The organism is Achromobacter sp. 2789STDY5608615, from assembly GCF_001298995.1.
GTDB classification, from domain to species: Bacteria; Pseudomonadota; Gammaproteobacteria; order Burkholderiales; family Burkholderiaceae_B; genus Achromobacter; species Achromobacter insuavis.
Window position 1 is genome coordinate 12,028 of sequence record NZ_CYTY01000013.1, and the last position, 55,062, is coordinate 67,089.

Below are 55,062 nucleotides of genomic sequence, written 5' to 3' on the forward strand. Positions count from 1 at the left end.
CGGTCATGACGTCGGCCAGCGGCTGGTCCTCGGCGACGGTGTCGCCCACCTTGACGTGCCAGCCCACCAGTTCGACCTCGGCAATGCCTTCGCCGATGTCGGGCATCTTGATGACATGAATCCCCATCTCACACCTCCATCGCGCGTTTGAACGCTTCGCCGACCCGGCGCGGGCCGGGGAAATACGCCCATTCCTGCGCGTGCGAGTAGGGCGTATCCCAACCGGTCACGCGCTCGACGGGCGCTTCGAGGTGATGGAAGCAGTGTTCTTGCACCAGCGAGATCAGCTCGGCGCCATAGCCGCAGGTGCGCGTGGCTTCGTGCACCACGACGCAGCGGCCGGTCTTCTTGACCGAGTTGACGATGGTCTCCAGGTCCAGCGGCCACAGGCTGCGCAGGTCGATGACCTCGGCGTCGATGCCAGTTTCCTCGGCCGCGGTCAGCGACACGTGCACCGTGGTGCCATAGGTCAGCACCGTCAGCGCGTTGCCGGGCCGCACGATGGCGGCGGAGTCCAGCGGCACGGTGTAGTAGCCGGTCGGCACCACGCTGCCCGGGCGGCCGGTCCACGGCGTCACGGGACGGTCGTGGTGGCCGTCGAACGGGCCGTTGTACAGGCGCTTGGGTTCCAGGAAGATGACCGGATCGTCGTTCTCGATGGACGCGATCAGCAGGCCCTTGGCGTCGTAGGGGTTGGACGGCATCACCGTGCGCAGCCCGCAGACCTGGGTGAACATCGCCTCGGGGCTCTGGCTGTGCGTCTGGCCGCCGTAGATGCCGCCGCCGCAGGGCATGCGGATGGTCATGGGCGCGATGAATTCGCCCACCGAGCGGTAGCGCAGGCGCGCCGCCTCGGACACGATCTGGTCGGAGGCCGGGTAGAAATAGTCGGCGAACTGGATCTCGCACACCGGCCGCAGGCCGTAGGCGCCCATGCCCACCGCCACGCCGACGATGCCGCCCTCGGAGATCGGCGTGTCGAACACGCGCGAGCTGCCGTACTTGGCCTGCAGGCCCTCGGTGCAGCGGAACACGCCGCCGAAATAGCCCACGTCCTGGCCGAACACCACCACGTTGCCGTCACGCTCCAGCATCACATCCATGGCCGAGCGCAAAGCCTGGATCATGGTCATCGGCGCGGACGCCGGACCCCCATTGTTATCGATAGCCATGACTCACACTCCGAGCTGCTGACGTTGCCGGCGCAGGTGCTCCGGCATGTCCTTGTAGACGTCTTCAAAGATGCTGGCGGCGCTGGGGACGTGGCCGTCCACCAGGGTGCCGTAGCTTTCCGCTTCCTTCTGCGCCGCCTGGATCTCGGCGTCGAGCTCGGCGCGCACCGCGTCGTGCTCGGCCTCGGACCAGATGCCACGCAGGATCAGGTGCTTCTTGAAGCGCTCGATCGGGTCGCCCAGCGGGAAGTGGCTCCAGTCGTCGCCGGGGCGGTACTTGGAGGGGTCGTCGGAGGTGGAGTGCGGGCCCGCGCGATAGGTCACCCATTCGATCAGGGTGGGGCCGAGATTGCTGCGCGCGCGTTCGGCGGCCCAGCGCGAGGCGGCGTAGACCGCCAGGAAATCGTTGCCATCGACTCGCAGCGAGGCGATGCCGCAGCCCACGCCACGGCCGGCGAAGGTGGCGCCCTCGCCCCCGGCGATGGCCTGGAAGGTCGAGATCGCCCACTGGTTGTTGACCACGTTCAGGATCACCGGCGCGCGGTACACGTGGGCGAAGGTCAGCGCGGTGTGGAAGTCCGCCTCGGCGGTGGCGCCGTCGCCGATCCAGCCGGACGCGATGCGGGTATCGCCCTTGATGGCCGAGGCCATGCCCCAGCCCACCGCCTGGATGAACTGCGTGGCCAGGTTGCCCGAAATGGTGAAGAAGCCGTTCTCGCGGTCGGAATACATGACCGGCAGCTGGCGCCCCTTGAGCGGGTCGCGCTCGTTGGACATGAGCTGGCACATCATGGTCACCAGCGACACGTCGCGCGCCAGCAGGATGCTCTGCTGGCGGTAGGTCGGGAAGCACATGTCGCCCTGCTCCAGCGCCAGCGCATGGGCCGAGCCGATGGCCTCTTCGCCCAGGCTCTGCATGTAGAAGGAGATCTTCTTCTTGCGCTGGGCGGTCAGCATGCGGCCGTCGAAGATGCGCGTCTTGAGCATGGTGCGCATGCCACGGCGCAGCAGCTCGTCGCTGATCTCCGGCGCCCACGGGCCGACGGCGCGGCCGTCGTCGTCGATGACCCGCACCAGGCTGTAGGCCAGGCTGCCGGTGTCGATCGCGGCGACATCAATGGGGGGTTTGGGCACCTCGCCGGGCGGCGACAGGCGCAGGTAGGAAAAGTCGGTCTTGCAACCCGGACGCCCGGTAGGCTCGGGGACGTGCAACTTCAGCGGCCCATATTGGCTCATGAATTGTCTCCACGCTTGATCGTGTCATGCGCATTCTTCTCACCAAGACACTGCCCGGGGGGGGGTGACCTCGGACATTGCCATCGTCGGCCTGTGCAAAGGGATAAACATGCACGGCCGGGAGCCAGAGTAGCACAGGGCGCGGCCCCGAGACAGGGGCCGCGCCGGGCCTTGCTGGCCGTGCGGTTCGGGGCCGGCCGGCGCGCGCGGCAGGGGGTTGCACGCCCCTGCCCGCCCGCTATCACCAGCGGTAGGTCGCCGTGCCGATCACGCGGCGCGGCTCGCCGTAGAAGCAACCATAGGTGCAGCTGCCGATGTAGGTCTTGTCGGCCAGGTTGGTGGCGTTGAGCGCGAACCGCCAGGGGCCGGTGGTGTAGCTGACCATGGCGTCGAACAGCGTGAAGGACGGCACCTCGACCGCCGTGCCATGCGCCAGGCCGCGCGTGCTGCCGACGTAGCGCACGCCCGCGCCGACCCGCAGCCCCGGCAGGCCGAAGGCGCCGAAGCCGTAGTCGCCCCAGACCGAGAACTGGTTGAACGGCACCGAGTTCAGGCGCTTGCCGACCTCGTCCGGTTGCAGCGGGCTGGCCTTGAGGGTGCGCGCATCGGTGTAGGCATAGGCGGCGATCAGGTTGGCGTGGCGGCCGACGCGGGTGCGCGCCTCCAGCTCCAGCCCGCGGGTGCGCGCCTGGCCGGCCTGGATTTCGTAGTTGGTATCGAACGGGTCGGCCACGTTCACGTTCTTGCGCGTCAGTTGGTACACCGCCGCCGACAGCATGGTGTCCGACCCGGCCGGCTGATAGCGCACGCCCGCTTCGTATTGCTCGCCGGTGGTAGGCTTGAAACGGCTGCCCTGGCGGTCCTGGCCGCTGGTCGGCTCGAACGATTCGCTGTAGCTCAGGAACGGCGCCAGGCCGTTGTCGGCCAGGTAGACGATGCCGGCGCGGCCGGTGAAGGCCTGGCTCTTTTCATTGTCCGCGATCTTTTCGCCGGTGAAGAAATTGCGTTCGTTGACCGTGACCCAATCGTGCCGCCCACCCAGCAGCAGCACCCACTTGTCGGCGATCTTGACCTGATCCTGCAGGTAAACCCCCAGGCGCTTCATGTCGGTTTTCGAGGACGACCACGGGAACGGCGTGGCCGGTCCCAGGGGGACGCCGTAGACCGGGTCATAGAGATCGATGTTGGTGTTGCTGCGCTGGTAGCGCTCGGTCTCGTGCTTGGGCAGCGAGTAGTCCAGGCCCGCCAGCAGCGTGTGGCGCAGCGGGCCGGTGGTGGCGTCGTACTGCAGCGATGTATCGGCCACGACCGCCGAGGACCGGTCCCAGCGCGGCATCGCGCCGCGATCGGCGGTGTGGCGCTGGTCGGGCTGCAGCTGCCAGATGTCGGTGGAGAAATAGGTGCTGTCGGCGTGGAAGTAGCGCACGCTGTTGCGCAGCTTGAGCTGGTCCGTGAACGCGTGTTCGAACAGGTAGCCGATCGAATAGCGCTTCATGATGAATTTGTCGAAGCCAGGTTCACCCGTGAAGCGATTGCGGGGAATCCTGCCGTTGGGATTGGGCAGGACCGTGCCCTGGCCAGGCAGGCCGTAGACGTAGGCCGTGCGGTCCTCCTGGTATTCCGCCAGCAGGGTCAGCGAAGTGGCATCGCTGGGTTGCCACTTGAGGGCCGGGGCCACGTAGGTCCGGTCGTCCGGCACGTGATCGATGAAGGTATCGCTGTCGCGCTTGAGGGCGGTCAGGCGGTAAGACCATTTGCCCTCGTCATCGAGCGCGCCGCCGAAGTCGCCGGAGATCTGCTTGCGGCGGAAGTTGCCCGCCTCGACGTTCAGTTCATGCAGCGGCTCGGTCGTGGGCCGCTTGCTGACCGTGTTGATGACACCGCCCGGCGGCGCCGCGCCGTAGAGCACCGAGGCGGCGCCCTTGAGGAACTCGACCCGTTCCAGCCCGTACAGTTCCTGCCGTCCGTTGTAGATATTCACGGTGTACAGCGTGCCATCGCGATAGTAGTTACCCTGGCTGCCGCGAAAGCCGCGCAGGAACAGGCTGTCGGAGGTGCGATCCTGGCCTTCCGCGCGGCTCACGCCCGCCACGTAGCCCAGCGCGTCCTGCAGGCTCTGCGCCTTGAGCGTCTCGATTTCCTCGGCGCCGACCACCGTGATCGACTGCGGCGTCTCGATGATGGGCGTGTCGGTCTTGGTGCCGGTGGCGCTGACACGGGCGGCGTAGCCATGCAGCGGACCGGAGGGCGATTCGACCGCGCCGGTCACGCGCACCGGCTCCAGCAGGGTGGCGTCGCCCGCCTGCGGCAGGGGCCGCGCGCTGAAGGTGCCATTGGCGGTGATGCGCAACTCCAGGCCGCTGCCGGCCAGCGCCTGGCGCAAGGCCTGCTCGGCGGTGTAGGTGCCGGCCACGGCCGGGGCCTGGCGGCCCGCCACCAGCGCCGGATCGACCGACACCGCGTGGCCGCTCTGGCGCGCGATACGGGTCAGGGTCTCGGCCAGCGGCGCGGCGGGCAGATCGTAGCGCTGCGCCATGGGCGCGCCCGATTGGGCGCCCGCCTGGGCCTGGGCGATGCCGGCCGGCGCGGCCAGGGCGATGAGGAACGCGGCCGCCAGCTGCGGCGCGGGACGAACGGGGAACATGGAATCTCCTGCGACAAGGGGGTGCTTCAGGAGGTATGTCCAGCGAGCCCGCCGCGAGCGATCATTTTTTTTCGGCGGCATCGGCGCGCAGGTCGATGCTGACCAGCCAGCCGCCCAGCGTGGCGACCTCGATCGGCAGCGTCTGGCGCAGGGATTCCAGCACGCGGTCGGTGTCGTCCAGCGGAAACGCGCCCAGCACCCGCAGCCGGGCGGCCTCGGGAGAGATGCGCAAAAAGCCGCGCCGGTATGGCCGCAATGCCGCCACCACCTCGCCCAGCGGCTGGTCGCGCACCACCAGCATGCCGTCGTGCCAGGCGGCGGCCTCGGCCAGCGCGGCGTCCGGCGCGCCGATGCCGTCCGCGCCGAAGCGCGCGCCCTCGCCCGCCGCCAGCGTGCGCCGCTGGCCCGCCGCGCGGATCTCGACACTGTGCTCGATCACACAGGCGACACTGCCCCGCGCATCGCGCGCCACGCCGAACACCGTGCCCAAGGCCTGCACCTCGCCATCGGGACTGGCGACGATGAAGGGCCGCTCGGCGTCCGCCGCCACCCGCACGTAGACCGCGCCCTCGCGCAACCGCAGCACGCGGACGCGGTCATCGAATTGCAGGTCGACGGCGGAGCGCGCGTTCAGGGTGACCACGCTGCCGTCCGGCAGCGGATAGACGTGGCGTTCGCCGGTGCCGGTGCGCAGGTCGGCGGCCAGGGTCCGCAACGGCGTCTGGCGATCGACCAGGGCGGCCAGCCCGCCGGCCGCCAGCGCCAGCATCAAGGCATTGCGCAGCGCCCGGCGGCGCGAGGTCGGCGCCAGCAGCGCCGCGCCGGCCGCCCGGGACGAGGCGCCCTCGCCCAGCGGCGCAAAGGTGCTGTCCAGGGCGCCGGTGACCATGTCCCAGGCGGCGGCGTGGCGCGGGTCGGTCCGATGCCAGGCCTCGAACCGGGCGCGGTCAGCGGCGCTTGCCTCGCCCGACGACAGCAGCACCATCCAGTCGACCGCCGCCTCGACGGCGGCCGGCAGCGCGGGCGCGCTCATGCGGCCAGGCGCGCGGCCACGCACAGCGTGATGGCCTGCTTCATGCCGCGCCGGACGGTGATGGCCGACACGCCGAGCTGTTCGGCGATCTGCGGATAGGTCAGTTCGTGTAACTGGCTCAGGAGGAATATCTGGCGGGTGCGCGCCGGCAGGCGTTGCAGGGCGCGGTCGATCTGCATCAGGGCCTCGACCACCAGCGCGCGCTGTTCTTCGCTGGGCGCGCAGGCCTGCGGCAGGGATTCGAGGCTGTCGAGGTAGGCGCGCTCCAGCTCGCGGCGGCGCCAGAAGGTATACAGCGTGCGCTGCGCCAGCGTGGTCAGGAACGCGCGGGGTTCGTGGATCGGCTCGGTCTGGCGCCCGGCCAGCACCCGCAGGAAGGTATCGTGCGCCAGGTCGGCGGCGTCATGGCGGCAGCCCAGCCGGCGCCGCAGCCATTCCAGCAGCCACGGATGATGGGCCTCGTACAGCTGGGCGGCGGTGTGCGGCGTCGGCTGCGCAGAATGGGACATGGCGGGGAATGGGAGGGCGGGCTAATCAACAATAAGAATTATTGTCATTTATTGATGGCCGCGCAAGCCTGCCCGGTGCAGCCGGATGGCGAGCAACGTCGGCCTGGCCCGGTGTGGTGGCTCGGCGGCTTGGCTCGGTGGCTTGGCTCGGTGGCTTGGCTGGGCGGCTTGGCTTGCTGGACCGCATCTGGCCGACCTCTATACTTGCGGCTTCCGATTCCCCTGGAAACCGACGTGCCTCGATTGACTGCCTCGAAAGGGTTCAGCTGGACCGGCATCGTGTTTGCCGCGCTTTACCTCGCCATCGTCATCCTCTGCATCGCCGGCGCACTGTCCGCCGACGGCGACGACAAGGGCCGCTTCGTGCTGCTCCAATTGCCATTGGCCTTGCAGCTTGCGCTGCTGCACGAACTGAACCTGGACCGGCTGCTCGGTGAGCTGTCCTGGGTCGGCGGCTACCTGCTGATCGGGCTGCCGACGCTGGCCCTCTTCTATTTCGCGGGCTGGGGCCTGGAGAAACTCGTGCGCGCGGCCTTCCGGCCCATCGCGTCACAACGGTAGGCGACACGCAATAAAAAACCGGCCAGCGGCCGGTTTTTCTATCGCGCCACGGCGCGCGTCAGAGCAGGCCGGTCCACTCGGTGACGAACTCGCGGTAGTCCGGGCGGTTGGCCGGCGGCACCGCGCACGCCGGCGTGCCGATGGCCAGGAAGCCGAGGAAGCGGTAGTCGAGCGAATCCAGGCCCAGCGCCGCCTGCACGTCTTCGACGTAGGTGCCGATGCCGGTGCTCCAGAACGCGCCGTAGCCCAGCATGTGGGCGGCGTTCAGGATGTTCATGGTGGCGCAGCCGGTGGCCAGCAGTTGCTCGGCCTCGGGGATCTTGGTGTTGTCGTGGGCGATCTTCTGCGCCACGGCGACGAACAGCGGCACGCTCGCCATCCACTCGCGCACCGACCTTTCCTTTTCCGGCGTCATGCGCGGATCGCCGCTGCGCTTGACGGCCTCCAGCGCCACATCGGCCAGCTTGCCGATGGCCTCGCCCTGGATCACCACGAAGCGCCACGGACGCAGCGCGCCGTGGTCGGGGGCCGACATCGCGGCCTGCAGGATCTGTTCGAGTTCGGCGGGTTTGGGCGCCGGGCCCCGCAGGAACTTCACGGAACGGCGCGAGGTGATGGCGTGCAAGGGCGTGGCGATGGCGGTCTGGGTCATGGAGTGAGGCACAAGTAACGGAATTCTGGCGGCTTCCCAAATGGGAAAGAGAAGGGTTCTCATATTACGCCATGGCCGCGGCGGGGACGGCTATCCCCCTGCCCGGCGCATGGCGACTGGCGGCGTCAACCCAGGTGGGTATGGCGCTCCTGGCGTTCCTCGACCTGCATTTCCGACAGGCCGTGCAGGATGCCGCAATCTTCCGTATCCGGCCGCGCCGACAGGCAGCGCTGGCGCAGATCGGTCAATTGCGTCTTCAACTGGGTCAGTTCGGCGATGCGCTCGTCCACATGGGAAATGTGCTCGTCGAACAGTTCATTAATAGGGCCGCATCCAGTCTGGTGATTGTCCGCCAGCGACAGGATGGCGCGGATCTCGTCCTGGGTCATGTCCAGGGCGCGGCAGTTGCGGATCAGCCGCAGCCGCTCCAGGTGGGTCTGGCCGTAGCTGCGGTAGTTGTTCAGGCCGCGCTCCGGGGCGGGCAGCAGCCCTTCCTTCTCGTAATACCTGACGGTTTCGACCGTGGTGCCGGCCGCCGTGGCCAATTCGCCGATACGCATCATGCCTCCCGGACGCATCCGATGGATTAAGGGGTTGACCCTATAGTAACTCCAAGGTGTGGAATACGGTCAACGGCTTACGAAAAGGCAACCACGATGTCTTGCGCAACGAACAAACACACCGATCCCGCCGCTTCCGGACAACCGGACGCCTGCTGCGGCACGAAGGCCCCGGCTGCGCCCGGCGGGCATGACCACGCCGCCGGCGGATGCTGCGGCCCCGCGCAAGGCAAGGCCGCCGCGGCCGACGGCCATCGCCACGAAGGCGCCGGCCATGACCACGATCACGGCCACGATCACGATCACGGCCACGATCACAACCACAGCCACAGCCACGACCACGACCACGGCCATGCCCACGCGCCGGCGCATGACCACGGCGCCTCGGCCTGCTGCGGCCACGATGCCGGCGACATCCAGATGTCCGCCGGCGGCGCGGCCGTGCTGCAGGCCGGCCCGGGCCAGTTGCTGGCCCGCCTGCGCATCGGCCAGATGGACTGCCCGACCGAGGAAACGCTGATCCGCAAGAAGCTCGACAGCGTCGACGGCGTGCACGCGCTGGACTTCAACCTGATGCAGCGCATCCTGACGGTGGTGCACGCCGAGGGCGCGCTGGACCGCATCACCGCCGCCATCAAGTCGCTGGGCATGACGCCCGAACCGCTGGCCGAAGGCGCCGCGCGCACCCCGGCGCCGGCCGCCGCGCGCGTCAACTGGTGGGCCATCGGCGGCGCCGGCGTGCTTGCCGGCCTGTCGGAAGCCTCGCACTTTGCCAGCATGCACTGGGGCGTCACCGCCGCGCTGGCGGTCGCCGCCATCCTCGCCTGCGGCATCAGCACCTACCGCAAGGGCTGGATCGCCGTGCGCAACGGCAACCTCAACATCAACGCGCTCATGAGCATCGCCGTCACCGGCGCCGTGCTGATCGGACAATGGCCGGAAGCGGCCATGGTGATGTTCCTCTTCAACGTCGCCGAACTGATCGAGGCGCGTTCGCTCGACCGCGCCCGCAACGCCATCCGCGGCCTGCTCGACCTGGCGCCCGAAACCGCCACCGTGCGCCAGGCCGACGGCAGCTGGCAATCGATGCCGGCGGCGCAACTGCAGGTCGACGACGTGGTCCGCGTGCGGCCGGGCGAACGCATCGCCGCCGACGGCATCATCGTCAGCGGCCGTTCGGCGGTGGACCAATCCCCCATCACCGGCGAAAGCCTGCCGGTCGAGAAGGCCGAAGGCGACCCGGTCTACGCCGCCACCGTCAACGCGGCCGGCTCGTTCGACTACCGCGTCACCGCGGCGGCCGGCAACACCACGCTGGCGCGCATCATCCACGCGGTCGAGCAGGCCCGGGGCGCGCGCGCCCCGACCCAGCGCTTCATCGACCGCTTCTCGCGCATCTATACGCCCGTGGTGGTCGGCGTGGCCGTGCTGGTGGCGGTCCTGCCGCCGCTGCTGTGGAGCCAGCCCTGGTTCGACGCGATCTACCGCGCGCTGGCGCTGCTGATCATCGCCTGCCCCTGCGCCCTGGTGATCTCCACGCCGGTCAGCATCGTCAGCGGCCTGACGGCGGCCTCGCGCCGCGGCATCCTGGTCAAGGGCGGCGTGTACCTGGAAGAAGGCCGCAACCTGAAGTGGCTGGCGCTGGACAAGACCGGCACGCTGACCCACGGCAAGCCGGTGCAGACCGACCTGCAGGACTGGGACGTCTCCGACCTGACGCGCCAACCCGCGGCGCTGGTCGCCGCCAGCCTGGCGGCCCGCTCCGACCACCCGGTCTCGCTGGCCGTGGCCAACGCCGCGCGCGACGCCGGCAAGGCGCTGCTGGACGTGGACGACTTCACCGCCCTGCCCGGCCGCGGCGTCAGCGGCAAGGTGGATGGCGTGGCGTTCCAGCTGGGCAACCGCCGCCTGATGCGTGAGCTGGGCGTGTCCAGCCCCAAGCTGGAAGCCCGCCTCGACGAACTGGAACGGCAGGGCAAGAGCGCCATCGCGCTCAGCGACGGCCAGCGCGTGCTGGCGCTGGCGGCGGTGGCCGACACGGTCAAGCCCACCAGCGCGGCCGCCATCGCCGACTTGCACGCGCTGGGCGTGCGCACCCTGATGCTGACGGGCGACAACACGCCCACAGCGCAGGCCATCGCGCGCCAGGTCGGCATCGACGAAGCGCGCGGCGACCAGTTGCCCGAAGACAAGCTGGCCGCGATCGAGAGCAAGCTGGCGCCCGCCGCCAAGGTCGGCATGGTCGGCGACGGCATCAACGACGCCCCGGCCCTGGCCCGCGCCGACATCGGCTTCGCCATGGGCGCGGCCGGCACCGGCACCGCCATCGAAACGGCCGACGTGGCGCTGATGGACGATGACCTGCGCAAGATCGGCACCTTCCTGCGCCTGTCGCGCGCCACCCACAGCGTGCTGATCCAGAACATCGCGCTGGCGCTGGACATCAAGGCCGTGTTCCTGACCCTGGCGATGACCGGCAACGCCACGCTGTGGATGGCGGTGTTCGCCGACGTCGGCGCCAGCCTGCTGGTGGTGGCCAACGGCTTGCGGCTGCTGCGGGCCGCGCCGCAGACGGCCTGAACCGCCGGCGCCATGACGTGAAAACGCCCCCGGGGAGAATTCCCCGGGGGCGTTTTTTCATCGCCATACCATTCGTCAGCCCGTCTGCTCTTCCTGCGGCCAGTCGCGCAGCACCGGCGCGTCCGGCGCGCCCGGGCCGACGTCGCGCAGATGGTCGTGCTGCAGCAGCGCCATGCGGTAGGCGTCGCGATAGGTGCCGTTGGAAAAGAACTCTTCCTTGAGCAGCCCTTCGATCTGGAAGCCGCAGCGCTCGTAGATGTGCACGGCGGCGCGGTTGTCTTTGTCCACCACCAGGTAGACCTTGTGCAGGTTCAGCACGCGGAAGGCGTAGCCCACCGCGATGCGGGTGGCGGCCTTGGCGTAGCCGCGGCCCTGGTAGCTGGGCGCGATGATGATCTGGAATTCGGCGCGACGGTGGATGTAGTCGATTTCCACCAGTTCCACCAGGCCGGCCGGCTGGCCGGTGTCGTGCTCGATGATGAAGCGCCGCTCGTTCTGGTCGTGCAAGTGGCGGTCATAGAGGGCGACCAGTTCGTCGTAGGCCTCGTAAGGCTCTTCGAACCAATAACGCATGATGACGTCGTTATTGTTGATCTTGTGCACGAAGTGCAGGTCGCCGCGCTCCAGGGGGCGTATTTTGATATCGGATATTACCGACATAGAAACCTCCGAAAGTGCTGCCATTGTAGCTGACATTGCCCTGAAACGCCCGTTACATGGCGATTCCATGGGAAGAATGGCTTGTTCATTGACCTACAGCAGAAAAATGCCTGAAAAAGCGCATGAATGCTGAAACTTCAAAGAATCATCCGGCGCCATTCGTAACGAAATCCGCCCTTAGCCGGGCCCGGCCGGCATTGCCCGCCGCCCCTTGCGGACACATGCCGCCATCAGGGCGCCGCGAACGCCGGCAGGCGCTGTTCGATGCGCCGCGCCACCTCGTTGGCCGCCGACGACAACGGCCGCCCCAGCCGCAGCAGCATCTGGCACTCGGGCGCGCTCAGGATCGGATGCGCGATCGGCAGCGCCACCAGTTCGCCGCTGGCCAGTTCGTGGTGCACGCCCAGGTTCGGCATCAGCGTCACGCCGGCGCCGCTGATCGCGTATTGCTTGAGCACGCGCAGCGAGTTGGTGGTCAGGCTGGGCGTGAGATGGATGCGTTCGGTGAATTCCAGCAGGTCGACCGCCTGGCGCAAGCCATAGGGCGCGGACATCAGCGCGAACGGATACGGCAGGATGTCGGCAATCGTCAGCGGCGCGCGGCGCCGCGCCAGCGCGTGATCCGGCAGCGCCAGCAGGCAGACCGGATGCTTGCGGCTGGCGCGGCAGCGCAGCCGCGGATCGACCGGCGGGTTGTAGGCCAGGCCGATGTGCGCGGCATCCGTGGCCACCGCCTCGACCACCTCGTTGACCGAGCCGACATTGACGCTGACGTTGATGCGCGGATGCTCGATGCAGAACGGCCCGACCACGTGCTCCATCAGGCTGTCGATGAAGCCCTCGCTGATCATCAGGTGGACGTTGCCGCGCCGCATGCCGCGCAGCTCCTGCAGGCGCGTGTTCAGGTGCTCCTGCTGCGCGCGGCAGGCGCGGTGGTATTCGAGCAGCATGTCGGCGGCCTCGGTCGGCGTCAGCCCGCGCGCGCGGCGCTCGAACAGCGCAACGCCCAGTTCCTTTTCCAGCAGCTGGATCTGGCGGCTGATGACCGACGGCGCGGTGCCGAGCTTGTCGGCCGCGCCGCGGATCGAGCCACAGGCCACGACCTCATTGAAGTACTTCAGCCGCGTCTGGCTGATTTCGGCCATCGCTCCCCCTTTGTTTTCCGTTGCCCTGAAGGCAACGATAATTTATCACCCAGGTCATTGTTTCGAACACTGCGTGCTCGCAATATGGACGCCGCGCGGACCCACCCCGGGGACCGCCGCCATCCCAACCACCGCGGCGGGCGCAGACCCGCCCGCGAGGAGACAACGCAATGCCCCATCAGGCCACGCCAGGCGCCGATCCGCGCCTGGCTCCGCTTTATCGCAAGATCACCTGGCGCCTGCTGCCGTTCCTGCTGCTCTGTTATGTGTTCGCCTACCTGGACCGCATCAACATCGGCTTCGCCAAGCTGCAGATGCAGCAGGACATCGGCATCTCGGATGCCGTCTACGGCCTGGGCGCGGGCATCTTCTTTCTCGGCTACGTGATGTTCGAGGTGCCCAGCAACCTGCTGCTGACGCGCATCGGCGCGCGCCGCACCATCAGCCGCATCATGGTGCTGTGGGGCCTGACCTCGGCCTCGATGCTGTTCGTGCAGGGCGAATGGAGCTTCTACGTCCTGCGCTTCATGCTGGGCGTGTTCGAGGCCGGCTTCGCCCCCGGCATGATCTTCTACCTGACCTACTGGTACTCGCAATCGCGCATGGCCGGCGTCATGGCGGTGGTGATGCTGGCCGGCCCGATCGGCGGCATCGTCGGCGGCCCGGTCTCGGCCTGGATCATGACGGCCTTCTCCGGCGCGCACGGGCTGGACGGCTGGCAATGGATGTTCCTGCTCGAAGGCCTGCCCTGTGTGCTGCTGGGCGTCATCGCCTTCCGCTACCTGGACGACAAGCCGGCCGAGGCGCGCTGGCTCAGCGCCGAGGAAAAGGCGCTGCTGGCCGCCGACCTGGACAGCCGCGGCGCGCACAAGAAGCACGCCTTCGCCCAGGTGCTGCGCGACCCGGCCATCTACGGCATGGCGCTGACCTACTTCTGCCTGATCTGCGGCATCTACGCGGTCAGCTTCTGGCTGCCGACGCTGCTCAAGCTGGCGGGGGTGCAGGACACCATGCAGATCGGCCTGTACTCGGCGATCCCATACGTGGCCGCGGCGGTCTTCATGCTGGGGTTCGCGCGCAGCTCCGACCGCCTGCGCGAGCGCCGCTGGCACACGCTGGTGCCGGCGCTGCTGGCCGGCGTGGCGCTGTGCATCGCCACCGCGGCGCCGACGCAATTCGCGCTATCCCTGACGGCCATCACGCTCGCCACGGGCTTCATGTGGGCCGCCTACACGGTATTCTGGGCGATTCCGTCGCAGTACCTGCAAGGGGAAGCCGCGGCGGGCGGCATCGCGCTGATCAACAGCATCGGCCTGCTGGGCGGTTTCCTCAGTCCGTCCATCATCGGCTGGATCAAGGAATCCACCGGCAGCCTGGCCGGCGGCCTGTACGCGATCTCCGCCCTGCTGGTGGCCGGCGCCCTGCTGCTGCTGGTGAACCGTCCTCCCCAATCCGCGCCCGCGCGCGCCTGACGCTCCAAGGAATCGATCATGCACATTCTGGTGGCTGGCTTCCAGCACGAGACCAATACCTTCGCGCCGTCCAAGGCGGCCTATGAGAACTTCGTGCGCGGCGAGGGCTTTCCCGCCATGGTGCGCGGCGAGGACATGCTGGCGCTGCGCGAGGTCAACATCCCCGCCGGCGGCTTCATCAACGCCGCGCTGGCGCAGGGCCACACCGTGCGCACGGTGATCTGGGCCGGCGCCAGCCCGTCGGCCCACGTCACCCGCGACGCCTACGAACGCATCGCCGGCGAGATCGTCGACGCGGCGCGCGCCGGCGGCTTCGACGCCATCTACCTGGACCTGCACGGCGCCATGGTGGCCGAGCATCTGGACGACGGCGAAGGCGAACTGCTGGCGCGGGTGCGCGCCCTGGTCGGCCCCGGCGTGCCGGTGGTCGGCAGCCTGGACCTGCACGCCAACGTCACCGCGCGGATGCTGCGCGAGGCCGACGGCCTGGCCGCTTTCCGCACCTACCCGCACGTGGACATGGCGGTGACCGGCGAGCATGCCGCGCGCCTGCTGGCCGCGCGCATCGCGGCCGGCGACAAGTGGGTGCGGGCCGAACGCCGCCTGCCCTTCCTGATCCCCATCAACGGCATGTGCACGATGCTGCAGCCGTCACAGGGCGTGTACGAAGAACTGGAACGCCTGGAGCAGACGCCGGGCGTGGCCTCGATCTCGTTCGCGCCGGGCTTTCCGGCGGCCGATTTCCCCGAATGCGGCCCGGTGGTGTGGGCCTATGGCACCGACGCCGACGCGGTCGAGCGCGTGACCGAGGCGCTGTACCAGCGCGTGCTGGAACTGGAACCGCAATGGTCGCCCGACTTCCTGGCGCCGGCCGATGCGGTCAAGCGGGCCCAGGCGCTCGCGGCCGGCGCCTCGCGCCCCGTGGTCATCGCCGACACCCAGGACAATCCGGGCGCGGGCGGCGACGCCAACACCACCGGCATGCTGCGCGCGCTGGTCCAGGCCGACGCGCAGAACGCCGCGCTGGGCCTGTTCTATGACCCCGAGGCGGTGCGCCAGGCCACCGCCGCCGGACTCGGCAGCACGGTGCGGCTGCGGTTGGGCGGGCAGTCCGGCGTGGCCGGCGACGCGCCGTTCGAAGGCGACTTCGTGGTCGAGACGCTGTCGTCCGGCAAGCTGCGCTTTGACGGCCCGATGATGAACGGCATGGACGTGGACCTGGAGGCGGTGGCCGGGCTGCGGCTGGGCGGCGTGCGCGTGGTGGTCAGCGCCACCAAGTCGCAGATGCTGGACCGCAACCTGTTCCGCGTCGGCGGCGTGCAGCCCGAGGAGATGGCGATTTTGGTGGTGAAAAGCTCGGTGCACTTCCGCGCCGACTTCCAGCCGATCGCGCACGAGGTGCTGGTGGCCAAGGCCCCCGGCCCGATGCAGGCCGATCCCGCCGACCTGCCCTGGACCCGGCTGCAACCGGGCATCCGCATCAAGCCGCTGGGGCCGGCGTTCTCGTTCTGACGGCAGCGCGCCGCCCGCACTGACGCGGCTCGGCGCGCGGCGGGTCCGGACACGAACGGGAAGCGGACGGGGCGCGGACGGCCCCGGCTTACTTGAGCTTGCCCTGCGGGCTGACGAAATCTTCCAGCGTCAGCCCTTTTTCCTTGAGGATGGCTTCCAGCAGCGGCTGCAGCTTGCCCAGGCTTTCCTGGACCGTCTCGCGTACCGTGTCCACCACCACCTGGGTGCTGCGCTCGATCTCGATGTTGACGTGGTCGCCCACCTGCTTGTCCTCGAACACCGTCATGCGGCGGGTCTCGGGGATCAGCCAGACTTCGAACCAGCCTTCGGCGCGGTTGACCTCGGACACGGTCAGGCTGGCGCCGTTGATGGCGATGTAGCCCTTGGCGAACACGTACTTGCGAAAGGCCTCGGGGATGCTGAAGCGCATCAGGCGATTGGTGTCCGACGACTTCACCATCACCACTTCCGAGGTGAAATCGACGTGGCCGGAGAGCGGATGGCCGCCGATCTCGGCGCCATCCTTGGCGGCGCGCTCGACGTTGGCACGGTCGCCTTCCTGGTAGCTGCCAAGCGTGGTGATGGCCAGGCTTTGCAGCATGACATCGAAGGTGGCCTGGTTGGCGTCGAGGATTTCGGTGACCGTCAGGCAGACGCCGTCGGTCGAGACGCTGGCGCCGATCGCCAGGTCCTGGCAGAAGCCCTCGGGAAACGCCAGCGTGAACGTGCGCAGGCCTTCGCGATCCGCGATTTTCGCGATTTTCGCGGTGCCTTGAACAATACCGGTGAACATGCTGATCCTGGATACGGGGCGTGGCGCCCCTGGCAAAACATCAAAGGTAACCGATATTTTGCCACCGGGCGCCCGCCCCTGTCGGGGCGGCACGCCCGGCCGCCGCCGGATCAGTGGCGGATGGCGATGGTCTTCAGGGTGGTGAAGCCGTACAGCGCCTCGAAGCCCTTTTCACGGCCGTAGCCCGACTGGCGCGAACCGCCGAACGGCAGTTCCACGCCGCCGCCGGCGCCGTAATTGTTGACGAACACCTGGCCGGCGCGCAGCTTGCGCGCCAGGCGCAGCTGGCGGCCGCCGTCGCGGGTCCAGACGCCGGCCACCAGGCCGTAGAGCGTGCCGTTGGCGATCTCCAGCGCTTCTTCCTCGGTGTCGAACACCATGGCGGCCAGCACCGGGCCGAACACTTCTTCCTGCGCCAGGCGGCTCTTGGGCGGCACGTCGCGGAACAGCACCGGCGGCTGGTAGAAGCCGCTGTCGGGCGCGCCGTCCTTGAGCTTGCCGCGCGCGGCGACCTTCAGGCCCTCGGCTTCGGCCTCGGCCAGGAAACCGCGCACGCGGTCATGCTGGCGGGCGCTGATCAGCGGACCGACATCCAGGTCCTGCGCGGCCGGGCCGGTGACGGTGGCCGAGAAGGCCTCGCCCAGGCGCGCCAGCACTTTTTCATAGATGCCGCGCTGGATCAGCACGCGGCTGCCGGCCGAGCAGGTCTGGCCGGCGTTCTGGATGATGGCGGCCAGCAGCACCGGCATGGCGGCGTCCAGGTCGGCGTCGTCGAACACGATCTGCGGCGACTTGCCGCCCAGTTCCAGCGTCACCGGCACGTGGTTCTCGGCGGCGGCGTGCGCCACCATCTTGCCGGTCTGCGGCGAGCCGGTGAACGAGATGTGGTCGATGCCCGGGTGCGCCGACAAGGCGGCGCCGGCCTCGTGGCCGTAGCCGGTGCAGATGTTCAGCGCGCCGGCGGGCAGGCCCACCTCGGCGGCGATCTCGGCCACCTTGAGCAGCGACAGGCAGGCGTCCTCGGCCGGCTTGACCACGCAGGCATTGCCCGCGGCCAGCGCGGCGCCGACGCTGCGGCCAAAGATCTGCAGCGGATAGTTCCACGGCACGATGTGGCCGGTGACGCCATGCGCCTCGCGCACGGTCAGCACGGTGAAGCCGGGGGTGTAGGGAATGGTCTCGCCATGCAGCTTGTCGACCGCGCCGGCGTAGAACTCGAAATAGCGGGCCACGGCGGCCGCGTCGGCGCGGGCCTGCTTGATCGGCTTGCCGGCGTCGGCCGATTCCAGCTGCGCCAATTCTTCCTGGCGCTCCAGCAGCGCGAAGGCGATGCGCATGAGCAGGCGGCTGCGGGCGGCGGGCGCCATCCGGCCCCACTCGCCCTCGAAGGCCTCGCGCGCGGCGACCACGGCGCGGTCCACGTCTTCCTCGCCCGAACGCGCGATGGCGTCGAAGGCCTTGCCATCGGACGGGTTCAGGACGGGAATGGTTTCGCCGCTGGCGGCGGGCACCCACTGGTTGGCGATAAAGTTCTTCTGGGTCACGGTGTGCGGAGTAAAGTAGCGGCCGGTTGGCCGGTTGCGGGATGGATCCAAGGTAAGGGAGCCCTCAACAACTTGTCAATTGAATTGACAGCTTTCGTCCCAAGCTTCAGGATATTTTTGGCCGGACTGGGGTTATCCCTAGGCTTTCAAGCCCTTGCATCGCCGTGCGCGCCAGGGCGTCTTGTTCGATTTGTCATGACCGATAACAAACCCGGCGTCCGCGCCGTTGGAGCCCCGCCATGAGCAACGTGCGCGATCCGCAACTGGACAAGCTGCTGAGCGCGGCCACCCGGCCGCGGCCCGAGCTGGACGTGCTGGCCGAAGTGGCGTCCGGCCTGGGCTACGTGCGCGCCGAGCGCTTCGCCGAACGCGTCTACGAAAGCCTGTTCTACGCCATCGCCACCGGCAAGATCGGGCCGGGCGCCAAGCTGCCCACCGAACTGGAGCTGGCGGCGCTGTTCGAGGTGTCGCGCCCGGTGGTGCGGCAGGCGCTGGACCGGCTGCGCGAAGACCAGCTGGTCGAATCCGTGCGCGGCTCCGGCAGCTACGTGCGCGCCAAGCCCGACCTGATGGGCGGCATGCCGGCGGTCGATCCCGCGCGCCGGGTCGGCCATATCCTGGAGGGGCTGGAACTGCGCATGGTGATCGAGCCGGAATGCGCCTACCTGGCCGCCCTGCGCCGCACCGACGACGACCTGCTGGAAATGGACCGCATGCTGGCCGGCTACGAAGCCGCCGACGCCGCCGGCGCCATCGCCCACCATCATGACTATGGCTTTCACCGCGCCATCGCGGCGGCCACCGGCAACCAGCGCTTCGTGCAGGTGCTCAAGTCGCTGGAGTACGACGTCAGCCATGCCGTCAACATGATGCGCCACCTGGTCCACAGCGAACCCTGGAAGCGCACCCGCGCCGCCATCGACGAACACCGCCAGATCTACCGCCTGATCCGCGAACAGGACGCCGAGGGCGCCCGCAACATCATGCGCGCCCATATCGAAAAAGCCCGCAGCCGCATGCTCAACAGCGGCTCGGAACATTGAACGGCTGAACCAGACAGGCCCTGCTTCGCAATAACTCGACGCAATAACGCACGGATACACCGACCTATATAATTCGGCAGCCCCGTCCCCGTGCGCGATCACCGTTTATGCCGCAAGCTGCCGCGCTCGCACCGCGGAAGCCGGGCCGGCCTGCGCGTCGAGAAGCGAAGGATTCCCCTATAGATGCTGTTCAACACCTACGAATTCCTGTTCGCCTTCCTGCCCGTGACCTGCCTGGTCGGCTGGTTCCTGCTGGCGCGCAACGCCACGCGGCTGGCCGTCATCTGGCTGTTTGCCGCGTCGTTGGTGTTCTACGGCAGCTGGAGCGCCGAGGCGATTCCCCTGCTGCTGGCCTCCGCCCTGTTCAACTACGGATCGGGCGCGGCTATCGAGCGCGCCGACCGGCACCGCAAAGCACTGCTCGCCCTCGCGGTCTGCTGCAACCTGCTGCTGCTCGGCTACTTCAAGTACAGCAATTTCCTGATCGACAACCTGGCGCCGCTGCTGGGCCTTGCCACGGGCGCCCGCCTGAATATCGAACTGCCCCCGGGGATCTCGTTCTTCACGTTCACCCAGATCGCCTACCTGGTGGATACCTACCAACGCAAGACGCACGAACGCAGGCCTGAAGCCTATGGACTGTTCGTGACGTTCTTTCCACACCTGATCGCCGGACCCATTCTGCATCACCGGGCCATGATGTCGCAGTTCACGCGTCTGGGCCGACACAGCATCAATACGGAAGTCCTGGCCGTGGCGCTCGGCTTCCTGCTCATCGGCCTGTTCAAGAAGGTCGTGCTGGCCGACGGCATCGCCCCCTATGTCGGGCCGGTGTTCGACGCGGCCCGTGAGGGCAAACCGCTGACCGCTGCGGCCGCGTGGCTCGGCAGCCTGGCCTACACCTTCCAGCTGTATTTCGATTTTTCCGGCTATTCGGACATGGCCATCGGCCTGGCCTATCTCTTCGGCGTGCGCTTCCCGATCAATTTCAATTCCCCCTACCGCGCGCTCAATATCATTGAATTCTGGCGCCGCTGGCATATGACGCTGTCGCGATTCCTGCGCGACTACCTCTATATCCCGCTGGGCGGCAATCGCAAGGGCCCCTGGCGGCGGTCGGTCAATCTGATGCTCACGATGCTGTTGGGCGGCCTCTGGCACGGCGCGGGCTGGACCTTCATCATCTGGGGCGGCCTGCATGGCATCTACCTGCTGATCAACCATGCCTGGCAACGCGCCGGCCTGCGCCTGCCGGGGCTGCTGGCCTGGCCGCTGACGTTCGTGGCCGTGGTCTGCGCCTGGGTGTTTTTCCGCGCCGACAACCTGCTCGCGGCGACCCATCTGCTACGGGCGATGTTCAGTTTCAGCGCGACGCCGGCGGACATCGCCCAGGCGGCGCCCGCTGACGTCGCAATCCGACTGGCCATCCTGGCGACGATCGCCTTCCTGCTGCCCAATACCCAGCAGTTCTTTGGCCGCTTTTATACCCCGGTTGAAACCGAGGGAACGCCACCAGCCGCGGCCGCCCGCTGGTGGACCTGGAGGCCGACAGCGGCCTACGCCCTCGGCATCGCCGTGCTGGGCATTGCCGCCCTGCTGCTGATGGGCCGCGTGTCCGAATTCATCTATTACCAGTTCTGACATGAAAGCGCGCCGCTACCTGATCGTCCAATCGTCGCTCGTGCTGACCGCGCTGGCAGCCGTCGGCGCATTCAATCTGGTCGTCGATCCGTACAGTATCTACAACGTGGTCTCGCGTCCTGGATTCAATGCGGTCAAGCCGGAAGTCACCAAGCACCTGCGCATGGCGAAAGCCAAATCGGTCTCATGGGCCAATCCTGATGCCTTGATCCTGGGCAGTTCGACGGCTGAAACAGGCCTTGATCCGGCCGCGCTGCGCCCGGCCGGCAGCGCCTACAACCTGGGCCTGAGCGGCGCAAACATCTACGAAGTGCGCCGCTACTATCAGCACGCCCGCTCCACGGGCCGGATCCGGCGCGTCGTGCTGGTCGTCGACCTGTTCATGTTCAACGCCAATCTGCCCAACCGGCCCGATTTCGACGAACAGGTGCTGAACGTCAATGCCGACGGCACGCCCAATCGACAGATCAGCAAACTGAACCTGGCGACGCTGTTTTCCCTGGATACGACCCGGGCCAGCTTGGCGACGCTGCGGGGGCAGGACCAACCCAACGCATTCCTGCCCAGCGGCCAACTGGAATGGAACTATCGCAGCAGTCATATCCGGAAATTCGGCTACGGCGGCGCCTTCGCTTATGCCGAGACGTTCATCCGCGACGGCTCCTTTCTCCCTCCCCCCACGCGCGCTTTCAGTTTCACGCGCGTCGACGGCTACGACAGCATCGCCGAACTGGCCAGGATCATGGAAATGGCCCGCCAGGACGGCGCGGACCTGACCGTGGTCATCTCGCCCTCCCATGCACGGCTGCTGGAAAGCATGCAGCAATTGGGGCTATGGGACGTCTTCGAGGACTGGAAGCGGCGGATCGTGAACGCGGCCGACGCTTCGCCGGGTGGCAAGATTACCGTCGTCGATTTCAGCGGCTACAACGCCATCACGACCGAAGCCGTGCCGGCCGTGGATGACAAGGCGTCGGTGATGCACAATTACTGGGACGATTTCCACTTCAAGAAGGAAATCGGCGACCGGATACTGGAGCGTATCGCCCAGCGCTCGGCCGGCGACGACACCTTCGGCGTGACGCTGACGACCGCCAACCTCGACAGCCACCTGGCCCGGGTCCGCGCCGAGCGCGACCGATGGCGCGACAGCCATGGCGACGACATCGCGGGCGTCGCACGCAATCTCGCGCCGCAACCTCAGAACAAGTGATAACGCCATGCCAGCACGCCCCTTGCCTCCCTTGAACCAGCAACTCGTCATCGTCACCGGCGCCAGCCGCGGCCTGGGCGCCGCCATCGCCCGCGCCTTCCTGCGCGAGGGCGCGCGGGTCGTCATCAACTACCTGAACAGCGAAGCTGCGGCCCGCGAGCTGGCGGCAACCGCGCCGGACCGCGCGCTGGCCGTGCAGGCGGACGTGCGCGACGCCGACGCGGTCGCCGCCATGGTGGCGCGCGCCAGCGAGCATTTTGGCCGGCCGGTCGGCACCGTTGTCAACAACGCCCTGCCCGCCTTCCAGTTCGACGGCGACGCCCGCCCCCACGCCGACACGCTCGACTGGGCACGCATGAACGCGCAGCTCGAAGGCAGCGTGCGCGCCGCCCTCAACACCACCCAGGCCGTGCTGCCGTCGATGCGCGCGGCCGGCGGCGGCCGCACCATCAACGTCGGCACCAATTTGGTCCAGAACCCGGTGGTGCCGTACCACGACTACACCGCCGCCAAGGCCGCCCTGCTGGCCTTCACGCGCACGCTGTCGCACGAACTGGGCGCCGACGGCATCAGCGTCAACATGGTGTCCGGCGGCCTGCTGCGCACCACCGACGCTTCGGCCGCCACGCCGGCGGCGGTGTTCGACCTGATCGCCGCCAGCACGCCGCTGCGCGAAGTGACCACGCCGGAACAGTTCGCCGACGCGGTGCTGTTCTTCGCCAGCCCGTGGTCGCGCGCGGTGACGGGGCAGAATCTGATCGTGGATGGGGGGTTGGTGAAGGGGTGACGGGCGCGGCGCGTCGACGAATGTGGTTAATGCGAGGGCGTCTCGCGGCCGACACCAAGGCGCTGGTCCAGGACGCGGAAATAAGGGCGTTGGCTCCAAGCGGCACGATCGCCGATCACATACAGCCGGGCCTTGGCCCGGCTGACCGCCACATTGAGCAGGTTGGGGCTTTGCGCAGCCCAATCCTTAGCCCCCGGGCGCTGAGGATTGCCGCCCAGCACCAAGATAACGACTTCGGCCTCCTTGCCCTGGGTCGTGTGCACCGTCCCGGTCTTGGCAGGATCGAGTCCAAGCATCCTGGCCATCGCGCGCAGTTGCATCGCCGCATCCTTGAACGGCGAGATCAGGAAAATGTCCTTGGGCGCGACCTGGTGCTCAGCCTGTAAAGACCGCAACAGCTTCCTCGCAGCCTCCCCTTCCTCAGGCACCCAATTGCCCGCACTGGTTTGCGCGCGGACGTCGATCCAATGGCAACGCGGCCACGAATGGGCGGACGGCGATTTCCCTTGAACCATCAGCCCGTCATAAGCAATGCCGTTGCTGATGGAGAACATCGGATCATCGCAACGGCGGTGTACACGCAGCGGCGAGCCGACCCAGACTTTCCCGTTCTCCTTGCCTGGCAGCCAGGTCCCCATCGACATGCTCTGATCCGACAGGCGCTGCGCCGATGTGAAGCTGGGCCACCAATCCCGAGGTACGTCATAGTGCCGAGCCAGTGCGCCCTCGACCGCTGCCGGCATGCCCAGTACGGGTTCAAGCTGGTTGGGATCGCCCACCACGACAGTGCGCGCCGCCCGCCAGATGGCACCGGCGGCCTGTTGAGGCAATGCCTGGCCGGCCTCGTCGATCAAAAGCCAGCCGATCGACTCCCGCCCAAGCGAATGGAACATGCGAGGAATCGAGGCGAAGGTCGTGGAGATCACCGGAACCACGAGGGCGAGGCTCCCAAGCGCCACGCGCGCCATGTCTTCGGGCATGCCCTTACCTTGGAGCCAGTTCGAGGCCAAGCCAAGGTTGTCGATGATCTCCTGAGGATGGGATTCGATGAAAGCACGATGCACATCCAATCCGGCCAGAAACAGATCTTGCCGCGCGCGGCGCCAAGCCGGCGTCGACCAGGGCGAGGACAGTTCCCGGACGGCATCATCGGCGCTCGATTGCGGCCAGTACGCCCCCAAGCGCTGCATCGCCTGCCGACATGCATGTCCAGCCGCGTCAAGCCTGTGCAGTGCCTCTTGATGAGCGACCTGCTTTTGCCGCAAGGCAGCCCTCAGCTTCTCGTCCCCACCGGCCGCTTCCTGGTGCGTGGCCTTGGCCTTGTTGCACTCTGCGGCCAGGCCATCGTGATCGGCCCTGGATTGCCTGACTTGGGCATCGATCTGGTTGCGCCTGTTCCACCATTCGCGGTGCGAGCGCCCCCAGGTCGAAAGCCAGATCAGCAATCCTGGCCTGGCCCGATCGTGGCTGGCCAATTCGGCCTGCGCCGCAGCACACTGCTTGAGCACGCCGGCCATCCGCGCTTGCAGATTGTCGACGCGCTCCTGTAGCGTCGGCAGCGCGGCTTGTCGCGTCGCGAGTTCGCCCTGGATAGCTTGCACGCCACGTTCTAGTTCCTCGGCCTGGGCGCGCGCCTTGAGGACAGCCTCCGGAAGTTTCGCACCCGCCTCCAAGGCGCTTCGGCATTGACGTTCGGCCTCCCGCGCCTGTTCGAACCGGGCCACAGCCTGTGTCCAACTCATCTCTGGCTTGCGCCCGCCCTCGATGATCCGGCTCAGGTGATAGCGTAGCCCTTCCCCACCCTCGGCAAAGGGATTGGCGCCCCACCGAGCCAGAAGCGCCGCTTGCGTGGGATCGTCTTGTGCATCCGGCTGATTTTTCCTGGAATGGACGCCAGGTGGATTCTTCCACCAGAAGCTGTTCATGAACGCGCCACGGTTGGCCTTCGATCCCATGCGTGCGGCCAGGAGCCCCCAGGCGGCATTGCCCAGGACGTTGCCGGCCAGGCACTTGTAATAACCATCCGGATGCGCGCTGCGCCCGGTCGTATCGGCAGGTACGGCCTTGATGCCAGGCAGTTCCAGCGAAATGTTCTCCACCGCGCCGTTGTTGGCCGAGGCCACAACGATGGCGAACCCGCTCAGGTCAGCGTGCAACGGTCGATAGTTGCACCAGAATTCACCTAGTTTCTTTTTCGTCCGCCCGGCAAAGGCCTGCCCTCCCAGCCGCGCCAGGTGCGCCGCGCGCGCAGTGACAACCGCCGCTACCACATCGCGTAACAAGGTGGTCTTGCCCGTGCCCGGCGGTCCATTGATCGCAAAGATTCCAGGCTTGGCTTCGAGCTGGCGCCACAGTTCATTGACGGCCAGTTGCTGGCTGAATGCAAGCGGATGATCCGAAGGCCAACTTCCCGCAGGAAAAGCCGCGGGATTCAACGCCGCGAAAGCAGTCGCCACCCCATGCGCCTCGCGCAGATCCACGCGCGCGGGATCCACCCTGGCCACCGCCTGGATATACTCGGCCAGCCCTTTCCCGACATCGCCATTGACCCAGGCACGGCTCAGCGCGTTGAGATCGCCAACAAAGAAACTGTTCAGCAGATCATCTCCCGGCTGGGGATCGGACGCGCCCTGATCGACCGTCGCTTCGGCTCTCTTGACCTGGACGCATTTGGCGGCGTGGGTCGAGGAGATCATCCCCTCGGGCAGTAGACAAAGGGCGGCAACGCGCCCGCTCAACGCATCGACCCAGGCACGGGTGGGCGGCGCCTTTTCCCGTCTGGCCGCGGCAGTAGCATCGACGAGCCACTGGATAAGCCGGCGAACCAGCATGTCAAAGCCCGCATAGCCGCTGTTCGGACTCGGTATCTCCGGATTGGCCTCTGGCAAGCCGGTCGTGACGATCCTGCCGCCGTCTTCCAGCACCGCGATGCCGTCAGGGTAATGCAGGATCTGCCCTGCCGCCCAACACGCCAGGGACAACACGAAATTCTGCGGCAGAGGATAGCCGTCTTCGTCGAAAGCCAAGTCAAAGAGGCGGGCTTGGCCACTGGGACGGCGCTCGTCGAACACATCCTCGTGCGAACCAAGCTTGACTTCCAGCGATGCCGCAAACCGCTCGATATCGTAGAGCCCCGCCTGCAGCGTGTAGCGCCAGGCAAGGCGCGGCGCAATGCGTTTGGCCTGGTGTTTCGGATCGAACCAGGGCAAGGACTCGTCCGCGCGTAATCGGTAGACAGGCTCGGTGAGGTGGGCGGGGTTGGCTTTCTCGGCCTTTTGCGGGACGCACGCCTCGACGGCGCGCCAGAACCGCAATATTAGCGGTGCTTGAGATATTGCAGGCTGCCGGCCCTGCTGTTGTTCTGCCATTGTTTTGTTCTCTTTCAGGACTGCGGAACTTCCGATTGGGGTCGGATATTGGCGTTTTGAAAATTATACAAATTGATAATAATTTATACGAACGCGATGGCTTTCCGGTTCGGATTGAACGCACTTTTGGTTCACACAGATTGCAGAAAGCAGTGAACCATGCGTGAAGCGCTACCCCTCGACGTTTCCCGTAGTTTCGGACACAACGAAGGGTCGACTCGCCAAGCCCTCCTGCCCCCCCCCCTTGCTAGACTGCTGGCACGACACTAATCGCCCGAAGGTTCAACGCCCCGGCCCGCTCATGCGCCGCGCCTTCGAGTGGCACACGACGCATCCGGGCACCACCCGCGAGCATGTTGCATACGTCACGCACCGGCATCACGTCGCCGATCCGCTTGCCGAGAAAGTATCCGATCGAATACACTAATCATGTACCACATAAAGCCGCTGCCAGCGTTCGACGCTTGGTTCGACAGCCTGACAGACCCAGCTACGCGAGCCCGCCTGATCCGCAGGCTTGAAAAGGCCGCGCGAGGTTTGCTGGGCGATGTGAAACCGGTCGGAGAGGGCGTGAGCGAGATGCGCGAGTTCTTTGGCCCTGGCTGGCGCATGTATTACATCGAGCAGAGCGACGTGCTGATCGTCATGCTGGGCGGCGGCACAAAGACCACACAACGCCGTGACGTCAAGCACGCGAAGGAATTGGCGCGGGCCCTGAGAAACGACGAGGAAGACCCATCATGAGCAAGAAGACGATCAAGGTTTCCGAACTGCCCACCTTCGACCCTGCGCGTTACCTGCGCGACGACAAGGACATCGCCGCCTACTTGACGCAGGTGATCGAGGACGGAGACTTCGATGAGCTTGCCCAGGCGCTGGGAGTTGCCGCGCGCGCTCGCGGCATGACGCAAATTGCCGAGACCGCCGGTATTGGCCGGGAATCCCTGTACAAGGCCCTGCGTGCCGGCGCCAGCCCGCGCTTTGACACCATCGCCAAGGTATGCAAGGCACTGGGCGTACGCCTGGTCGTCCAGGCCGAACATCCGGCCTAGGCCCGCATGACGAGCCACGACCGAATCGAAAACCCGAGCCGCGCTGGAACCCAGCCGTCCCCGCAGAGTCGGCGGGAGAGGACCATAAGCACATGTCGATGACACGCGAAACCACGCCATCGCCGGCAAGAAAAAACCTATTCGGTCGATTTTCAAGAAGGTTCGGTAGTCGCCGGGCCAGTAGCCGGAAGCCAAGATTTCCTAGAGAATCCCCCCCAACCCTCTGAAACAACAAACTGCATTCTCCCCATGAAACTCGCCACCTGGAACGTCAACTCCCTCAACGTGCGCCTGCCGCAGGTGCTGGACTGGCTGGCCGCCAATCCCGTCGACGTGCTGTGCATCCAGGAACTGAAGCTGACCGACGACAAGTTCCCCGAGGCCGCCTTCAAGGAAGCCGGCTACCACGCGGTCTGGGCCGGCCAGAAGACCTACAACGGCGTCGCCATCGTGTCGCGCGTGCCGGGCACGTCGATGGTCCGCAACATCCCCAATTACGAAGACCCGCAGCAGCGCGTGCTGGCCCTGACCTTCCCCAGCGCCGATGGCGACGTGCGCGTGGTCTGCGCCTATTGCCCCAATGGCCAGGCGGTCGGCTCCGACAAGTACGCCTACAAGCTCGAATGGTTCGAGGCCATGCGCGCCTGGCTGGCCGACGAGATCAAGCAATACCCGCGCCTGGCGGTGCTGGGCGACTACAACGTCGCCCCGGCCGACGAGGACGTGCACAACCCCGAGAAGTGGGAAGGCCAGGTGCTGGTGTCCGAACCCGAGCGCCACGCGCTACAGCACCTGGTGGACCTGGGCCTGGCCGACTCGTTCCGCCTGTTCGAGCAGCCCGAGAAGTCGTTTTCGTGGTGGGACTACCGCCAGTTCGCATTCCGCCGCAATGCCGGCCTGCGCATCGACCACATCCTGCTGTCGGCGCCGCTGGTCAAGCGCTGCACCGCCTGCGTGATCGACAAGGAACCGCGCCGCAACGAGCAGCCGTCCGACCATGCGCCGGTGGTGGCCACGCTGACGTTCGATTGAGCAAAAAATCTTGCGCGCCAGCTTGCGCGGCGCGCGGGAATTCCTGTATATTTGCGGTCTTGCTTGATTTGGGGCGGTAGCTCAGCTGGGAGAGCGTCGCGTTCGCAATGCGAAGGTCGGGAGTTCGATCCTCCTCCGCTCCACCAATTCAAGCTCCAGCGAAATCTGGAGTAAGTCCAAGACAGCGCCTTAGGGCGCTGTTTTTGTTTGGCGCTGTTTTGTTTGGTTTTGCGGCGGATCGGCCCATGGATTCAAGGCCGCAGCAAGGAGATGCGCGGCTTGCCATACTCCTGCCGGTAACACACGCATAGCAGCACCCTGCCGACCCGCTCGCACCGCGCGACGAATCTCCAGCGGCCAAATACCAGGCCGATCTCTTGCGCCCCACCCTGATCGAGCGGTCGCGCCCAGGTGATGGACAGGCGCGGCAGCGCATGCAGCAGCCCCAGCCCCACGCTTTTCGCGCAAGCCTCGCGGGCGACCCAGCCGGCCAGGAAATCCACGACGACGAGGTCCCGCCGCGCCAGCCAGGCCGCCAGACGGTGTTGGCGGGCGGCCAGATCGGGCCGGTCCAGATGCTCGATGTCAATGCCCACGTACTTGCGATTGGCGTATAGCCGCGCCTGCGTGCCGGAACTGTCGCTCACGCCGAAACCAGCAAGACCGGGAAGGTACGGCTTGCCCAGCCGTGTGCGCCTGGCCCGCCCGGACAGCGCGGGGTCCAGAGCGCCCAACATCACCGTGACGTCAAAGTTCGACGAGGGTACGGTCATGCGAGCCGGTCGCGATCAGGGTGTCGGCCTCGCCCGTCACGGCGCGCGCGCTGAACCGCAGGGAATTGCCGAACATGGCCTCTACCGTGATCGTCAGCCGCACCGCGCTACCCGGATGCGCGGGCGCCACGTGCCGCACACTGACCGCATGCCCGACCGACCCGCAACGCCCGTCGCCCGCCAGCCGGATGCACTCCGTCGCATAAGACTCGATCCAATAGACAATCACCGGGGTGGCCAGCACATCCAGATCTCCGCCATAGCTCAATGCGCTGGCGGCGGCATCGACCACCCAGGTTTTCTGGAACTGCTGGCCTGTCTGGAACAACGCCTGCGCCTGTACGGTCGGATGCCCCATCTAGGCGCGCTCCAGCGCGGCGAGCGCCTGCGCCGCATTGCCGAAACGATCCTTGAACATGGAGATCCAGCGCTCCAAGCCGAACGCGACACAACTGGTGTGCACGAAGTTGCCGGCCAGGCGGATATCGAACTTTTCACCAAAGTAGTTGCGGTGATAGTTCAGCGACGACACGGCGTGACCATCGAACACCAGTTCGCGCTTGGTGGGCGTCAGCGCCGACAGGCGCGCCACGGCGCTGCCTGAATCAAAGAAGGGATCGTTGGCTTCTTCACAACCCGCGCGGATTCCCAGTTGCGCGAACAGGGAGAACAGGCGGTCATAACCGGCTTCCAGGTGCGCCTGCGCGCCCTCCGCCGTGCCCAGGTACACGTATTCCTTCATGGTGAAGTTGAAGGCACGGTAACGATCCAGCGCCTTGTCCTCGTGCCGGAAGCAGCGCGCGATGCAGGATTCCACCCGCGCGCCTTCCAGATGCTGTCCTTGCAGCCCCAGGTAGACCTTGTAGCAGGTCGCCGGCAACAAGGCCACGTCGGCGGACAGCGCCTTGAAATCCTGGTCCAGCTTGCGCTGGCCGCGCGCGAACCCCAGCAGCTCCCCCTCTTCTATCGAGCACATGACGCAGGTCAGGTGCGGGAAATTGCGCACATAGCCCAGCGCATTGATCTCTTCATGGGCCAGCAAGCTGTCGAACTCCGTGGTAGCGTCGGGCGCAATCGAGAATATGTCGTCGAGTTTGCCCTGCAGCACGTTCTTTACCTGATGCCATTGCTTTTCGATGATCACGACAGAATCTCCTGAAAATCCCTGAAAGCACTTAGAAGAATGCGGACACGACCCCGCCTTACGCCGTCAAGTCAGCCAGCACCTGGCGCACGGTTCGGATGGAATGCGTGTCCTTGCAGGACGTTCCGCAATACAACGCCATGTCCTCGATCAGACCCTCGGTGTGGACGGTGGGTACCGCAACGCTGTAACGCAAAATGGGATAACGCTTTCCAAAGTAATTCGCGGAGCCGATGACGCTCGCCGGCAGCGATTCCTTGCAGCTGGCATTGCGGATGACCCGGTGGCGATGGGTATGCCACCCCACGCTGAAGCGGTCGGTGACCACGGTATCGCCGGGCGTGGCGTTCACGATTGCCTGCTTGTAGCGCTCGTGCGCGGCGGACTCCCGGGTTGCCGCGAATACCGTGCCGCACAGGACGCCGGAAAATCCGGCCTGCATCACCTGGCGCAACTCCACCGGGTTGCTGATGCCGCCGCTGAGGAACACCATGCGCTTGTCGACACCATGGCCGGCAGCCTGGTCCAGCGCCTGCGCGCGCGCGGTCGAACCCAGGTGATGGCCGCCCGCCTCCGTCGTCTGCAACACGCCAAAGCGCGCGCCGGCATCGAACGCCGCTTGCAGCTCGTCCCAGGTCCCCGCTTGCACGCCATACTCCATCCCGGCCGGCAAGGCCCGCAGCACGGGGGCGCCGGGCAGACCGAAGAAGGTCACGATCGGCTGCTCCGGACAGTCCGCCAAGAAGGCCAACCGCTCCAGCAACGCGTCCGCGTCCAGCACGAAGGGCACCAGGTTCACGCCAAAGCGCGCCCGGGTCAGCGCGGCGGTCTGCGCAAGCAACAGGCCGATCTCGTCCAGCGTGTGGCGATACAGGCCAATCATTCCGAACGCGCCCGCCTCGCACACGGCGGCCGCCAATTCCGGCTGCGCCACGCCGCCCATGCCGGCCTGCAGGATGGGCAAGCGCGCGCCGAAAAACGCTTTCACCCGGGAACTGCTGGCAATCTGCGCCATGGTGTGCCTCCGCCCTATAGCGCGGCCAGATTCAAGCCCGTCACCAGCCCCTGTTTGGTGAAGTAGGCGGCGCTACGCTTGAACCATTGCTCGTGGACGGCCTTGCGCGCCGGATGCGACCGCAGCGCGTTGCGCATGGCGTTGCCGTTGCGAAATCCCAGCGGCTCGTAGACTTTGGCATCGTCATAGACGGCCGGGTTGTACATCAGGCTGATGAAGTAGCGGAACATATTCGTCACCGTGCGCGCCACCTCCGCGCGCGTCGCGTCAGGATCGCCCCCGCGCTCCAGCGCCATCTGGTACAGGCGCGGCACCATTTCCCGGCCGAAGGACACGTGGCGAGACTCGTCCACATGATGCTGGTAGTTGATCTGCTTGAGGATCTCGGTAATGCCGTCCGTGGTGCCGACCTTATGGTTGTAGTAGTCGACGAACTCTTCAAAGATCAGCGTGCTGGCGAACATGTACAGGTCGTCCAACTCTGGCGTGGGCGCCTGCGCATCGCCCTGCAACTGAATCGACGGGTATATCTTTCCCGCATAATCGAGACAGGCCTTGGCGAAATACCACATATGGAAGTTCTCTTCGCCCATGAAGACATGCAGGTATTCGGATACATCGGCATAGCGCTCTTCATAGATGCAGCGGCTGACAAAGCTCAGCACCCCTTTGATGCCGTGCACGTTGAGGCTGAAAAAATTGACCGCCTCCCATTTGCTGAGCCGTATCCGCTGCGCGGCGTCCAACTGCTCCTGCAAAGGCGTTCCGTAGGTGGTGAGCAAGTCATTGCTGCACCAGGGCTGGTCATCCGGAATATGGGCGGGCCACTCAAAACGCTCGTAGGGATCGTGCGAACGCCCTTTGGATAGCGTCATCAGGCGGCCGATTCTTGAGTAGTCGAATGTCATGATGCCTTCCTTCTCGGGCTAGCGCTGTACCTGGACGAAATTGACGATGGCATCCACCGTGCGCAGGTCGTCGACGGTGATGGCGGTCGAGACATCGCGCCCCACCAGTTCGCCCAGGAACATGATGAAGTCCAGGAACTGCATGCTGTCCAGGATGCGCTCTTCGATCAGGTTCTTCTCTTTGATGCCTTCGACCTGCGCATCGCGGTTTTCCTTCAGCCAGGCGATCACTTCGGCTTCGGTATCGGTGACGGTCTGTGTGGACATATAGGCTCCGGTTCAATAGGTGGATAACGGGTCAGACCTTGACGGCCGACAGCAGGCAGAACCCGCTGCTTTCCTGGCGCAGCACGGCTTGGCGCTCAAACCCGGCCGCCGCGATCTGCGCCTGCATGTCGCCCACCGTCCAACTGCGCCCGCCGTCCCACAGCGCCAGCGCGGACAGGTTGTGCAAGGTGGTGAACAGCGGCGCGCGCCGGTCCTCGGCAAGGAAGTAGCCCTGCACCAGCAATGTCCCGCCCGGACGCAATGCCTGCCTGGCGCGGTCCAGCATCGATCGGCACACCGGCGCGCTCTCCTGATGCAGCACGTTGGAAAAGAGCAGTGCGTCGGCGCCCTCGCCGAAACCGTCTTGCCGATAATCGGCCACCTTGGCGCTCACGCGGTCCGCCAGGCCGGCCGCGCACACGGTTTCGCGCGTGATCTCGACAACCGGCGCCAGATCCAGAACCAGTGCGGTCACCTCGGGCCGCGCCGCGCACAAGGCAATGGAATACGTGCCTGCGCCCCCGCCGACATCCACCAGATGGCGAATGGGCGCCGCTTTCAATGCCTCGGCAAATGCAGCTCCCGAACGGGACGCGAACTGATGCATGCCCAGGATGAAGTCACGCATGAACTGGGGGTCTTCGCCCAGCCATTTGGACTGGTTGTCCACCGCCTCGCCGCGCCGCACCGCCTCGGCCAGTTGCGCCCAAGGCTGCTTCCAGCGCGCCATGACGCGGAGCCAGCACAACAGGGATTCGGGACTGTCCTCGGTGAGAAAGCGCGCACTGAGATCGGTATTGGCGTAGCGCCCGCCGTCGCCCGTCAGGAGTTTTTGCGCGACCGCGCAGTCCAGCAGGCGTTCCAGCGGCTCGGATTCGCAACCGAGTTCCAGCGCCAGCTCGGCGCATGTGCGGGGTTCGGACAAACGCTGGGCAATCCCCAGGTCGGCCAAGGCATACAAGGGCTGCCCCTCCCAATGCCCGAACGCCAACCGGGAAAACGCCATGAAGCTCACATCCATCGATATTCCCTCCTGATTCAGCGGTGATGGCCCGACGGGCCAGACAGGTGAACACGCAACAACCCCGGGACGGGGTTGGAAACCAGCGATCAGGATGGGGCACGCAAAACCGAGGGAGATCCGGCCGCATGCGCCATCCTGGGAGTTGACAGCGATCTTGCGGGGCGGCTAAAAGGCGTCGCCGGAGTTTTTTTGAAGTCCATATAATGGACCATTATTTATTCTTTTATTTTCGAGCATTCTATACCCACGCAGAAAATAGGCAATAATAAATTTCGTCCGATATATAGGCCCAATATAAAGGTCCAATATATGGACCATTATTCCGCTTAACCAAAAAGGTGTGGGTATGGAGTGGAGCATGGCGGCACTGCTGGCCGGCGCGGGCGCGTTAGGCGGCGTCATCAATGCGCTGGCGGGCGGCGCCACACTGATTACTTTTCCCGCGATGGTGGCGGCGGGCCTGCCGCCCGTCATCGCCAATGCCTCCAGCGCGGTAGCCATATCGCCCGGCCATATCCTGGCGGCGCTGGCCGATCGCGAGAATCTGCCCGCTCCCGATCGGCGCTTCTGGCTGCTGTCGATCGGCGCCACCGCGGGCGGCGCGCTGGGCGCATTCATCCTGCTTGCCATCCCGCCCGCCTATTTCATCCTGCCCGTGCCGGCCCTGATCGCATTCGCCACCTTGCTGTTTGCCTTTGCGCCTCAGGTGCAGGCCTGGAGCGCGCGCCGGCGCGGCGGCCAAGCGCAGGAGAGTCGCGCGCGCGGCGTGCTGCCGATCACACTGGCCTCCGTGTATGGGGGTTTTTTTGGCGCCGGGCTGGGCGTGATCCTGACCGCGGTGATTTCAATCACGGATCCCGGAAACCTGCGCGCCATCAAATCGCTGAAGAACCTGCTGGCCACGTTTGTCACCGCCGCGGCGATCGTCATCTTTATCGCGCAGGGCTCGGTCCATTGGCCTGCCACGCTCTGCATGCTGGCCGGCGCGCTGGCGGGCGGCTATCTGGGCGGCCACTTGATACGTGTCCTGCCCGCTTCGGCAGTCCGGGGGTTCGTCATTGTCACGGGCGCCGTCATGACCGTGATCTATGCGGCGAAGTACTGGTTCTGAGTGTGCGCGAATCGCACAACTGCGATACAACGGTAGGCACTTTGCCGTCACCCTGATGGAACGTCGATGTCCACGCCTGCCGCCCCCTCCGCCAGCCCCCCTGCCGCCCCCGCCGACGAACGCCTGCCGCTGCTCCTGAGCCTGAACGGCGGCTACGTCGACACCCTGGGATTCATCGCGCTGCACGGCCTGTTCTCGGCGCACGTGACCGGCAACTTCGTCACCATCGGCTACGCGCTGGGCAATGGCGCCTCGGGCGCCTGGACCAAGCTGGCGGCGCTGCCGGTGTTCTGCCTGGGCGTGTTCCTGGCGCGCCTGTATGGCCAGGCGCGGCGCGACGCCGGCAAGCCGGCCTTCATGCGGCTGCTCACGGTCAAGACGCTGCTGCTGTGCGTGGCGGCGGCGCTGGCCGTGACGCTGGGGCCGTTTCCGATGGGCGACAGCTGGGGACTGTTCGCCACCGGCATGACGCTGGTGCTGGCGATGTCGATCCAGAATGCGGTGCACCGGGTGCACCTGGGCGCCGCGCCGCCGTCGACGCTGATGACGGGCACCACCACGCAGATCATGCTGGACCTGGCGGACACCGTCCGCGGCGAGGCCGACGCGGCCGCTGGCCGCCGCATGCGGCGCATGGGCCGCGCGGTGCTGGCGTTCGCGATCGGTTGCGGCGCGGCGGCCCTGCTGCATGTCGGCATCGGCCTGTGGGCCTTTGCGTTGCCGCCGCTGGTGTCGCTGGCGGGCCAGGCGCTGGCGCGCGCCTACCCCGGCTGACGCGCCTGGTTCGGACGCGGCGCGGCGGACGGATCCTGCTTGTGGACGTCCTGCGGCGGCTGGCCGCGACCGCGCAGCCGCTGCGCGAGGTAGTCGTAGACCAGCACGCCCGGCGTGCGCATCGCCAGGAACAGCAGCGCCCCGAACAACAGGATCAGCAACGCGGCGCGCAGCGAGATCATGGCGCGCTCCCGGCGCGCAGGTGGCGGCGGATGGTGCGCGAGAAGCCGATGGAATCCTCGCCCAGGATCGGCGGGATGCCGACGAAGCCGCGTTCGCGCAGGGTCTGCAGCGGCAGGCTGGTATCGAGGCCGCCCTGGTCGTGCAGGTACTCGGGCAAGTAGCCGGACAACAGGATGCGGTAGTCCAGCGGCAGGCCGGGCACGATGGCCCGCACCATGCGGTAGACCAGCGTGGTGCAGTTGGCGGTGACCGTGTGATAGAAGCGCGGCGTGTCGGCCAGCTCGTTGGCCGTGCGCACGTACGACAGGAACAGCTGGCGCATCGCGTCCGCCGGCATCTTCACCGGATAGAGATAGACGTTCTCGGCGCGCGGACCGGCGCGCACGTAGAGCACGTCGCGCTCGTCGGCCGCCACCACGCTCAGTTCGAACTTCTTGAAAAAGCCGCCCAGTTCCGAGAACTGCTCGCCGCGCTCCTTGCGGATCTCGACCGAGAAGACGACATGGCGGCCGTCGGCGAAGCCGAAGGACACCAGCGTGTGGGCGATGGCCGGACCGTCCCAGTACGACAGGGCCATGTCGACCGATTGCAGCGTGGCGAGGTCGTAGACGCGGGTTTCCCAGCGCGGCGTGTAGTCGGTGTCCGAGCGCCATTTGAAGTCGCGCACGTTGTCCAGCGTGACGATGCTGCCGGCGACGCTGCCGCGCAGCGTCCGGGCGACGTCATCGGCCCAGACCCGGTCATTGGACGGGGCGATGCTCTGCCACCACGCCGCCAGTGCCAGCAATGCCAGCAGGTAGGCCCACAGCGCGGGCCGGCGCCGCAGGCGGCCGGCGCCATGCCACAGCCGCAGCAATGCATACAGCCCCAGGGCGACCCACAGCAGCATCAGCAGCGCCTTGCCCCAGACGGCCGCCGGCCCCTGGTACCAGAACGCCAGGCAGGCCCATGCCATGGAGCACAGCATCAGCAGGCTGAGCGCGCCCCCGGCCCAGCACCCGCAGGCAGCGCCAGGCCCGGCCAGGCCGCGCGGGGTCAGACACCGGCGCCATGCTGGCTCACGATTTCCAGCACGCCGTTGATGACGAACTGCACGCCCATGCACACCAGCAGGAAGCCCATGATGCGCGAGATGGCCTCGACCCCGCCGTTGCCGATGAGGGCGACGATGCGGCCGGCCGAGCGCAGGCAGATCCAGAACAGCAGGCCCAGCAGCGCGAAGACGATGATCGGCGTGACGGCGATGGTCCACGCCGGGTACTGGCTGGCGGTCTCGCTGCCGACGGTCGAGGCGGCGCTGATGATCATGGCGATGGTGCCCGGGCCGGCGGTGCCCGGCAGCGCCAGCGGCACGAAGGCGATGTTGGGCACCTGCCGGTGGACGGCCACGTCGGCGGCCACGTCGGCTTCGCGCTCATCGCTGGCCGCGGCGGTGGCCGACGGAAACAGCATGCTGAAGCCGATGCTGACGACGATCAGGCCGCCTGCGATGCGCAGGCCCGGGATCGAGATGCCGAAGGTAGCCATGATCCAGGCGCCGGCGTAGTACGTGACCAGCATGATGCCCACGACATAACAGGCGGCCTGCCGGATCTGGCGTTCGCGCTCTTTGTAGGGAATGTGCTGCCCCAGGGACAGCAGCATGGTCATGGAGGTCAGGGGATTTGCCAACGGCAGCATCAGCGCCAGGCCCAGGCTGACCAGCTTGCCCAGTTGAACCAGATCATCAATCATCGCGGCGGAGGAAAAAACGGCGGGTCGGGACGGAGGTGCAACGCGCTCGCCCAGGGTCGTCGGCTGCGCTACACCGCACAGTGTAATGTAAGCAAAGGAAAACATCCGTACTTACCCTGTGCCCCGCCCCGGTACGATGCGCCCTTGGCCGCCCGCGGCCCATCCCTGACAGGAATTCTCCGTGACCGTCGTCCGTTTGCGCGGGCTGCCCGCCGCCCTGCTTCTCGCGTTCACTCCCTTCGCCGCGTCCGCGGCGGCCGGCATGGATTGCGGCCAGGCCCGCACGCCCACCGAAAAGACCCTGTGCGCCGACAGCGCGCTGCACCAGCTCGACGCCGAACTGGGCGCGGTCTACGGCAAGCTGCGCGCGGCCCGGCCGCAGCAGGCCGACGCCCTGCGCCAGGCCCAGCGCGGCTGGCTCAAGCAGCGCAACCTGTGCGGCGCCGACGGCGACTGCCTGCGCCAGCGCTACGAGACGCGGCTGGCCGAATTGCAGGGGCAGCTGCGGCGCGCCCAGGGCTACGCGCCCGACGCCACCGACAGGCTGGCGCTGGAAGACCTGCGCCAGGCGGTGGCCGCGGCCCGCCTGAAGGATCCCGAGATGCCGCTGGAGTCCGCGTTGGCGGCGCTCTCGGTCAAGACCGAAGCCACCACTTTCTCCAATGTGCGCGCCGCCGACGGCGATGACCTGGCGCGCCTGCCCGCCGAGCGGCCGGCGGGCGTGACCGAGGACGAATGGCGCGCCGTGCTGGCGTCCGGCCTGGACGGCGACAACGACGCCGAAGGCGGCAACGTCTCGTACACCCTGCTCGACCTGGACGGCGATGGCCAGCGCGACCTGGTGGTCGACACCTACATCGGGGGCACCGGCCTGTTCTCCGACGTCGGCGCGCTGCGCCGCGACGGCGCGCGCTTCGTTCCCGCCGATGCCAACGGCGCGCCGGACGCCGGCGGCTCGCTGTACACGATCAACGGCCGCGGCGCCAACCAGTCGGGCGACTGGATCCGCCTGCGCGGCCGGGTCTACGCCACCTATCGGGTCGGCAACTACGGCGAAGACCGCCTGTATCTATTGAGGCCGCTGTACCGCGTGGGCGATGCGCCGACGCTGACCGTGCGCTATCACTATGACCTGTCGGTGCCGCGGCAGCAGAAGCGCCCGGACACGGGCGCGGTCAGGACGCTGGACGAGACGCTGCACGCGGCGCTGACCCATGCGCTGGCCGGCCTGCCGCCCGGCCCGGCCAAGGGCGACGCCCCTGGCGACAAGCCGCTGTGCCCGGTGCCGGCCGGCACCAGCCTGGACGAGCGCGAGACCTACAACGGCTACGGGCCCGGCCACTACAGCTACGAGACCGTCGGCGACCTGACGGTGCGGGTCGGCCCGCAATGCTACGTGGGCCGGGTGGTGGACTGGTTCGGCGGCTACAGCGCCAAGGCCGGCCTGGCCGCGCAGCTCTGGATCCGCGATCCCGACCCGGGCGGCAAGCAGGACGCGTTCGACCTGCGCGGCAAGCGCCGCGCGGTCGATATCGACACGTCGATCGGCCCGGTGCAGGGCGACAACGGCGTCTAGGGCCGGCGCCAGTGGCGCGCCGCCAGCGCCAGCAGGCGTTCGTCGGCGCCCTCGGCCGCCACCAGTTGCAGCCCCACCGGCAGCCCGTCGACCCAGCCGGCCGGCAGGGCGATGGCGGGCAGGCCCAGCAGGTTCCACGGATTGGTCAGGCCCAGCAGGGTCTCGCGCACCCCGGCGCTGCCGGGGCCGGCCACGCTGCGCTGCTGCAGCGCGGGCGCGGTGATCGCCACCGCCGGCAAGGCCAGCACATCCACCCGTTCGAAGATTCCGGCGAACACCGTGCGCAAATGGGCCCGCGTCTTGAGCGCGCGCACGTACTCCCAGCCTTGCACCGGGCGCGACGCGCGCAGGCGCTCCAGCACTTCGGGATCGTATTTGCCGGGCTCCTGCTCGACCCGTTCGGCGTGCACTTCATAGGCCTCCGAACGCTGCACCGCGCCCAGGGCGGCCTGCAGCGCGCGGGCGTGGCGCGTGACCTCGGCGCCATCCTGCAGCACGCCGCCGAAGCGCTCGGCCGCGGCCCGCGCGCACGCGGTGACCGCCGCGTCGTCGATGGCGAACGGCGCGTTCGGCACCCACATCATGCGCGGCGCCGCCGGGCCGGGATCGGCGCCCAGGCCGATCGCGCCGCCGCTCAGGGCCTGCATGAAGACCTGCGCATCCTCGACGTGATTGGCCAGCACGCCGGCGTCCTCGATGCTGGGCGACAGCGGGAACAAGCCGCGCGCCGAGACCCGGCCGTGGGTCGGCTTGAAGCCCACCAGGCCGCACAACGCCGACGGCACGCGCACCGAGCCGCCGGTGTCGGTGCCCAGCGCCACCGGCACCATGCCGGCCGCGACCGCGGCCGCGCTGCCGGCGCTGGAGCCGCCCGTGATCTGGCTGGTGCGCCAGGGGTTGCGCGAGGCGCCCTGCACGCTGCGGTCGCCGGTGGGACCGTAGGCGAATTCATGCGTCAGGGTCTTGCCGATGACGATGGCGCCGGCCGCGCGCAACAAGGCCACGCACTCGGCGTCGGCCTCGGGCCGGTGGCCGAGGAAGTGCGCCGCGCCCATGGTGGTGGGCATGTCGCCGGTGTCGACGTTGTCCTTGATGGCGACGGGGATGCCGTGCAGCGGTCCGCGCACCTGGCCCCGGGCGCGCTCGGCGTCCAGCGCGCGGGCCGCGGCCAGGCCGGCCTCGACGTCGACATGCACGAAGGCGTTGACGACCGGGTTCAGGCGCTCGATGGCGGCCGCCGCGTGGCGCACCAGCGCCTCGGCGTCCAGCGCGCCCTGGCGCATGGCGTCCTGCAGATCGGCCAGACTGCGGCCGGCGAAGAAGCCGGGTTCCACGGCCAGGGCCGGAGCGGAATTCGATTGGGGGTTCATTGCGCGGCTCCCTGGCGGCTGGCGGGCAGGCGCGGCCCGACGCCCGGGCGCACCTGCAACATGGCGATCATACCGACCGCGGTGGCGACCGAGGCGGCCACGAACATCACCGAGTAACCGTGGCGCACGGCCAGGTAACCGGTCAGGGTCGGCGCCAGGATCGAGGCGATATTGGCGAAAAAATGCATCAGGCCGCTGAAGGTGCCGACGCGGCTCGCGGGCGCGGTGTCGATCACCACGGCCCAGTAGACCGAGTTGGGCATGGCGTTGAGCGCGTTGGCCAGCGTCATCAGCGCGATTACGGCGAACACCGACTGCGCCTGCGACACCAGCAGGAAGCACAGCGTGGTGGCCAGCAGGCAGCCGGCGGCGAACCAGCTGCGGGCGATCTTCAGGTTGCCGGTGCGCCTGGCCAGCATGTCGGAAATGCGGCCGCCCAGCAGCACGGTGACGCAGGCGCCGGTCCAGGGAATCATGCCCATGTACCAGAGCGACGACAGGCTGTAGCCGAAGGTGTCCTGCAGGTACTTGGGGGTCCAGGTCAGCAGCAGGAAGTTGACGTAGTTGAACGAGAAATACCCCAGCGTGTTCAGCAGCAGCGTCTTGCTGCGAAAGAAGCTCCACCACGGCAGCGCCGGCGCGTCGGCGCCCTGCCCGGCCGCCTGCTCGGCGCGCGCCGCCTGGATCTCGCGCAGTTCGGCCGGGGACACGCGCGGGTTGGTGTCGGGCCGGTCGGTGAAGATGCGCATGAACAGCACCAGCACGATCAGGCCGGCCGCGCCCAGGATGTAGAACATGGCGCGCCAGCTGCCGGTCAGGCTCAGCAGGCCCACCGCCACCGGCGCCGTCAACAGCGCGCCCAGCGGCGTGCTGAGCAGGCCGAAGCCGACCACGAAGCCGCGTTCGCGCGGGGTGGCCCAGTTGGCGATGGTCTTGTTGATGATGGAGTACGCCGGGCCCTCGGCCGCGCCGAACAGGATGCGGATGGTGGCGAAGCCCGCCAGCGCCGAGCCGCCCAGGAAGGCCAGGCCGAAGTCGCCGGCCCAGGCGGTGGCGATCTCGAAGATCGACCAGGTCACCCCGGCCACGATCCAGACCTTGCGCGGGCCGAAGCGGTCGGCCAGCATGCCGCCGAACAGCGCGCCGACCATGTAGCCGTAGCCGAAGTAGCCCAGCACGGCGCCCCAGTCGCCGCGGTCCAGGCCGTATTCGCCGGTGATGTGGGCGGCGGCGTAAGACATGGCGCCGCGGTCGATGTAGTTGATCAGTGCCAGCAGCACGACCATGGTGAAAATTCGGTAACGGAACCGCGAGTTCCGGGATTCAAGAGTCATTGCGATCAATCCAGTCGATTTACCCAAACGTTTGGGTTGCGCAATGCTAAGGGGTCGGAAAACAAAAATCGACACCGTGTAAACCCTAGGTTGCCGCGAAAGGCCCTAAGACGGTATTCGGGCGTGTATCCTCCAGCCCCATGAACAAATCCCGCCCTGTCACGCTGCAAAGCCTGGCGCGGCAGCTCGGTCTGAACGTGTCGACCGTGTCCCGCGTCCTCAACGGTTCCGACGACGACGCGCGCGCCGCCGCCGCGCCGGACACGGTCAAGCGGGTCCGGGCGCTGGCCGCCGAACTGCAATATCGGACCAACCCCCACGCGGCCAGCCTCAAGACGCGCCGCAGCCGCACCATCGGGGTGCTGGTGCCGCGCCTGTCCGACATGGTGCTGGCCACCATCTACGAAGGCGTGGACGAGGCCGCCGCCGAGCACGGCTACCTGACCTTCGTCTCCAACACCCAGGACGAGCCCGACAAGCAGCGCAAGCTGATCGACATGGCGCTGGCGCGGCGCGTGGACGGCCTGATCCTGGGCGACGCCCACAGCCACGACGGCGCGGCGCCCAATCCGCTGCTGGCCGAGCTGGCGCAGCGCGACGTGCCGTTCGTGCTGGTCAGCCGCCACGCCGACGACCACTGCGCCGTGACCTGCGACGACATCGAGGGCGGCCGCCTGGCCGCCGAGCACCTGCTGGCCATGGGCCACCGGCGCATCGCGGTGATGGTGGGCGAACCGTTCGCCAGCACCGGCCGCGACCGCTCGGCGGGCTTTTTCGCCGCCTGTGCGCGGCAAGGCGTCGAGGTGCCCGCCGACTGGCGCATCGAGAGCCCATTCGACACCGACGCCGGCCGCCAGGTCGGCGCGCGCCTGCTGGCCGGCCCGGACCGCCCCACCGCCATCTTCGCGGTCAACGACTTCCTCGCGGTGGGCGTGATGGGCGCGGCGCGCGAGCAGGGCCTGGAGGCCGGCCGCGACGTGGCCGTGGTGGGCTACAACGACACGCCGCTGGCGGGCGCCCTGCCCATCGGCCTGACCACCGTCCATTCGCCGATGCACCAGATGGGGCGGCTGGGACTGGAACTGCTGCTGCAGAAGATCGACGGCGGCGCCCCGGCCAGCGTGCGGCTGGCGCCGTCGCTGGTGGTGCGCGGCAGCAGCGACCGGCCGATACCGGGCTGAACGAAGCCCGGAACCTTCCGGCCGTTCCCGTTACTCATTCTCCTGACACCGCCTGACGCCCGTCGGGCGCGGCCCGCCCTGCGGCGCGGCCCCATCCAGGAGAGGCGCATGAATCCCACCGAACGGTTCAAGGAACTGCTGACGGAACTGGCCGGCGTACTGGGCGTGGATGCCCTGCCCCTGTCGGAATCCGATACGTGCACGCTGGTCATCGACAACAACCTGCCCGTGAATCTGGCGATTGACGCGCAAGGACTGGACCTGACGCTGTTCGCGCCATTGGGAATCATCCCGGAACAGCGCCGCGCGGAGCTGTTCAGCCAACTGCTCCGCGCCAATGGCGCGGGCACCTCGCCCTACACGCTGGGCCTGGCGCGTCAGGCGGACGTCGCGATCCTCAGCACCCGCCAGCCGCTGGCCCTCGCCAACGCGCCTGGACTGGCCGAGAGCCTGGCAGCCTTTATCGACATCGCCCTGCGCTGGCGCGCCACGCTCGAAGCGCCAGCGACCGACACGGCAGCGCCGGCCGCGCCCGGCAACTGGCTGCAAGCCTGAGGAGCCCACCATGGGTATCGGTCTCGACCAATTCCAGGGAATCGTCAACACCGCCCCTGCTGCCGACCGGATCATCGTCGGGCATGAAACGCCGGACGACCCCAAACTGCAGAACGCACGCCCCGGCAACAACCTGACGTGGCTGTTTCACGTCACCGTGGAAAAGCTGTCGACCTTCTTCAGCAACCGCGTGGCCCAGCAGAACCAGGAGGTGCTCAACACCTTCCGCGACGCGCTGCAAACCGAGTACGGCCCCAGCTCCGGCATGGCCGCGCTACGCGACGAACCGGTGCAGGCCCTCACCGCGAATCGCATCACCGGCGCCATCCAGGCGGCCCAGGTCCATGCCCAGGATCGGATGGCGGCGCTGAACGCGATCAAGGAGGAAAACCCCTCTGACCTGCAGATCGACGCCGCGCTGAACTATGTCATGGAAGACATCGCGTTGCCGCGCGGCGCCCGCGGTGAAGCGGTGGAACCCGCGCTGAAGGGGGCGATGCGCGCCATCCTGCCGCAACTGATACAGGCCGATGGCACGGAACGGCTGGAGCTCGCCGGCAAGCTGGGCGCGAAACTGGCGCAGCGGCTCGAGGAATACGTGGTCCGCGCGCTTTACCAATTCGACACGCAAAGCCGTACCGGCGGCGGGCGCAACCTCGACAAGCAACCCGTGGCGCCGCTATTGGCCAAACTCGAAGCCGACGGCGGCGTCGACGCGCTGCGACGCATGGTGCCCGCGATGGACGTCCACCTGAATCGGGAGGCGGCGGGCTTCACCACCTGCATGAAGACCCTGCTGGAACGCCTGGAACGCGATCACGGCGCGATCGGCCCCCGCTTCCTCGAGACCGCCAGCGCGGGAAAACTGGTCGGTCTCACGCTGACGGACAGCGATCCGCACAAGCAAGGCAACCGGGTCGCGATCCTGACGTTCGAGGGCGGTGGCAAAGTGGTCTACAAGCCCCGGGACGTGCGCATCGATGAAGCGCTCTCGGGCAAGGATCTGGAGGCGCGCGACGGCCCGCCGCGCCGCAGCCTGCTGGAGATGGCTGGCGCGCAGGACATGACCTATCGCTTCCTGCCGCGGTCCCATGAGGACGTGGACTATGGCTACGTGCAGTTCCTGCCGCACAGCTCGGCCCAGGGTCACGTGATCGACTCCGCAGAGGCCGGACGGGTCTTCGGCGACCTGGGCCGGGCCATCGCCGCGCTGATGCTGGCGGGCGCGAGCGACCTGCACCACGAGAACATCATGGTCAGCCAAGGCCGCTTCTTCTTCACCGACCTCGAATTCGCGCTGGTGCCCGAAGCCATCAAGCACCTGACGACCCTGCTGACGCTCGATCCGCCCCCGCCGAAGTCACCGGAGGCCGGCCCGTCCACCGCGGTCACCGCGCAAGCCGATACGTCCACGGAGGGACTCGCCACCCCGCAACAGGCGCCGAAAACGGAGGATGCGGCAAAGACGTTCGAAAAACTCATGCGGGCCATGATCCTGAACGACACCTTTTCCCGCGCCACCGACAACAATCCGCTGTGCAGTCCCTACAACATCGTGGACGGCGTTTTCCATACCGCCGAACCCACCACCGAAGTCATCGAAAGCCTGATCATCCTGCGCACGCCGGATGATCAGGGCGGCATGACTTACCTGCACAACCGCGTCCCGCCGCAGACCGAAAACGGACCGACCCCCTATTCGCTTTACCACAGCCAGTTTGGCACGGGCGTGACCGCCGGCCTGACCGCCTTGAAAGCCAACGGCGGCCTGGCGGAGTTTCATGCCGCGATTCCCGATTTCCACCTGCGCTACCATCCCATCAGCACGCAGGACCAACGCACCATCCTCGGCGACTTGCGCTATGAGACCTTCCGCAGCACCACGTCCGCGGCGGTGGCAGACTTCTACAACGGCGCCACCGAACTATCGACCTTGAAGCGGCTCCTCGACGGCGTGACGCTCTGCCCGCCAGAAAGCGAAAAACGCGCGCCGTTGCAGGCCGCCATGTACACGGCCTACCAGAGCCATGACATCCCCTACTTCAGCCGGCAGGTCAACAACCGGGCCGTGTATCCCGACGGACTGACCTCCCGCCCGCTGCAATGGGGAGCCGACAACACCACCGACTACTTCGACAGCCGGGCCGATGCGCACGGCGCGGACCTGGAAGCGCGCCTGGCCCAGGCGACGACGCTACAGTTCGCGCACATCGGCACGCTGGCCAGCGAGTGGATGAAGGAACGGGTCCCGTCGGAGGCCTACGTGCTGGATCTGCCCGGCAACCAGACCCGCGCCATGATCGAGGAAATCACCCAGCCACGGACTTGACCGCCCGCGTCGCCAGGAACGTCGGCACGTACCCGTCGATCACGAACCGCGGCCGCGGCTGCCGGTCTTCGTGAAAGCCCGCCAGCAGGAAGCCGGCGTCCAGCTGGCCGCCGATCTGGTCCTGCAGGCTGTGGCCGAACACCAGGGCCTCGCCGCGGTCGCGCTTGGCCTGCAGCGCGGCCGCATCGAGCGCCGTGATGTCCGCGTACGGCAAGGCATACACCGGCCGGATCAGGCCGTCCGCGGCATAGCGCGGGTCGCGGTCGCCGACGAACACCACCGGGTTGTAGAAGCTCGACAGCAGGCTGCCGCCCGGGCGCAGCACGCGAAAACACTCGCGCCACACCGGCCGCACGTCGGGCACGTAGAGGTTGGAGATCGGGTGGAACACCACGTCGAAGGACTGGTCGGCGAAAGCCGACAGGTCGCGCATGTCGCCCTGCACGGCGGTCAGCGCCAGGCCGTCGCGGCGGGCCACGGCGCGGTCCTGTTCCAGCTGGCGCGCGGACAGGTCGAACACGGTGACGTCGGCGCCGGCCGCGGCCAGCACCGGCGCCTGCTGGCCGCCGGCCGAGGCCAGGCAGAGGATGGACAGTCCCTTCACCTGGTCGAGCCAGCCGGCCGGCAAGGGGCCGGGCGTCAGGCGCACGGCCCAAACGCCGCGGCGGGCGGCGGCGATGATGTCGGGGGTGACGGGGCGCGACCACTCGCAGTCCTGCGCGGCGAGTTGGTCCCAGGCGGCCTGGTTGTGGGCGATGAGGTCGAACGGATCGTTTGCGGGCATGAAGCCTCCGGAGTCGTGATGCGGACTGGACCGCGCGGGGCGCGGCTGGCAGGCGGGCACAAGGGCCCGGCGTGGAGACCCGGCATCACGCACGGCGCGGCCCGCTCGTCGGGCTAGGCGGGCGCGTCAGCGGATGGGGTCGCTTCAGGCAGCGAGGATCACGTCGTCATACTCCGGTGGAATGGCGGCCATTCTAGCAGCCCCGGCCGCCAAGGCGCTGCGCGGGCCGCGATATCATGATCGCCCCAAGACTACACCTCCCGATCCAGGCAGCCACGCCATGAGCACGCCATCCCCCACGCTCGTCGACATCGGCGGCAAGCGCGTCCTGCAATTCGACGCGGCCGGCCCCGCCCTGGCCACCGGCCAGGACACCAACGACCTGATCAGCGCCGCCTGGGAGCACGAGGCCGAATGGCTGGCGCTGCCCGCCGCGCGCGTGCATCCCGATTTCTACCGCCTGGAAACGCGCATCGCCGGCGAGCTGATCCAGAAGTTCGTCAACTACCGTTTGCAGTGCGCGGTGGTGGGCGACATTTCGGCCTATCTGGCGGACAGCAAGTCGCTGCGCGACTTTGCCTACGAGACCAACCGCGGCCGCGTGTTCTGGATGCTGGATGACATGGCGGCGCTGACCGCGCGATTGACGGCAAGCCAGGGCTGAACGCGGCGGCGCCGGCTACCCCATCGTCCGCTCGGCCTCCAGCGGATGGAAACAGGCCACGACCCGCTCGCCCTGCCCCATCAGCGCCGGCACCTGCTGCCTGCAATCGGCCTGCGCCCGCGCGCAGCGCGGATGGAAGGCGCAGCCCGGCGGCAGGTGCGTGGGCGCGGGAATCTCGCCCTCGATGCGCGCCAGCCGGATGCGCGCCCGCGGGTCGGGCACCGGCGAGGAGTCGCGCAGCACCCGGCTGTAGGGATGCTGCGGCCGGTCCAGCACCTGCGCGGTCGGCCCGCGTTCGATGATGCGGCCCAGGTACATGACGCAGACCGTGTCGCAGAAGTGGCGCACCACGCCCAGGTCGTGCGAGACGAACACGAACGACAGGCCGCGGTCGCGCTTGAGCCGTTCCAGCAGTTGCAGGATCTGCGCCTGCACCGATACGTCCAGGGCCGATACCGGCTCGTCGGCCACGATCAGCTCCGGGTCCAGCACCAGCGCGCGGGCGATGCCGATGCGCTGGCGCTGGCCGCCGGAGAACTCGTGTGGATAGCGGTCCAGCGCCGACAGCGGCAGGCCCACTTCCTGGATGGTCTGCTCGACCTTGGCGCGGATCCAGGCGGCGTCGCCGCGGCGGTGCACGCGCAGCGGCTCGGCCAGCGCCTGGCGCACCGTGCGGCGCGGGTTGAGCGAGGCGTAGGGATCCTGGAACACGATCTGGATGCGCTGGCGCAGCGCCCGCAACGCGGCCGCGCCGGCCTGGCGGATGTCATGGCCGTCGAACACGATGCCGCCCTCGTCCGGCTCGATCAGCCGCAGCAGGGTGCGCGCCACCGTCGACTTGCCGCAGCCGGACTCGCCCACCAGCCCCAGCGACTGGCCGCGCGCGACGCTGAACGACACGTCGTTGACCGCCCGCACCGTCTGCCGGGGCCCGCCCAGCCAGCCGCCGCCGCTGTCGAAGCGCTTGACCAGATTGCTAACCTGCAACAGCTCGCTCATGCCACGTCCTTGTACGGTTCGGCGCGCACCACACAGCGCACTTGGTGTCCCGGGCCGATGGCGGCCAGCGGCGGGCGGCTGCTCTCACAGCGCGCCTCTTTCAGGCGGCAGCGCGGCGCGAAGGCGCAGCCGGCGGGCATGGCCGTGATCGCCGGCACGCCGCCGGGGATGGATTCCAGTTCCTGGTTGTCGGCGTCCACCCGCGGCATGGCGCGCAGCAGCGCCTCGGTGTAGGGGTGGGTGGGCCGCGCGAACAGCGTGTCGACGTCGGCGGTCTCGACCACCTCGCCGGCGTACATCACGGCGACGCGATCGGCGATCTGCGCCACCACGCCCAGGTTGTGGGTGATGAACAGCACGGCCATGCCGTGCGCCTCTTTCAGATCCGACAGCAGGCTCAGGATCTGCGCCTGGATGGTCACGTCGAGCGCCGTGGTGGGCTCGTCGGCCAGCAGCACGCGCGGCTTGCAGGCCAGCGCCATGGCGATCATGACGCGCTGGCGCATGCCGCCCGAGAACTGGTGCGGATAGTCGTCGAAACGGCGCGCGGCGGCGGGGATCTTGACCTCTTCCAGCACCGCCAGCGCCTGGCGCCGCGCCTCCTTCCACGACACGCGCCGATGCAGCCGGATGGCCTCGGCGATCTGGTCGCCCACCGTCATGGTGGGGTTCAGGGACGTCATCGGCTCCTGGAAGATCATGGCGATGGCCTCGCCGCGCAGCTTGCTCATCTGCTTTTCGGACAGGGCGGTCAGGTCCTGGCCATCCAGCAGCACCTGGCCGCCGCCGTGGCGCGCGCCGGCGCCGGGCAACAGGCGCAGCACCGACAGCGCGGTCACGCTCTTGCCGCTGCCGGATTCGCCGACCACCGCCAGGGTTTCATTGCGGCCGACGCTGAGCGACACGTCGCGCACCGCGGCGTGCCAGGCGCCGCCAGCGCGGAATTCGGTGCGCAGCGCGCGCAGTTCCAATACGGGAGCTTGGGTCTGGGGGTTCATGAACGCTCCGAACGCAGCTTGGGATCGATGGCGTCGCGCAGCGCGTCGCCCAGCAGATTCAGGGCCAGCACGGTCAGCAGGATCGCGACGCTGGGGAACACCGTCAGCCACCAGGCGTCCAGGATGTTCTCGAAGCCCTCGCGAATCATGCCGCCCCAGGTGGCCGCCGGTGGCGGCACGCCCAGGCCGATGAAGCTGAGCGAGGCCTCGGTGCGGATGGCCGAGGCCATCCACAGCGAGCCCAGCACCACCACGTCGGACACCATGTTGGGCAGGATGTGCACGCCCATCAGGCGCAGCGGACCGTAGCCCAGCGCCCTGCCCGCCTCGACGAAATCGCGTTGCTTGAGCGCGATGGTGGGCGCGCGCGCCACCCGCACGAACGGCGCGATCTCGGTGATGGCGATGGCGATGATCAGGTTCTCCAGGCTGGCGCCCAGCATCGCGGCCACCATCAGGCCCAGCAGCAGCGTGGGAAACGACAGCAGCACGTCGACCAGGCCCATGATCAGCTGGTCCACCAGCCCGCCGACGTAGCCGGCCAGGATGCCGAGCGCCGAGCCGATGCACATGGCGATCAGGATGGCGACGAACCCCACCAGCAGCGACACGCGGGCGCCGTAGATCAGGCGCGACAGCACGTCGCGGCCGTAGCTGTCGGTGCCCAGCCAGAACTCGGCCGAGGGCGGCTCCAGGCGGTAGGCGATGTTCTGCTGCAGCGGATCGTGCGGCGCCAGCCAGGGCGCCAGCACGGCGGCCAGCACGATCAGCAGCAGCAGGCCGATGCCGACCCACGACAGGCGGTTGCGGGACAGCGCCTGCCACAAGGCATTGGGGCGCGCGGGAGAAGCGGCGGCGATGGCGCTCATTGGTATTTCACCCTAGGATCGACCAGCCCGTACACCAGGTCGGTCAGCAGATTGACGACGATCACGCACGACGCGAACACCACCATCAGCCCCTGCAGCAGCGTGTAGTCGCGGCTGTTCAGGGCGCCCAGGATCAGCTTGCCCAGGCCGGGGCGGTTGAACACGATCTCGGTCAGCACCGAGTTGCCGATCAGCGTGCCGAAATACAGCCCCACCACGGTGACGATGGGGATCAGCGCGTTGCGCAGGCCGTGCCGCACCACCAGGCGCCAGGGCCGCACGCCCTTGGCGCGGGCGGTGCGCACGTAGTCCTCGCCCATCACGCCCAGCATCGACGAGCGCGTCACGCGCATGACATAGGCCATCATGATCAGGCCCAGGTTGAAGGCCGGCAGCACCAGGTTGCGCAGCTGCGTGCCCCAGTCGCTGCCGCCGCCGCTGCCGATCACCGGGAACCAGCGCAGCTGGATGGCGAACACTAGCAGCATCAGGATGGCCGACACGAAAGCGGGAAACGACAGCCCGGTCAGCGACAGCAGCCGGCCCAGGTAATCGGGCCAGGCGTTGCGGCGCAGCGCGGCCCAGATGCCCAGCGGCAGGCCGAAGGCCACGCCGATCAGGATGGCGGCGGCGGTCAGCTGCAGGGTCCACGGCAGCACCAGCGCCACTTCCTGCAGCACGGTGCGGCCGCTGGCCATGGAGACGCCGAAGTTGCCGGTCAGCATGTCGCCCAGGAAGCGGCCGTATTGCACGTAGGTCGGCAGGTCCAGGCCCAGCCGCAGGCGCAGCGCGGCCAGGGCCTCGGCGCTGGCCTGGTCGCCCAGCATGACGGCGGCCGGATCGCCCGGCACCAGCCGCACCAGGATGAAGACCGCGGTCAGCATCGCCAGCAGCGTGGGGATCGCCAGCAGCAGGCGCTTGATGGCGTAGCGCATCATGATGATTGCTCCTTGGCCGGCGGCGACATCAGCCGCTCGGCCCGCAGGTTGCCGATGGCGCGCGCGGTGTGCCCGCGCAGCGCCAGGTCCGCCAGCGCCGCGCCCACCACCGGCACCAGCTCGAAACCGTGGCCCGAGAAGCCGAAGGCGTGCAGCACGCCAGGCGCGTTGGGCGACGGGCCGATCACCGGCAGCATGTCGTCGGTCTTGGCTTCCAGCCCGGCCCAGACCCGCACGATGCGGATGTTGCGCACCGACGGGAACAGATCGGTGGCGGCGTGCGCGCCCTTGGCCAGCACCCGCATGCGGGCGGTGGAGGTCTCGCGGTCCAGGTCGGGAATGCCCTGCAGGCCGCCGCCGATCACCAGCGTGCCCTGGTCCGACTGCTTGAACGACAGCGAGCGGCCCATGATGGCCACCACCGGCTTGATGAAGGGCCGCAGCCGTTCGCTCACCATCATCATCGACGACTTGGTCGCCAGCGGAATGTCGTCGCCCGCCATCGCCGCGATGCGCGCCGACCAGGCGCCGGCGGCGTTGATGACGCAGGGCGCGATCCACGGGCCGGCCTCGGTCAGCACGCGCCAGTCCTGGCCCTGCCGTTCCAGGCCGGTGACGCCGCAGTGCTCGATGATGGTCACGCCGGCCTGCTCGGCGCTGGCGCGGAAGGCGCGCAGCGCCCGATGCGGATCGGCCGCGCCGTCGCGCCGCGCGATCGACGCGCCCAGGCAGTGCGGGCTCAGGTCCGGCAGCAGGCGGCGCAGTTCGTCGGGGCCGATCAGCTCTTCGTGGGTGTAGCCGCGGGCGCGCAGGTCGGCGACGCGCGCCTCCAGCCTGGCCAGCGCCGCCGGCGTCTCGGCCACGCAGATCTGGCCGTTGGCGTGGAAGCCGCAGTCGTCGCCCACCAGCGAGGCCATGGCGTGCCACATGTCCATGGCCTCCAGCGACAGGTCCAGTTCGCCCAGGTCGCGGTTCAGCGTGCGCACCCCGGCGGCGGTGGCGCCGGACGCGTGCCGGCCGACCCAGTGTTTCTCGATCACGACCACCCGCCGGCCCTCGCGCGCCACATGCAGCGCGGCCGACAGGCCATGCAGGCCGCCGCCGATCACGATCACATCGCAATGCCGTGCGCTCATGCCTGTTCTTCCTCGATGTCCAGCGATGCCAGCTCGCCCAGCGTCAAGGGCTTGAGCGGCGGGCGGATGCGGTAGAAGCCGACCTCGGCCACCGGCCGTTGCTGTTCGGCGGCGACGATGTGGGCGATGGTGTAGCCGCACTGGCGGCCCTGGCACGGGCCCATGCCGGCGCGGGTGTACGACTTGATCTGGTTGGGGCCGGGCTGGCCGATGGCGGCCGCGCGGCGGATGTCGCCGGCGGTCAGCTCCTCGCAGCGGCAGACGATGGTGTCATCGGACGGCGCGAAAATGCCGGCGCGCGGCGGGTACAGCGCGTCCAGCATCGGCCGCAGCCGCAGCAATCCGGCCAGGCGCGCGCGCAGCGGCGCCGCCAGCGCGTCGGCGGCCGGTTGCGCCAGGCGGCCGGCATGCAGCGCGATGCCCGCCGCCACCAGTTCGCCGCGCACGCAGGCGGCCTGCGCGCCGCCGATGCCGGCGCCGTCGCCGGCCACGTAGATGCCCGGCCGGCTGGTCTGGCCCCACGCGTCCAGGTCCGGCGCCAGGCAGGCCTGTTGCGGGTTCCAGCTGTGGGCGCATTCGAGCGCGCGGGTCATGTGGATGGACGGCACCACGCCCTCGTGCGACAGCAGCACGCTGGCCGGCGCCCGGGCGGTGACGCCGCCGGCGGTGTATTCGATTTCCCGCAGCTGGCCGTCGCCCAGCGCGCGCAGCGCCGTCACGCCGCGCACGCGCTTGACGCCGGCCGCGCGGATCTCGCGCAGCCAGGCCAGGCCCTTGCTGACGTCGCCCCAGGCCGCCAGCGCCGCGCCCAGCCACGGCAGCGCGCGGCGCCAGCCGCCGGGCGGCGAGGTGTCGAGCCAGCCCGCGACCTTGCCGCCGGCGCGCAGCAGCTGCGCCATGTACAGCAGCGGCAAGGGACCGCTGCCCGCCACCCAGACCGGATCGGCCGGCACCTGGCGCGAGGTCTTGAGCAGGATCTGCGCGGCGCCCACGGTCAGCACGCCGGGCAGGGTCCAGCCCGGGAACGGCGCGGGCCGTTCCTGCGCGCCCAGCGCCAGCACCACGCGAACGGCCCGCACCACCTCGGCGCGGCCCTGGCGCGTCATGTAGACATGCCAGTCGGGTTCGATCTGCCAGACCTGGGTGTCGGGTTCGTAGAACGCGCCACAGGCGCGGAAGCGTTCCGCCAGGCCTGCGCCGGCGCGGTACTCATCGCCCAGCAGGCGGCCGGTGGGCGTAGCCGCCACCGCCTCGACCGCGCGCCAGATCTGGCCGCCCGGCGCCGGCTGCTCGTCCACCACCAGCACCGTCAGGCCCTGCGCGCGCAGGCCGATGGCCGCGCTCATGCCGGCCGGACCGGCGCCGATCACCACCACATCGAATTCGCGTTTCATGGCAGCACGCTCCGCTTGCCGAACTGGCGCTGCACGCGCATGCCGTCGCGCACGGTGACCAGGCAGGTCTGGGTGGAGGCCACGCCGTCGACGATGGCCAGGCAGTCGAAGCACACCCCCATCATGCAGAACGGGGCGCGCGGGCTTTCGTGCACCGGCGTGGTCCGGCTGGCGGGCGTGGGCTGGCGCAGCAGCACCGCGGCCACGGTCTCGCCGGCGGCCGCGGTGACGGTCTCGCCGTCGATGGTGAGCGTCAGCGCGGGCGCGTCGGACTCAGGCAGTTTTCTGAACATTGAAGCGCTCATGGTGAAAGGCATCCAGGGAATCGAGCGGCGCGCCGCCGGCCAGCGCGCGGGCGTAGGGCCCGGCATGGAACGACGCCAGCGTCACGCCGGAATGGCAAAGCGCGATGGACACGCCATCGTGGGTCGGGGAATCGGCATAGACCGGGCCGCCGTCGGGCGTCATCACGCGCAGGCAGGACCAGTGGCGCACCAGCCGCGCGCCGGCCAGGCCGGGCAGGATGCGCAGCGCGTTGCGGCTCATGCGGGCGGCGGCGGCCGAGGTGGTGCCCAGGTCGTAGCCCACCTCTTCCTGCGTCAGGCCCACCATCACGGTGCCCTCGCCGGTCTGGCGCATGCCGCTGGCGGGCACCGGCAGCAGCGGCGCCAGGCGTTCGGTCACCAGGATCTGGCCTCGTTGAGGCCGCAGCGGCACATCCAGGCCGGCCATGGCGCCGAGCGCGGCCGAGCCGAGGCCGGCGGCGATCAGGAGGCGCGGCGCGCGGGCCCGCAAGGCGCCGGCGCTGACCTCGATACCGCCGCCCGGCAGGCGGGCGATGGCGGTCACGGCGTGGCGGTTGCGCAGTTGCCCGCCGCGCCGCAGGAAGGCGGTCTGCAAGGCGGCCAGCAGGCGCAGCGGATTGACGTGGCCGTCCTGCTCGCCGAAGCTGGCGCCGGCCACGGCGTCGCCCAGCCGCAGGGACGGAAAGCGGCCCCGCAATTCGGCGCGATCCAGGATCTGCGTACAGGCGGGGGCTTCGGGCGCCTGCCCGTGCCAGTTGCCGATGCGCTGCGCGCGGCCGGCCAATTCGTCGTCGCTCAGGCAGAAGTGCAGCCCGCCGCGGCATTCGTAGTCCAGCGCGATGCCGCTGTCGTCCTGCAGCTGGCGGGCGAATTCGGGCCAGGCCTGCACCGCCTCGCGCGACAGGCGCTGGTAGGCGGGATAGCCGTGCCCCTTGCCCTGCAGCCACACGAGGCCGAAGTTGGCCTTGGCGGCGCGGTAGTCGGTGTCGGCGCCGTCCAGCAGCAGCACCCGCCGGCCCAGGTTCGCCAGGCCGTAGGCGGCGGCCGCGCCGACCATGCCAGCGCCCGCCACGATCACGTCGTAGTCATGCGCCATGGCTGGGCGTCCTTGCATCGTGTCCGGCCGCGCTATAACCTTCGCGACTGGCAAACCGGTTGCCGCCCTTTTTGGTTATGGCATGAAAGAAACCCTGAACCTGCGGCAGGTCGAGGCCTTCAAGGCGGTGGTGGAACACGGCACCGTCAGCCAGGCGGCCATCGCGCTGGGCGTGTCGCAGCCCGCCGTCAGCAAGCTGCTGGCGCACCTGGAGACCGACACCGGGCTGACGCTGTTCGACCGCGTGCGCGGCAAGCTGGCCCTGACCGCGCGCGGCATGCGGCTGTACCAGGAGATCGACCGCGTCTTCAGCGGCCTGCGCCAGCTCGAACAGGCGGTCGACTCGATCCGCCGCGACGAGCAGCGCACGCTGACGGTCGGCGTGCTGCCGG

At 68.1% G+C, this 55,062-nt stretch carries 53 protein-coding genes and 1 tRNA gene; 20 read left to right on the top strand and 34 right to left on the bottom strand.

The annotated features are described in order from the left end of the window. From AOZ49_RS31765 to AOZ49_RS13170, 6 genes are all read right to left on the bottom strand, one after another. The coding region (locus AOZ49_RS31765; protein WP_156355657.1) for a biotin/lipoyl-containing protein at positions 1-127 on the bottom strand (127 nt) is incomplete at its 3' end. Position 128: 1 nt separating this feature from the next. Beyond that, positions 129-1,172 (bottom strand): alpha-ketoacid dehydrogenase subunit beta, encoded by a 1,044-nt coding sequence (locus tag AOZ49_RS13150; protein WP_054475761.1) that lies wholly within the window; start codon positions 1,170-1,172, stop codon positions 129-131. Between the two features lie 3 nt (positions 1,173-1,175). Next, positions 1,176-2,408, bottom strand: a complete 1,233-nt coding sequence (locus AOZ49_RS13155; RefSeq protein ID WP_054432036.1) for a 3-methyl-2-oxobutanoate dehydrogenase (2-methylpropanoyl-transferring) subunit alpha — start codon at positions 2,406-2,408, stop codon at positions 1,176-1,178. 241 nt (positions 2,409-2,649) lie between these two features. Next, positions 2,650-5,052, bottom strand: coding sequence for a TonB-dependent siderophore receptor (locus AOZ49_RS13160; RefSeq protein ID WP_054475763.1), 2,403 nt, complete (start codon positions 5,050-5,052; stop codon positions 2,650-2,652). A gap of 61 nt (positions 5,053-5,113) precedes the next feature. Next, the gene (locus AOZ49_RS13165) at positions 5,114-6,085 is read right to left on the bottom strand and encodes a FecR domain-containing protein (RefSeq protein ID WP_054475933.1); all 972 of its coding nucleotides are present in this window, start codon (positions 6,083-6,085) and stop codon (positions 5,114-5,116) included. Then, positions 6,082-6,594: a sigma-70 family RNA polymerase sigma factor gene (locus AOZ49_RS13170; protein ID WP_054432041.1), complete on the bottom strand. Its 513-nt coding sequence runs from the start codon at positions 6,592-6,594 to the stop codon at positions 6,082-6,084. Before AOZ49_RS13170 ends, AOZ49_RS13165 begins: the two co-directional genes overlap by 4 nt. Before the next feature lie 234 nt (positions 6,595-6,828). Between AOZ49_RS13170 and AOZ49_RS13175 the strand changes: the two genes are divergently transcribed. After that, positions 6,829-7,155, top strand: coding sequence for a hypothetical protein (locus AOZ49_RS13175; protein ID WP_054432044.1), 327 nt, complete (start codon positions 6,829-6,831; stop codon positions 7,153-7,155). A gap of 58 nt (positions 7,156-7,213) precedes the next feature. Here AOZ49_RS13175 and AOZ49_RS13180 read toward each other — a convergent pair whose 3' ends face one another. Together AOZ49_RS13180 and cadR are read right to left on the bottom strand one after the other, a co-directional pair. Next, on the bottom strand, positions 7,214-7,807 hold the full coding sequence (locus tag AOZ49_RS13180; protein WP_054475765.1) for a nitroreductase family protein: 594 nt from the start codon (positions 7,805-7,807) through the stop codon (positions 7,214-7,216). 125 nt (positions 7,808-7,932) lie between these two features. After that, positions 7,933-8,367 carry a Cd(II)/Pb(II)-responsive transcriptional regulator gene (gene cadR, locus AOZ49_RS13185; RefSeq protein WP_054432250.1) on the bottom strand — a complete coding sequence of 145 codons (435 nt, stop codon included), beginning with the start codon at positions 8,365-8,367 and terminating at the stop codon, positions 7,933-7,935. A gap of 96 nt (positions 8,368-8,463) precedes the next feature. Between cadR and AOZ49_RS13190 the strand changes: the two genes are divergently transcribed. Then, a complete protein-coding gene (locus AOZ49_RS13190; protein WP_054475767.1) occupies positions 8,464-10,947 on the top strand; it encodes a heavy metal translocating P-type ATPase in 2,484 nt (827 codons plus the stop codon). A gap of 75 nt (positions 10,948-11,022) precedes the next feature. On the opposite strand, the gene speG is transcribed toward AOZ49_RS13190, so the two are convergent. Together speG and AOZ49_RS13200 are read right to left on the bottom strand one after the other, a co-directional pair. Further along, positions 11,023-11,607 (bottom strand): spermidine N1-acetyltransferase, encoded by a 585-nt coding sequence (gene speG / locus AOZ49_RS13195; protein ID WP_006394339.1) that lies wholly within the window; start codon positions 11,605-11,607, stop codon positions 11,023-11,025. A 230-nt stretch (positions 11,608-11,837) separates the two neighbouring features. After that, positions 11,838-12,752, bottom strand: coding sequence for a LysR family transcriptional regulator (locus tag AOZ49_RS13200; RefSeq protein ID WP_054432050.1), 915 nt, complete (start codon positions 12,750-12,752; stop codon positions 11,838-11,840). A 170-nt stretch (positions 12,753-12,922) separates the two neighbouring features. On the opposite strand from AOZ49_RS13200, the gene AOZ49_RS13205 reads away from it, so the two are divergent. Continuing rightward, complete coding sequence (locus AOZ49_RS13205) at positions 12,923-14,224, top strand: MFS transporter (protein ID WP_054432052.1); 1,302 nt, start codon at positions 12,923-12,925, stop codon at positions 14,222-14,224. Positions 14,225-14,242: 18 nt separating this feature from the next. Then, positions 14,243-15,736 carry a M81 family metallopeptidase gene (locus tag AOZ49_RS13210; RefSeq protein ID WP_054475769.1) on the top strand — a complete coding sequence of 498 codons (1,494 nt, stop codon included), beginning with the start codon at positions 14,243-14,245 and terminating at the stop codon, positions 15,734-15,736. A gap of 88 nt (positions 15,737-15,824) precedes the next feature. Here AOZ49_RS13210 and AOZ49_RS13215 read toward each other — a convergent pair whose 3' ends face one another. Beyond that, positions 15,825-16,529: a riboflavin synthase gene (locus AOZ49_RS13215; protein ID WP_054432056.1), complete on the bottom strand. Its 705-nt coding sequence runs from the start codon at positions 16,527-16,529 to the stop codon at positions 15,825-15,827. Positions 16,530-16,639: 110 nt separating this feature from the next. After that, on the bottom strand, positions 16,640-18,073 hold the full coding sequence (locus AOZ49_RS13220; protein WP_054475771.1) for an aldehyde dehydrogenase family protein: 1,434 nt from the start codon (positions 18,071-18,073) through the stop codon (positions 16,640-16,642). 239 nt (positions 18,074-18,312) lie between these two features. Between AOZ49_RS13220 and AOZ49_RS13225 the strand changes: the two genes are divergently transcribed. The 4 genes from AOZ49_RS13225 to AOZ49_RS13240 all read left to right on the top strand — a co-directional run bounded on the left by AOZ49_RS13225 (position 18,313) and on the right by AOZ49_RS13240 (position 22,757). Next, positions 18,313-19,116, top strand: a complete 804-nt coding sequence (locus tag AOZ49_RS13225) for a FadR/GntR family transcriptional regulator (RefSeq protein WP_054432059.1) — start codon at positions 18,313-18,315, stop codon at positions 19,114-19,116. Between the two features lie 183 nt (positions 19,117-19,299). Further along, positions 19,300-20,757 carry an MBOAT family O-acyltransferase gene (locus AOZ49_RS13230; RefSeq protein ID WP_054475772.1) on the top strand — a complete coding sequence of 486 codons (1,458 nt, stop codon included), beginning with the start codon at positions 19,300-19,302 and terminating at the stop codon, positions 20,755-20,757. 1 nt (position 20,758) lies between these two features. Continuing rightward, on the top strand, positions 20,759-21,970 hold the full coding sequence (locus tag AOZ49_RS13235; protein WP_054475774.1) for a hypothetical protein: 1,212 nt from the start codon (positions 20,759-20,761) through the stop codon (positions 21,968-21,970). A 7-nt stretch (positions 21,971-21,977) separates the two neighbouring features. Then, complete coding sequence (locus AOZ49_RS13240; RefSeq protein ID WP_054475776.1) at positions 21,978-22,757, top strand: 3-oxoacyl-ACP reductase; 780 nt, start codon at positions 21,978-21,980, stop codon at positions 22,755-22,757. A gap of 26 nt (positions 22,758-22,783) precedes the next feature. On the opposite strand, the gene AOZ49_RS13245 is transcribed toward AOZ49_RS13240, so the two are convergent. Next, entirely contained in the window at positions 22,784-26,125 is a 3,342-nt protein-coding gene (locus AOZ49_RS13245; protein WP_082380434.1) for a DEAD/DEAH box helicase, read from the bottom strand. A gap of 429 nt (positions 26,126-26,554) precedes the next feature. Between AOZ49_RS13245 and AOZ49_RS13250 the strand changes: the two genes are divergently transcribed. From AOZ49_RS13250 to AOZ49_RS13265, 4 genes are all read left to right on the top strand, one after another. Beyond that, the gene (locus AOZ49_RS13250; RefSeq protein ID WP_054475781.1) at positions 26,555-26,869 is read left to right on the top strand and encodes a type II toxin-antitoxin system RelE/ParE family toxin; all 315 of its coding nucleotides are present in this window, start codon (positions 26,555-26,557) and stop codon (positions 26,867-26,869) included. After that, complete coding sequence (locus tag AOZ49_RS13255) at positions 26,866-27,177, top strand: addiction module antidote protein (protein WP_054432067.1); 312 nt, start codon at positions 26,866-26,868, stop codon at positions 27,175-27,177. Before AOZ49_RS13250 ends, AOZ49_RS13255 begins: the two co-directional genes overlap by 4 nt. Before the next feature lie 249 nt (positions 27,178-27,426). Then, a complete protein-coding gene (gene xth / locus AOZ49_RS13260) occupies positions 27,427-28,209 on the top strand; it encodes an exodeoxyribonuclease III (protein WP_054432068.1) in 783 nt (260 codons plus the stop codon). A gap of 70 nt (positions 28,210-28,279) precedes the next feature. After that, positions 28,280-28,355: transfer RNA gene (locus AOZ49_RS13265), tRNA-Ala, on the top strand. Positions 28,356-28,460: 105 nt separating this feature from the next. On the opposite strand, the gene AOZ49_RS13270 is transcribed toward AOZ49_RS13265, so the two are convergent. From AOZ49_RS13270 to AOZ49_RS13300, 7 genes are read right to left on the bottom strand one after another with little or no spacing between them, the layout of a single operon-like run. Further along, the gene (locus tag AOZ49_RS13270) at positions 28,461-28,982 is read right to left on the bottom strand and encodes a 4'-phosphopantetheinyl transferase family protein (protein WP_156333488.1); all 522 of its coding nucleotides are present in this window, start codon (positions 28,980-28,982) and stop codon (positions 28,461-28,463) included. Further along, positions 28,957-29,340, bottom strand: coding sequence for a thioesterase family protein (locus tag AOZ49_RS13275; protein ID WP_054475785.1), 384 nt, complete (start codon positions 29,338-29,340; stop codon positions 28,957-28,959). The genes AOZ49_RS13270 and AOZ49_RS13275 overlap by 26 nt, the downstream gene beginning before the upstream one ends. Next, on the bottom strand, positions 29,341-30,126 hold the full coding sequence (locus tag AOZ49_RS13280; RefSeq protein ID WP_054432073.1) for a class-II aminoacyl-tRNA synthetase family protein: 786 nt from the start codon (positions 30,124-30,126) through the stop codon (positions 29,341-29,343). Between the two features lie 58 nt (positions 30,127-30,184). Further along, positions 30,185-31,141 (bottom strand): NAD(P)H-dependent flavin oxidoreductase, encoded by a 957-nt coding sequence (locus AOZ49_RS13285; protein ID WP_054475786.1) that lies wholly within the window; start codon positions 31,139-31,141, stop codon positions 30,185-30,187. A gap of 14 nt (positions 31,142-31,155) precedes the next feature. Next, on the bottom strand, positions 31,156-32,049 hold the full coding sequence (locus AOZ49_RS13290) for a diiron oxygenase (protein WP_082380435.1): 894 nt from the start codon (positions 32,047-32,049) through the stop codon (positions 31,156-31,158). An 18-nt stretch (positions 32,050-32,067) separates the two neighbouring features. Next, positions 32,068-32,316 (bottom strand): acyl carrier protein, encoded by a 249-nt coding sequence (locus AOZ49_RS13295; RefSeq protein WP_054432079.1) that lies wholly within the window; start codon positions 32,314-32,316, stop codon positions 32,068-32,070. A 31-nt stretch (positions 32,317-32,347) separates the two neighbouring features. After that, positions 32,348-33,337 (bottom strand): methyltransferase, encoded by a 990-nt coding sequence (locus AOZ49_RS13300; protein WP_054475792.1) that lies wholly within the window; start codon positions 33,335-33,337, stop codon positions 32,348-32,350. Positions 33,338-33,698: 361 nt separating this feature from the next. On the opposite strand from AOZ49_RS13300, the gene AOZ49_RS13305 reads away from it, so the two are divergent. Then, the gene (locus AOZ49_RS13305; protein WP_231690334.1) at positions 33,699-34,451 is read left to right on the top strand and encodes a sulfite exporter TauE/SafE family protein; all 753 of its coding nucleotides are present in this window, start codon (positions 33,699-33,701) and stop codon (positions 34,449-34,451) included. 66 nt (positions 34,452-34,517) lie between these two features. After that, the gene (locus tag AOZ49_RS13310) at positions 34,518-35,225 is read left to right on the top strand and encodes a YoaK family protein (protein ID WP_054432086.1); all 708 of its coding nucleotides are present in this window, start codon (positions 34,518-34,520) and stop codon (positions 35,223-35,225) included. Here the strand turns inward: AOZ49_RS13310 and AOZ49_RS13315 are convergent. The 3 genes from AOZ49_RS13315 to AOZ49_RS13325 all read right to left on the bottom strand — a co-directional run bounded on the left by AOZ49_RS13315 (position 35,213) and on the right by AOZ49_RS13325 (position 37,142). Then, positions 35,213-35,407, bottom strand: a complete 195-nt coding sequence (locus tag AOZ49_RS13315; RefSeq protein WP_054432088.1) for a hypothetical protein — start codon at positions 35,405-35,407, stop codon at positions 35,213-35,215. The two genes, AOZ49_RS13310 and AOZ49_RS13315, sit on opposite strands and share 13 nt — an antisense overlap. Next, entirely contained in the window at positions 35,404-36,363 is a 960-nt protein-coding gene (locus tag AOZ49_RS13320) for an Lnb N-terminal periplasmic domain-containing protein (RefSeq protein ID WP_231690335.1), read from the bottom strand. Before AOZ49_RS13320 ends, AOZ49_RS13315 begins: the two co-directional genes overlap by 4 nt. A gap of 80 nt (positions 36,364-36,443) precedes the next feature. Continuing rightward, on the bottom strand, positions 36,444-37,142 hold the full coding sequence (locus tag AOZ49_RS13325) for a MarC family NAAT transporter (protein ID WP_082380436.1): 699 nt from the start codon (positions 37,140-37,142) through the stop codon (positions 36,444-36,446). 181 nt (positions 37,143-37,323) lie between these two features. On the opposite strand from AOZ49_RS13325, the gene AOZ49_RS13330 reads away from it, so the two are divergent. Then, the gene (locus tag AOZ49_RS13330; RefSeq protein ID WP_231690336.1) at positions 37,324-38,718 is read left to right on the top strand and encodes a lysozyme inhibitor LprI family protein; all 1,395 of its coding nucleotides are present in this window, start codon (positions 37,324-37,326) and stop codon (positions 38,716-38,718) included. Here AOZ49_RS13330 and AOZ49_RS13335 read toward each other — a convergent pair. Continuing rightward, on the bottom strand, positions 38,715-40,088 hold the full coding sequence (locus tag AOZ49_RS13335; RefSeq protein ID WP_054475799.1) for an amidase: 1,374 nt from the start codon (positions 40,086-40,088) through the stop codon (positions 38,715-38,717). The two genes, AOZ49_RS13330 and AOZ49_RS13335, sit on opposite strands and share 4 nt — an antisense overlap. After that, positions 40,085-41,422, bottom strand: coding sequence for an MFS transporter (locus tag AOZ49_RS13340; RefSeq protein WP_054432096.1), 1,338 nt, complete (start codon positions 41,420-41,422; stop codon positions 40,085-40,087). The genes AOZ49_RS13335 and AOZ49_RS13340 overlap by 4 nt, the downstream gene beginning before the upstream one ends. A gap of 140 nt (positions 41,423-41,562) precedes the next feature. Here AOZ49_RS13340 and AOZ49_RS13345 point away from each other — a divergent pair, with 140 nt between their 5' ends. From AOZ49_RS13345 to AOZ49_RS13355, 3 genes are all read left to right on the top strand, one after another. Further along, positions 41,563-42,603, top strand: a complete 1,041-nt coding sequence (locus tag AOZ49_RS13345) for a LacI family DNA-binding transcriptional regulator (protein WP_054432098.1) — start codon at positions 41,563-41,565, stop codon at positions 42,601-42,603. A 108-nt stretch (positions 42,604-42,711) separates the two neighbouring features. Next, entirely contained in the window at positions 42,712-43,158 is a 447-nt protein-coding gene (locus AOZ49_RS13350; protein WP_054475800.1) for a type III secretion system chaperone, read from the top strand. Positions 43,159-43,168: 10 nt separating this feature from the next. Continuing rightward, on the top strand, positions 43,169-45,487 hold the full coding sequence (locus tag AOZ49_RS13355) for a DUF4135 domain-containing protein (protein ID WP_054475802.1): 2,319 nt from the start codon (positions 43,169-43,171) through the stop codon (positions 45,485-45,487). Here AOZ49_RS13355 and AOZ49_RS13360 read toward each other — a convergent pair. After that, complete coding sequence (locus AOZ49_RS13360) at positions 45,468-46,271, bottom strand: class I SAM-dependent methyltransferase (RefSeq protein ID WP_054475804.1); 804 nt, start codon at positions 46,269-46,271, stop codon at positions 45,468-45,470. The two genes, AOZ49_RS13355 and AOZ49_RS13360, sit on opposite strands and share 20 nt — an antisense overlap. A 280-nt stretch (positions 46,272-46,551) precedes the next feature. On the opposite strand from AOZ49_RS13360, the gene AOZ49_RS13365 reads away from it, so the two are divergent. Beyond that, positions 46,552-46,935: a DUF4180 domain-containing protein gene (locus AOZ49_RS13365; RefSeq protein WP_054475806.1), complete on the top strand. Its 384-nt coding sequence runs from the start codon at positions 46,552-46,554 to the stop codon at positions 46,933-46,935. 15 nt (positions 46,936-46,950) lie between these two features. Here the strand turns inward: AOZ49_RS13365 and AOZ49_RS13370 are convergent, their stop codons facing one another. Genes AOZ49_RS13370 through AOZ49_RS13405 form a run of 8 tightly spaced genes read right to left on the bottom strand, consistent with a single transcriptional unit; the run spans position 46,951 to position 54,670 of the window. Next, positions 46,951-47,934: an ABC transporter ATP-binding protein gene (locus tag AOZ49_RS13370; RefSeq protein WP_054475809.1), complete on the bottom strand. Its 984-nt coding sequence runs from the start codon at positions 47,932-47,934 to the stop codon at positions 46,951-46,953. Next, positions 47,931-48,932 carry an ABC transporter ATP-binding protein gene (locus AOZ49_RS13375; RefSeq protein ID WP_054432105.1) on the bottom strand — a complete coding sequence of 334 codons (1,002 nt, stop codon included), beginning with the start codon at positions 48,930-48,932 and terminating at the stop codon, positions 47,931-47,933. Before AOZ49_RS13375 ends, AOZ49_RS13370 begins: the two co-directional genes overlap by 4 nt. After that, positions 48,929-49,801, bottom strand: a complete 873-nt coding sequence (locus AOZ49_RS13380) for an ABC transporter permease (RefSeq protein WP_054432107.1) — start codon at positions 49,799-49,801, stop codon at positions 48,929-48,931. The genes AOZ49_RS13375 and AOZ49_RS13380 overlap by 4 nt, the downstream gene beginning before the upstream one ends. After that, positions 49,798-50,739, bottom strand: a complete 942-nt coding sequence (locus tag AOZ49_RS13385; RefSeq protein ID WP_054475811.1) for an ABC transporter permease — start codon at positions 50,737-50,739, stop codon at positions 49,798-49,800. The genes AOZ49_RS13380 and AOZ49_RS13385 overlap by 4 nt, the downstream gene beginning before the upstream one ends. Continuing rightward, the gene (locus AOZ49_RS13390) at positions 50,736-51,875 is read right to left on the bottom strand and encodes an NAD(P)/FAD-dependent oxidoreductase (protein WP_054475815.1); all 1,140 of its coding nucleotides are present in this window, start codon (positions 51,873-51,875) and stop codon (positions 50,736-50,738) included. The genes AOZ49_RS13385 and AOZ49_RS13390 overlap by 4 nt, the downstream gene beginning before the upstream one ends. After that, complete coding sequence (locus AOZ49_RS13395) at positions 51,872-53,269, bottom strand: FAD/NAD(P)-dependent oxidoreductase (RefSeq protein WP_054475818.1); 1,398 nt, start codon at positions 53,267-53,269, stop codon at positions 51,872-51,874. The genes AOZ49_RS13390 and AOZ49_RS13395 overlap by 4 nt, the downstream gene beginning before the upstream one ends. After that, complete coding sequence (locus AOZ49_RS13400) at positions 53,266-53,562, bottom strand: (2Fe-2S)-binding protein (RefSeq protein ID WP_054432115.1); 297 nt, start codon at positions 53,560-53,562, stop codon at positions 53,266-53,268. Before AOZ49_RS13400 ends, AOZ49_RS13395 begins: the two co-directional genes overlap by 4 nt. Next, complete coding sequence (locus tag AOZ49_RS13405) at positions 53,543-54,670, bottom strand: NAD(P)/FAD-dependent oxidoreductase (RefSeq protein WP_054475820.1); 1,128 nt, start codon at positions 54,668-54,670, stop codon at positions 53,543-53,545. The genes AOZ49_RS13400 and AOZ49_RS13405 overlap by 20 nt, the downstream gene beginning before the upstream one ends. A gap of 82 nt (positions 54,671-54,752) precedes the next feature. Between AOZ49_RS13405 and AOZ49_RS13410 the strand changes: the two genes are divergently transcribed. Continuing rightward, positions 54,753-55,062 (top strand): LysR family transcriptional regulator (locus tag AOZ49_RS13410; protein WP_156355658.1); only part of this gene is annotated, 310 nt, incomplete at its 3' end.

Excerpts from the sequence above, each read along its gene's own strand:
- AOZ49_RS13335 (WP_054475799.1), bottom strand. The coding sequence starts at position 40,088 with ATGAACCCCCAATCGAATTCCGCTCCGGCCCTGGCCGTGGAACCCGGC.
- AOZ49_RS13160 (WP_054475763.1), bottom strand. The coding sequence starts at position 5,052 with ATGTTCCCCGTTCGTCCCGCGCCGCAGCTGGCGGCCGCGTTCCTCATC.
- AOZ49_RS13315 (WP_054432088.1), bottom strand. The coding sequence starts at position 35,407 with ATGATCTCGCTGCGCGCCGCGTTGCTGATCCTGTTGTTCGGGGCGCTG.
- AOZ49_RS13245 (WP_082380434.1), bottom strand. The coding sequence starts at position 26,125 with ATGGCAGAACAACAGCAGGGCCGGCAGCCTGCAATATCTCAAGCACCG.
- AOZ49_RS13345 (WP_054432098.1), top strand. The coding sequence starts at position 41,563 with ATGAACAAATCCCGCCCTGTCACGCTGCAAAGCCTGGCGCGGCAGCTC.
- AOZ49_RS13190 (WP_054475767.1), top strand. The coding sequence starts at position 8,464 with ATGTCTTGCGCAACGAACAAACACACCGATCCCGCCGCTTCCGGACAA.
- AOZ49_RS13360 (WP_054475804.1), bottom strand. The coding sequence starts at position 46,271 with ATGCCCGCAAACGATCCGTTCGACCTCATCGCCCACAACCAGGCCGCC.
- AOZ49_RS13170 (WP_054432041.1), bottom strand. The coding sequence starts at position 6,594 with ATGTCCCATTCTGCGCAGCCGACGCCGCACACCGCCGCCCAGCTGTAC.
- AOZ49_RS13255 (WP_054432067.1), top strand. The coding sequence starts at position 26,866 with ATGAGCAAGAAGACGATCAAGGTTTCCGAACTGCCCACCTTCGACCCT.
- AOZ49_RS13320 (WP_231690335.1), bottom strand. The coding sequence starts at position 36,363 with ATGGCATGGGCCTGCCTGGCGTTCTGGTACCAGGGGCCGGCGGCCGTC.
- AOZ49_RS13225 (WP_054432059.1), top strand. The coding sequence starts at position 18,313 with ATGAGCAACGTGCGCGATCCGCAACTGGACAAGCTGCTGAGCGCGGCC.
- AOZ49_RS13365 (WP_054475806.1), top strand. The coding sequence starts at position 46,552 with ATGAGCACGCCATCCCCCACGCTCGTCGACATCGGCGGCAAGCGCGTC.
- AOZ49_RS13370 (WP_054475809.1), bottom strand. The coding sequence starts at position 47,934 with ATGAGCGAGCTGTTGCAGGTTAGCAATCTGGTCAAGCGCTTCGACAGC.
- AOZ49_RS13240 (WP_054475776.1), top strand. The coding sequence starts at position 21,978 with ATGCCAGCACGCCCCTTGCCTCCCTTGAACCAGCAACTCGTCATCGTC.
- AOZ49_RS13200 (WP_054432050.1), bottom strand. The coding sequence starts at position 12,752 with ATGGCCGAAATCAGCCAGACGCGGCTGAAGTACTTCAATGAGGTCGTG.
- AOZ49_RS13150 (WP_054475761.1), bottom strand. The coding sequence starts at position 1,172 with ATGGCTATCGATAACAATGGGGGTCCGGCGTCCGCGCCGATGACCATG.
- cadR (WP_054432250.1), bottom strand. The coding sequence starts at position 8,367 with ATGCGTATCGGCGAATTGGCCACGGCGGCCGGCACCACGGTCGAAACC.
- AOZ49_RS13230 (WP_054475772.1), top strand. The coding sequence starts at position 19,300 with ATGCTGTTCAACACCTACGAATTCCTGTTCGCCTTCCTGCCCGTGACC.
- AOZ49_RS13205 (WP_054432052.1), top strand. The coding sequence starts at position 12,923 with ATGCCCCATCAGGCCACGCCAGGCGCCGATCCGCGCCTGGCTCCGCTT.
- xth (WP_054432068.1), top strand. The coding sequence starts at position 27,427 with ATGAAACTCGCCACCTGGAACGTCAACTCCCTCAACGTGCGCCTGCCG.
- AOZ49_RS13250 (WP_054475781.1), top strand. The coding sequence starts at position 26,555 with ATGTACCACATAAAGCCGCTGCCAGCGTTCGACGCTTGGTTCGACAGC.
- AOZ49_RS13305 (WP_231690334.1), top strand. The coding sequence starts at position 33,699 with ATGGCGGCACTGCTGGCCGGCGCGGGCGCGTTAGGCGGCGTCATCAAT.
- AOZ49_RS13295 (WP_054432079.1), bottom strand. The coding sequence starts at position 32,316 with ATGTCCACACAGACCGTCACCGATACCGAAGCCGAAGTGATCGCCTGG.
- AOZ49_RS13270 (WP_156333488.1), bottom strand. The coding sequence starts at position 28,982 with ATGACCGTACCCTCGTCGAACTTTGACGTCACGGTGATGTTGGGCGCT.
- AOZ49_RS13350 (WP_054475800.1), top strand. The coding sequence starts at position 42,712 with ATGAATCCCACCGAACGGTTCAAGGAACTGCTGACGGAACTGGCCGGC.
- AOZ49_RS13390 (WP_054475815.1), bottom strand. The coding sequence starts at position 51,875 with ATGAGCGCACGGCATTGCGATGTGATCGTGATCGGCGGCGGCCTGCAT.
- AOZ49_RS13290 (WP_082380435.1), bottom strand. The coding sequence starts at position 32,049 with ATGACATTCGACTACTCAAGAATCGGCCGCCTGATGACGCTATCCAAA.
- AOZ49_RS13210 (WP_054475769.1), top strand. The coding sequence starts at position 14,243 with ATGCACATTCTGGTGGCTGGCTTCCAGCACGAGACCAATACCTTCGCG.
- AOZ49_RS13180 (WP_054475765.1), bottom strand. The coding sequence starts at position 7,807 with ATGACCCAGACCGCCATCGCCACGCCCTTGCACGCCATCACCTCGCGC.
- AOZ49_RS13285 (WP_054475786.1), bottom strand. The coding sequence starts at position 31,141 with ATGGCGCAGATTGCCAGCAGTTCCCGGGTGAAAGCGTTTTTCGGCGCG.
- AOZ49_RS13340 (WP_054432096.1), bottom strand. The coding sequence starts at position 41,422 with ATGACTCTTGAATCCCGGAACTCGCGGTTCCGTTACCGAATTTTCACC.
- AOZ49_RS13355 (WP_054475802.1), top strand. The coding sequence starts at position 43,169 with ATGGGTATCGGTCTCGACCAATTCCAGGGAATCGTCAACACCGCCCCT.
- AOZ49_RS13310 (WP_054432086.1), top strand. The coding sequence starts at position 34,518 with ATGTCCACGCCTGCCGCCCCCTCCGCCAGCCCCCCTGCCGCCCCCGCC.
- AOZ49_RS13375 (WP_054432105.1), bottom strand. The coding sequence starts at position 48,932 with ATGAACCCCCAGACCCAAGCTCCCGTATTGGAACTGCGCGCGCTGCGC.
- AOZ49_RS13405 (WP_054475820.1), bottom strand. The coding sequence starts at position 54,670 with ATGGCGCATGACTACGACGTGATCGTGGCGGGCGCTGGCATGGTCGGC.
- AOZ49_RS13400 (WP_054432115.1), bottom strand. The coding sequence starts at position 53,562 with ATGTTCAGAAAACTGCCTGAGTCCGACGCGCCCGCGCTGACGCTCACC.
- AOZ49_RS13325 (WP_082380436.1), bottom strand. The coding sequence starts at position 37,142 with ATGATTGATGATCTGGTTCAACTGGGCAAGCTGGTCAGCCTGGGCCTG.
- speG (WP_006394339.1), bottom strand. The coding sequence starts at position 11,607 with ATGTCGGTAATATCCGATATCAAAATACGCCCCCTGGAGCGCGGCGAC.
- AOZ49_RS13165 (WP_054475933.1), bottom strand. The coding sequence starts at position 6,085 with ATGAGCGCGCCCGCGCTGCCGGCCGCCGTCGAGGCGGCGGTCGACTGG.
- AOZ49_RS13275 (WP_054475785.1), bottom strand. The coding sequence starts at position 29,340 with ATGGGGCATCCGACCGTACAGGCGCAGGCGTTGTTCCAGACAGGCCAG.
- AOZ49_RS13385 (WP_054475811.1), bottom strand. The coding sequence starts at position 50,739 with ATGATGCGCTACGCCATCAAGCGCCTGCTGCTGGCGATCCCCACGCTG.
- AOZ49_RS13395 (WP_054475818.1), bottom strand. The coding sequence starts at position 53,269 with ATGAAACGCGAATTCGATGTGGTGGTGATCGGCGCCGGTCCGGCCGGC.
- AOZ49_RS13155 (WP_054432036.1), bottom strand. The coding sequence starts at position 2,408 with ATGAGCCAATATGGGCCGCTGAAGTTGCACGTCCCCGAGCCTACCGGG.
- AOZ49_RS13300 (WP_054475792.1), bottom strand. The coding sequence starts at position 33,337 with ATGGATGTGAGCTTCATGGCGTTTTCCCGGTTGGCGTTCGGGCATTGG.
- AOZ49_RS13380 (WP_054432107.1), bottom strand. The coding sequence starts at position 49,801 with ATGAGCGCCATCGCCGCCGCTTCTCCCGCGCGCCCCAATGCCTTGTGG.
- AOZ49_RS13235 (WP_054475774.1), top strand. The coding sequence starts at position 20,759 with ATGAAAGCGCGCCGCTACCTGATCGTCCAATCGTCGCTCGTGCTGACC.
- AOZ49_RS13215 (WP_054432056.1), bottom strand. The coding sequence starts at position 16,529 with ATGTTCACCGGTATTGTTCAAGGCACCGCGAAAATCGCGAAAATCGCG.